This is a genomic window from Comamonas sediminis (assembly GCF_041107495.1).
GTDB classification, from domain to species: Bacteria; Pseudomonadota; Gammaproteobacteria; order Burkholderiales; family Burkholderiaceae_C; genus Comamonas; species Comamonas sediminis.
In genome coordinates this window covers 223934-281069 of record NZ_JBGBDC010000002.1, presented here as the reverse complement: position 1 = coordinate 281069, position 57136 = coordinate 223934, and the positions used below count along the sequence as shown (strand labels likewise).

General features: G+C 64.0%; 49 protein-coding genes and 1 tRNA gene (2 of these 50 cut by a window edge). 25 read left to right on the top strand and 25 right to left on the bottom strand.

Annotation, left to right across the window (positions count from 1 at the left end):
* The 4 genes from AB7A72_RS05515 to AB7A72_RS05500 form a co-directional block, all read left to right on the top strand.
* Positions 1-1505, top strand: the final stretch of a protein-coding gene (locus tag AB7A72_RS05515) for an efflux RND transporter permease subunit (RefSeq protein WP_369459263.1). It extends 1741 nt beyond the left edge of the window; the window shows 1505 of its 3246 coding nt (coding positions 1742-3246); its start codon lies beyond the left edge, outside the window; its stop codon occupies positions 1503-1505.
* 21 nt (positions 1506-1526) lie between these two features.
* Positions 1527-3041 (top strand): efflux transporter outer membrane subunit, encoded by a 1515-nt coding sequence (locus tag AB7A72_RS05510; protein WP_407064953.1) that lies wholly within the window; start codon positions 1527-1529, stop codon positions 3039-3041.
* Between the two features lie 160 nt (positions 3042-3201).
* Positions 3202-3278: transfer RNA gene (locus AB7A72_RS05505), tRNA-Pro, on the top strand.
* A 149-nt stretch (positions 3279-3427) separates the two neighbouring features.
* On the top strand, positions 3428-4249 hold the full coding sequence (locus AB7A72_RS05500) for a heparan-alpha-glucosaminide N-acetyltransferase (protein ID WP_369459262.1): 822 nt from the start codon (positions 3428-3430) through the stop codon (positions 4247-4249).
* Between the two features lie 25 nt (positions 4250-4274).
* Here the strand turns inward: AB7A72_RS05500 and AB7A72_RS05495 are convergent, their stop codons facing one another.
* Positions 4275-5396 carry a site-specific integrase gene (locus AB7A72_RS05495; protein WP_369459261.1) on the bottom strand — a complete coding sequence of 374 codons (1122 nt, stop codon included), beginning with the start codon at positions 5394-5396 and terminating at the stop codon, positions 4275-4277.
* 103 nt (positions 5397-5499) lie between these two features.
* Here AB7A72_RS05495 and AB7A72_RS05490 point away from each other — a divergent pair, with 103 nt between their 5' ends.
* Complete coding sequence (locus AB7A72_RS05490) at positions 5500-6588, top strand: DNA-binding protein (protein ID WP_369459260.1); 1089 nt, start codon at positions 5500-5502, stop codon at positions 6586-6588.
* A gap of 34 nt (positions 6589-6622) precedes the next feature.
* Here AB7A72_RS05490 and AB7A72_RS05485 read toward each other — a convergent pair whose 3' ends face one another.
* Positions 6623-7069, bottom strand: a complete 447-nt coding sequence (locus AB7A72_RS05485) for a ribonuclease HI family protein (protein ID WP_369459259.1) — start codon at positions 7067-7069, stop codon at positions 6623-6625.
* A 249-nt stretch (positions 7070-7318) separates the two neighbouring features.
* Here AB7A72_RS05485 and AB7A72_RS05480 point away from each other — a divergent pair, with 249 nt between their 5' ends.
* From AB7A72_RS05480 to phnX, 5 genes are all read left to right on the top strand, one after another.
* Positions 7319-8353 (top strand): putative 2-aminoethylphosphonate ABC transporter substrate-binding protein, encoded by a 1035-nt coding sequence (locus AB7A72_RS05480; RefSeq protein WP_239812006.1) that lies wholly within the window; start codon positions 7319-7321, stop codon positions 8351-8353.
* A 101-nt stretch (positions 8354-8454) separates the two neighbouring features.
* Complete coding sequence (locus tag AB7A72_RS05475) at positions 8455-9585, top strand: putative 2-aminoethylphosphonate ABC transporter ATP-binding protein (protein WP_369459520.1); 1131 nt, start codon at positions 8455-8457, stop codon at positions 9583-9585.
* Positions 9586-9673: 88 nt separating this feature from the next.
* Positions 9674-11395 (top strand): putative 2-aminoethylphosphonate ABC transporter permease subunit, encoded by a 1722-nt coding sequence (locus AB7A72_RS05470; protein WP_369459258.1) that lies wholly within the window; start codon positions 9674-9676, stop codon positions 11393-11395.
* A 44-nt stretch (positions 11396-11439) separates the two neighbouring features.
* Entirely contained in the window at positions 11440-12573 is a 1134-nt protein-coding gene (locus tag AB7A72_RS05465) for a TIGR03364 family FAD-dependent oxidoreductase (RefSeq protein ID WP_369459257.1), read from the top strand.
* Between the two features lie 90 nt (positions 12574-12663).
* Entirely contained in the window at positions 12664-13500 is an 837-nt protein-coding gene (phnX, locus tag AB7A72_RS05460) for a phosphonoacetaldehyde hydrolase (RefSeq protein WP_369459256.1), read from the top strand.
* Between the two features lie 97 nt (positions 13501-13597).
* On the opposite strand, the gene ggt is transcribed toward phnX, so the two are convergent.
* The 5 genes from ggt to AB7A72_RS05435 all read right to left on the bottom strand — a co-directional run bounded on the left by ggt (position 13598) and on the right by AB7A72_RS05435 (position 19738).
* A complete protein-coding gene (ggt, locus tag AB7A72_RS05455) occupies positions 13598-15598 on the bottom strand; it encodes a gamma-glutamyltransferase (protein WP_369459255.1) in 2001 nt (666 codons plus the stop codon).
* A gap of 277 nt (positions 15599-15875) precedes the next feature.
* Positions 15876-16265 carry a hypothetical protein gene (locus AB7A72_RS05450; RefSeq protein WP_369459254.1) on the bottom strand — a complete coding sequence of 130 codons (390 nt, stop codon included), beginning with the start codon at positions 16263-16265 and terminating at the stop codon, positions 15876-15878.
* 113 nt (positions 16266-16378) lie between these two features.
* Positions 16379-17236: a S66 peptidase family protein gene (locus AB7A72_RS05445; protein WP_369459253.1), complete on the bottom strand. Its 858-nt coding sequence runs from the start codon at positions 17234-17236 to the stop codon at positions 16379-16381.
* Between the two features lie 233 nt (positions 17237-17469).
* A complete protein-coding gene (dkgB, locus tag AB7A72_RS05440) occupies positions 17470-18273 on the bottom strand; it encodes a 2,5-didehydrogluconate reductase DkgB (RefSeq protein WP_313332021.1) in 804 nt (267 codons plus the stop codon).
* Between the two features lie 283 nt (positions 18274-18556).
* Entirely contained in the window at positions 18557-19738 is a 1182-nt protein-coding gene (locus AB7A72_RS05435; RefSeq protein ID WP_239812038.1) for an MFS transporter, read from the bottom strand.
* A gap of 75 nt (positions 19739-19813) precedes the next feature.
* On the opposite strand from AB7A72_RS05435, the gene AB7A72_RS05430 reads away from it, so the two are divergent.
* Positions 19814-20713 (top strand): LysR substrate-binding domain-containing protein, encoded by a 900-nt coding sequence (locus AB7A72_RS05430; RefSeq protein ID WP_369459252.1) that lies wholly within the window; start codon positions 19814-19816, stop codon positions 20711-20713.
* Positions 20714-20791: 78 nt separating this feature from the next.
* Here the strand turns inward: AB7A72_RS05430 and AB7A72_RS05425 are convergent, their stop codons facing one another.
* A complete protein-coding gene (locus AB7A72_RS05425; RefSeq protein WP_369459251.1) occupies positions 20792-22756 on the bottom strand; it encodes an AI-2E family transporter in 1965 nt (654 codons plus the stop codon).
* Between the two features lie 171 nt (positions 22757-22927).
* Positions 22928-25321 (bottom strand): Tex family protein, encoded by a 2394-nt coding sequence (locus AB7A72_RS05420; RefSeq protein WP_312806975.1) that lies wholly within the window; start codon positions 25319-25321, stop codon positions 22928-22930.
* A gap of 216 nt (positions 25322-25537) precedes the next feature.
* Between AB7A72_RS05420 and AB7A72_RS05415 the strand changes: the two genes are divergently transcribed.
* Both AB7A72_RS05415 and AB7A72_RS05410 read left to right on the top strand, forming a co-directional pair.
* Positions 25538-26692, top strand: a complete 1155-nt coding sequence (locus tag AB7A72_RS05415; protein WP_369459250.1) for a DUF72 domain-containing protein — start codon at positions 25538-25540, stop codon at positions 26690-26692.
* Positions 26693-26850: 158 nt separating this feature from the next.
* The gene (locus tag AB7A72_RS05410; RefSeq protein WP_239812043.1) at positions 26851-27333 is read left to right on the top strand and encodes a hypothetical protein; all 483 of its coding nucleotides are present in this window, start codon (positions 26851-26853) and stop codon (positions 27331-27333) included.
* A gap of 51 nt (positions 27334-27384) precedes the next feature.
* Here the strand turns inward: AB7A72_RS05410 and AB7A72_RS05405 are convergent, their stop codons facing one another.
* Positions 27385-28392: a bile acid:sodium symporter family protein gene (locus AB7A72_RS05405; RefSeq protein WP_312463486.1), complete on the bottom strand. Its 1008-nt coding sequence runs from the start codon at positions 28390-28392 to the stop codon at positions 27385-27387.
* Between the two features lie 86 nt (positions 28393-28478).
* Between AB7A72_RS05405 and AB7A72_RS05400 the strand changes: the two genes are divergently transcribed.
* From AB7A72_RS05400 to AB7A72_RS05385, 4 genes are all read left to right on the top strand, one after another.
* On the top strand, positions 28479-29408 hold the full coding sequence (locus tag AB7A72_RS05400; RefSeq protein ID WP_312531426.1) for a LysR family transcriptional regulator: 930 nt from the start codon (positions 28479-28481) through the stop codon (positions 29406-29408).
* Positions 29409-29515: 107 nt separating this feature from the next.
* Entirely contained in the window at positions 29516-30052 is a 537-nt protein-coding gene (locus AB7A72_RS05395) for a superoxide dismutase family protein (protein ID WP_239812046.1), read from the top strand.
* 87 nt (positions 30053-30139) lie between these two features.
* Entirely contained in the window at positions 30140-30811 is a 672-nt protein-coding gene (pdxH, locus tag AB7A72_RS05390) for a pyridoxamine 5'-phosphate oxidase (RefSeq protein WP_239812047.1), read from the top strand.
* 5 nt (positions 30812-30816) lie between these two features.
* On the top strand, positions 30817-31356 hold the full coding sequence (locus AB7A72_RS05385; protein WP_369459249.1) for a GNAT family N-acetyltransferase: 540 nt from the start codon (positions 30817-30819) through the stop codon (positions 31354-31356).
* A gap of 34 nt (positions 31357-31390) precedes the next feature.
* Here AB7A72_RS05385 and AB7A72_RS05380 read toward each other — a convergent pair whose 3' ends face one another.
* From AB7A72_RS05380 to AB7A72_RS05365, 4 genes are read right to left on the bottom strand one after another with little or no spacing between them, the layout of a single operon-like run.
* Positions 31391-32527, bottom strand: coding sequence for an NAD(P)/FAD-dependent oxidoreductase (locus tag AB7A72_RS05380; RefSeq protein ID WP_369459248.1), 1137 nt, complete (start codon positions 32525-32527; stop codon positions 31391-31393).
* Between the two features lie 54 nt (positions 32528-32581).
* On the bottom strand, positions 32582-34102 hold the full coding sequence (locus AB7A72_RS05375) for an efflux transporter outer membrane subunit (RefSeq protein WP_312463490.1): 1521 nt from the start codon (positions 34100-34102) through the stop codon (positions 32582-32584).
* 20 nt (positions 34103-34122) lie between these two features.
* Positions 34123-37293: an efflux RND transporter permease subunit gene (locus AB7A72_RS05370; protein WP_239812048.1), complete on the bottom strand. Its 3171-nt coding sequence runs from the start codon at positions 37291-37293 to the stop codon at positions 34123-34125.
* Positions 37294-37318: 25 nt separating this feature from the next.
* Positions 37319-38560, bottom strand: coding sequence for an efflux RND transporter periplasmic adaptor subunit (locus AB7A72_RS05365; protein ID WP_407064952.1), 1242 nt, complete (start codon positions 38558-38560; stop codon positions 37319-37321).
* Between the two features lie 290 nt (positions 38561-38850).
* Between AB7A72_RS05365 and AB7A72_RS05360 the strand changes: the two genes are divergently transcribed.
* From AB7A72_RS05360 to AB7A72_RS05350, 3 genes are all read left to right on the top strand, one after another.
* Positions 38851-39246, top strand: coding sequence for a sirohydrochlorin chelatase (locus AB7A72_RS05360; protein WP_369459247.1), 396 nt, complete (start codon positions 38851-38853; stop codon positions 39244-39246).
* A gap of 165 nt (positions 39247-39411) precedes the next feature.
* Positions 39412-40353, top strand: coding sequence for a CysB family HTH-type transcriptional regulator (locus tag AB7A72_RS05355; protein ID WP_239812050.1), 942 nt, complete (start codon positions 39412-39414; stop codon positions 40351-40353).
* Between the two features lie 90 nt (positions 40354-40443).
* Positions 40444-41607: a pyridoxal phosphate-dependent aminotransferase gene (locus AB7A72_RS05350; protein WP_313331600.1), complete on the top strand. Its 1164-nt coding sequence runs from the start codon at positions 40444-40446 to the stop codon at positions 41605-41607.
* A gap of 91 nt (positions 41608-41698) precedes the next feature.
* On the opposite strand, the gene rng is transcribed toward AB7A72_RS05350, so the two are convergent.
* The 7 genes from rng to AB7A72_RS05315 form a co-directional block, all read right to left on the bottom strand.
* Positions 41699-43186: a ribonuclease G gene (rng, locus tag AB7A72_RS05345; protein WP_312409155.1), complete on the bottom strand. Its 1488-nt coding sequence runs from the start codon at positions 43184-43186 to the stop codon at positions 41699-41701.
* 11 nt (positions 43187-43197) lie between these two features.
* On the bottom strand, positions 43198-43812 hold the full coding sequence (locus tag AB7A72_RS05340; RefSeq protein ID WP_312462816.1) for a Maf family protein: 615 nt from the start codon (positions 43810-43812) through the stop codon (positions 43198-43200).
* Positions 43813-43967: 155 nt separating this feature from the next.
* Positions 43968-44435: a 23S rRNA (pseudouridine(1915)-N(3))-methyltransferase RlmH gene (gene rlmH / locus AB7A72_RS05335; protein WP_116925617.1), complete on the bottom strand. Its 468-nt coding sequence runs from the start codon at positions 44433-44435 to the stop codon at positions 43968-43970.
* Positions 44436-44507: 72 nt separating this feature from the next.
* Positions 44508-45224 carry a ribosome silencing factor gene (gene rsfS / locus AB7A72_RS05330; RefSeq protein WP_312409157.1) on the bottom strand — a complete coding sequence of 239 codons (717 nt, stop codon included), beginning with the start codon at positions 45222-45224 and terminating at the stop codon, positions 44508-44510.
* Positions 45225-45493: 269 nt separating this feature from the next.
* Positions 45494-46453 carry an oxygen-dependent coproporphyrinogen oxidase gene (hemF, locus tag AB7A72_RS05325; protein ID WP_239812056.1) on the bottom strand — a complete coding sequence of 320 codons (960 nt, stop codon included), beginning with the start codon at positions 46451-46453 and terminating at the stop codon, positions 45494-45496.
* A 30-nt stretch (positions 46454-46483) separates the two neighbouring features.
* Positions 46484-47761: a phosphoribosylamine--glycine ligase gene (gene purD / locus AB7A72_RS05320; protein WP_313331595.1), complete on the bottom strand. Its 1278-nt coding sequence runs from the start codon at positions 47759-47761 to the stop codon at positions 46484-46486.
* Positions 47758-48477 (bottom strand): YebC/PmpR family DNA-binding transcriptional regulator, encoded by a 720-nt coding sequence (locus AB7A72_RS05315; RefSeq protein ID WP_133858840.1) that lies wholly within the window; start codon positions 48475-48477, stop codon positions 47758-47760. Before AB7A72_RS05315 ends, purD begins: the two co-directional genes overlap by 4 nt.
* Before the next feature lie 78 nt (positions 48478-48555).
* Between AB7A72_RS05315 and AB7A72_RS05310 the strand changes: the two genes are divergently transcribed.
* Positions 48556-50064: a helicase HerA-like C-terminal domain-containing protein gene (locus AB7A72_RS05310; RefSeq protein ID WP_312462829.1), complete on the top strand. Its 1509-nt coding sequence runs from the start codon at positions 48556-48558 to the stop codon at positions 50062-50064.
* Positions 50065-50126: 62 nt separating this feature from the next.
* Here AB7A72_RS05310 and AB7A72_RS05305 read toward each other — a convergent pair whose 3' ends face one another.
* Both AB7A72_RS05305 and AB7A72_RS05300 read right to left on the bottom strand, forming a co-directional pair.
* Positions 50127-50903, bottom strand: a complete 777-nt coding sequence (locus AB7A72_RS05305; RefSeq protein ID WP_312462833.1) for an amino acid ABC transporter permease — start codon at positions 50901-50903, stop codon at positions 50127-50129.
* 65 nt (positions 50904-50968) lie between these two features.
* A complete protein-coding gene (locus AB7A72_RS05300) occupies positions 50969-51733 on the bottom strand; it encodes a basic amino acid ABC transporter substrate-binding protein (protein ID WP_239812059.1) in 765 nt (254 codons plus the stop codon).
* Between the two features lie 247 nt (positions 51734-51980).
* On the opposite strand from AB7A72_RS05300, the gene AB7A72_RS05295 reads away from it, so the two are divergent.
* From AB7A72_RS05295 to AB7A72_RS05285, 3 genes are all read left to right on the top strand, one after another.
* Positions 51981-52964 carry a threo-3-hydroxy-L-aspartate ammonia-lyase gene (locus AB7A72_RS05295; protein WP_369459246.1) on the top strand — a complete coding sequence of 328 codons (984 nt, stop codon included), beginning with the start codon at positions 51981-51983 and terminating at the stop codon, positions 52962-52964.
* A gap of 113 nt (positions 52965-53077) precedes the next feature.
* Positions 53078-53710, top strand: a complete 633-nt coding sequence (gene upp, locus AB7A72_RS05290) for a uracil phosphoribosyltransferase (protein ID WP_021028434.1) — start codon at positions 53078-53080, stop codon at positions 53708-53710.
* A gap of 151 nt (positions 53711-53861) precedes the next feature.
* Positions 53862-54293: a hypothetical protein gene (locus AB7A72_RS05285; protein WP_312462842.1), complete on the top strand. Its 432-nt coding sequence runs from the start codon at positions 53862-53864 to the stop codon at positions 54291-54293.
* Positions 54294-54306: 13 nt separating this feature from the next.
* Here AB7A72_RS05285 and AB7A72_RS05280 read toward each other — a convergent pair whose 3' ends face one another.
* Positions 54307-54924 (bottom strand): retropepsin-like aspartic protease family protein, encoded by a 618-nt coding sequence (locus AB7A72_RS05280; RefSeq protein WP_312836361.1) that lies wholly within the window; start codon positions 54922-54924, stop codon positions 54307-54309.
* A 219-nt stretch (positions 54925-55143) separates the two neighbouring features.
* On the opposite strand from AB7A72_RS05280, the gene AB7A72_RS05275 reads away from it, so the two are divergent.
* Positions 55144-56136, top strand: a complete 993-nt coding sequence (locus AB7A72_RS05275; protein ID WP_239812063.1) for a Bug family tripartite tricarboxylate transporter substrate binding protein — start codon at positions 55144-55146, stop codon at positions 56134-56136.
* 61 nt (positions 56137-56197) lie between these two features.
* On the opposite strand, the gene AB7A72_RS05270 is transcribed toward AB7A72_RS05275, so the two are convergent.
* Positions 56198-57136, bottom strand: partial view of a D-2-hydroxyacid dehydrogenase family protein gene (locus AB7A72_RS05270; RefSeq protein WP_239812064.1) — the 3' portion only. It continues 69 nt past the right edge of the window; only the last 939 of its 1008 coding nucleotides appear in the window; the start codon falls outside the window, past its right edge; it ends in the stop codon at positions 56198-56200.

Sequence of the window (57136 nt, the reverse complement as noted above, 5' to 3'; positions counted from 1 at the left end):
TGGGCTTTGCCCAGCTGCCCGATGGCGCGACCCTGGACCGCACCGAGGACGTGATCAAGCGCATGGGCGATATCGTCAAGAAGAACCCCAATGTGCAGGATGCCATCGCCTTCCCCGGCCTGTCGATCAATGGCTTCACCAACAGCTCGAACTCCGGCATCGTGTTCGTCTCGCTCAAGCCCTTTGCCGAGCGCACCCGCGCCGACCAGAGCGGTGGCGCTGTGGCGGGCCAACTGAACCAGGCCTTTGGCCAGATCGAGGACGCCTTTATCGCCATGTTCCCGCCACCACCGGTGTCGGGCCTGGGCACCACGGGCGGCTTCAAGCTGCAGATCGAAGACCGGGGCTCGCTCGGCTACGAAGCGATGGATGGCGCGGTCAAGGCCTTCATGGCCAAGGCTTACCAGACGCCGGAGCTGGCTGGCATCTTCTCGAGCTGGCAGGTCAATGTGCCGCAGCTCTACGCCGATATCGACCGCACCAAGGCGCGCCAGCTGGGTGTGCCGGTGACCGATATTTTCGAGACCCTGCAGATCTACCTGGGCAGCCTGTATGCCAATGACTTCAACAAGTTTGGCCGCACCTACAGCGTGCGGGTGCAAGCGGATGCGGGCTTCCGCGCCCGCGCCGAAGATGTGGGCGCCTTGAAGGTGCGATCGACCACCGGCGAGATGGTGCCACTGTCCGCGCTGATGAAGCTCGAACCCAGCTTTGGCCCAGAGCGTGCGATGCGCTACAACGGCTTCCTGTCGGCCGATGTCAATGGCGGCCCAGCCCCTGGTTTCTCGTCGGGCCAGGCGCGCGAAGCGGTGGAGCGCATTGCCCGCGAGACCTTGCCCCAGGGCATTGGCTTTGAATGGACGGAACTGACCTACCAGGAAATCCTGGCGGGCAACTCGGCGGCGCTGGTCTTCCCGCTGGCGATTTTGCTGGTGTTCCTGGTGCTGGCTGCGCAGTATGAAAGCCTGACCCTGCCGTTGGCCATTGTGCTGATTGTGCCGATGGGCCTGCTGGCTGCGATGACCGGGGTCTGGCTCTCGCATGGCGACAACAATGTCTTCACCCAGATCGGCTTGGTGGTGCTGGTGGGGCTATCGGCGAAGAACGCCATCTTGATTGTGGAGTTTGCCCGTGAGCTGGAATTTGCCGGACGCACGCCGATCCAGGCCGCGATCGAAGCCAGCCGCCTGCGTCTGCGCCCGATCCTGATGACCTCGATGGCCTTCATCATGGGTGTGCTGCCGCTGGTGCTGTCCAAGGGTGCCGGTGCCGAAATGCGCAGCGCCATGGGGATCGCCGTGTTCGCCGGGATGATTGGTGTTACCGCATTCGGTCTGTTCCTGACTCCCGTGTTCTATGTGCTGCTGCGCAAGCTGGCAGGCAACCGCCCGCTCAAGCAGCACGGTGCCCATGTGGCCCCGATCACGGCCCCGGTGCCCGCACCTGTGCATGGCGCAGGCTCTGCCCAACCCCTCCTGGCCGCAGCACGCGGGCATGACGAATAAGAGAAGAACAACATGCAAGAAATGACGATGTCTTTCAACGCCCAACCCGGCCAGGCGCCCCTGGGCCGGGGCCTGCGCCGATCGCTGGCACCGCTGCGCTTGACACTGCTCACGCCGCTGGCTGCGGCCCTGCTGCTGGCCGGTTGCGCCACCGCGCTGCCGCCCGCCGTGCAAAACGCTGGCGTGCCGGTGCCCGCCGCCTTCAGCACGCCGCAGGACCAAGCCTCCTGGACCACGGCTGCCCCGGCCGAGGCCCAGCCCCGTGGTGCTTGGTGGCTCGCTTTTGGCGATGCCGAGCTGACCCGCCTGGTTGAGCGCGCGGCCGATGCCAATACCGATGTGCAGACGGCGGCGGCCCGCCTGGCAGAGGCACGGGCGCTGCTGCGCTCGGCCGATGCCCAGCGCATGCCGCAAGTAGGCGTAGGCGGCGGCGTGACGCGCCAAGCCGGTGCCAACACCAGCAACGGCCTGCAGCCTGCTACCCTGGTGACCGCCGGGCTCAACCTGTCCTACGAGGTCGATCTGTTTGGCCGCCTGTCGCAGGCCAGCCAGGCCGCGCAACTGGATGCCGAGGCGCGTGCCGCCTTGCTGCAAAGCACGCGTCTGATGGTGCAGTCCGATGTGGCGCAGACCTATCTGCAACTGCGCGCGCTGCAAACCGAGCAGCAGCTGGTGCAGCAAAGCCTGTCCGCCTACCGCGACACCTTGCGCCTGATCCAGCGGCGCTTTGACGCTGGCGATGCCGCCGAGCTGGAAGTGGTGCGCATGCAAAGCGAGGTCTCCGCGACCGAATCCGAGGCCCTGGCCTTGGAACGCCAGCAAGCCACACTGAGCAATGCGCTGGCGGTGCTGGTGGGTGAGGTGGCCACCGGCTTTAAGCTGCCCGCTGCGCAGGGTGAGGTGCTCCTGCCGGTGATCCCGGCCGGCGTTCCCGGCACCGTGCTGGCCCGCCGGCCCGATGTGTCTGCCGCGCAAGCCAGTGTGCTGGCCGCCCAGGCCCGCGTGGGCGTCGCGCAGGCGGCCTGGTTCCCGGCCATTACCTTGACCGGCAATGGCGGCTTTGCCTCGCCAGACCTGGGCGACCTGTTCAAGTGGTCGGCCCGCTCCTGGGGCCTGGGCGCGCTGCTGTCGCTGCCACTGTTTGACGGCGGCCAGCGCGAAGCGCAGGAAGAGGGCGCCAAGGCCCGGCTGGAAGCGGCAGTGGCCGCCCAGCGCGGCCAGGTGCTGGGCGCCTTCCGCGAAGTGGAAGACCAGCTGAGCAGCCTGCGCCTGCTGCAAGGCCAGGCCACCGTGCTGGGCCAGGCCGTACAGTCGGCCGAGCGGGCCACCCACCTCTCCGATGTGCGCTACCGCAACGGCCTGGTCAGCCAGCTGGAGCTGCTGGACGCCCGCCGCAACGAACTGCGCAACCGCCGCCAGGCGCTGCAGGTGCGCACCGCCCAGTACACCGCCACCATTGCGCTGATCCGCGCACTGGGCGGCAGTTGGGAGAGTGCGCCGGTGGCGGCCCATGCAGAGGTCAAAGCAGCAGGTTAAGTGAAGGCACCGCAGGCTCAATCAGGCGCGGTTGACAGCCGCGCCTGAACCCTGTGGTGCAAATCGCACGACTCGGATCCTGATATGTGCTGCGGAATCAATGGACCTGTTCCGATTTTTCCAAACGCAGTCCAAAACCGGGTTACAATAGCTGCTTAGTCGGAGCGTAGCGCAGCCTGGTAGCGCATCTGCTTTGGGAGCAGAGGGTCGTGAGTTCGAATCCCACCGCTCCGACCATTATTTAAAAGCCTGTCGCATGTGAGTGCGACAGGCTTTTTCATATCCGGCGCCGTGAAGACAGGCCCCAGGATTGCTGCTTGGCAACAACGCCGGGCAGCGGCCACGGTACAGATGTGGCACGATAGCGCAGCCTCCGTGTCTGATCTATGCCCACCCAGTTTCACCCTGTCACCTACACCCATTCAGAGCCCCGCGCGCCGCGCGATCGCTGGGACCGCCTGGATGCATTGCGGGGGCTGGCGATGGTCTGGATGACGGCCTTCCACTTCTGCTTTGATCTGAGCTACCTGCAGCTGTGGCGCCAGGATTTCTACCGCAACCCTGTCTGGACCTGGCAGCGCACCGCCATCGTCAGCCTGTTCCTGTTGTGCGCTGGTTTGGCGCAAGCGGCTGCCCACAGCAAGCAAACCAGTGCTGCGCGGTTCTGCCGGCGCTGGCTGCAGGTTGCAGGATGCGCGCTGCTGGTCAGCGCGGGCTCCTACCTGGTGTTTCCCAACAGTTACATCTACTTTGGCGTGCTGCATGGAATGGCGGTGATGCTGCTGCTGTTGCGGCTGATGCAGGGCTGGAGTAACCGCCTGCTGTTTTCCCTAGCGGTGCTTTGCCTGCTCGCGCCAGGCCTCTACCAATATGTTGCGAGCGGCTTGCCCGCGTCGTTGGTAGAACTCCTCAACGCCAAGGCCTTCAGCCCCTTGGGTCTGGTAACGCGCAAGCCTGCCACGGAGGATTTTGTGCCGCTCCTGCCTTGGTTGGGCATCATGCTGCTGGGCTTTCAGATCGGCCGCCACCAAATCGCCAAGTCAGGCGCCTGGCTGCCTGGGTATTTGGCCCGGCCTGCGCAAAACGCGCTGTGTCGCAGCCTCGCCTGGCTGGGCCGCCACAGCCTGTCTTACTACATGCTGCACCAGCTGGTACTGATGGGTGGGCTGATGCTGCTGGTATTGCTGCTGCCTACGGCGCTGGACTGATCTGGGTCAGCACCCGGCAGTTGACTCAGTCGCTTTGCGGTTCGTCCAGCAGGCGCGCAGCCTTGTTCGCCAGCGGTGCCTCGGCGCGGAAATAACCCAGCACCGTCGCCGCACTCTGGTGGCCGGTCATCGCCATCGTGTCGGCCAAGGCCATGTTCTGCCGGCCGGCCTCGGTCACGAAGCCAGAGCGCAGCGAGTGCGCAGAAAAATCCCCCTCCATCCCCGCCAACGCACAGCGCTCCTTGACGATGTTGTTGACCGACAGCGCGCTCAAAGCGGCATCGCCCACCTGGCCATTCTTGAACACACGCCGAAATATCGCACCCTCGCGGATGCCCGAGACCTCCAGCCACTGGGACAGTGCCGCACCGGCCACACCCACCACGGGCTTGAAGTTCTCTGGCCGCGCTGAGCCGCTCTGGTTGGTTTTGGACAGGCGCAGGTCGTAAAGGTACTGGCCCGGGCCCATGGTTTGCAGCCATTCCATGCGCGCATCTGCCACCTCGGATCTCCGGCGCCCACCGCTCGCCCAGGCAAAGAGCAGCAAGGCGCGGTCGCGCCGGCCTTTCAAGCTGTCATCGCACGTGGCCAGCAGCTGCTCCAGCAAAGGGCGGGTGAGGGCGGCCTTTTTTTGCTCCAGCATGCCCCGGCGCGCATAGGCCTTGCGCAGGTGCGACAGCGCCTCGCGCACCTCTGTGCTGTGGCAGGGGTTGGGCAGCGCTTGGTGGCTGTGCGCCTTGGAGAGCACGGCAATCCGGTGCACCAGGGTCGAATGCGCCAATGAACCCAGCCTCCCCTTGAAGCCTTGCTGCACCAGCTGCGTATCCAGCGCGGGCGGCAGGCCGGACTGCGCGCCTTGCGCGGTCAGGTGCTCGCCATGGTCAGCCACAAATTGCAGCACCACATTGGCCGGCAAGGGCAGGGCGATGGCCTGGCCATAGCGCAACCAGTACCAGGCGGCCCAGTAGCGCAGCGCGCTTTGGTAACTGCTGGTGGTGTTTTCAGACGCGGCCTCGAGCCGCAGTGCACGCAGCGCATCCTCGGCCGACGCCGACAACAGCTCCGGTTGCAACGGGGCGGTGCCGGGAGACGCGGCAGGCAGCAAATCCGGATCCAGAGGGGCCGAAAGTGGAATGTAAGACTTCATATTGATTAAATATTACATGCTATGTATGATATATTACATGCAACAAGCAGATTACTTGCGATAACAATCTCTTATCGATAGTAATCGGAAAAAGGGTTTAAAAATGGAAATTTCGCGTGCCACGCGCAGCGTGCAAAAAGAAGATGTCTGGCAGGCGGCCGATGCGCTGCTGCTGGAGGGCAAAAGGCCCACGATTGAGCGGGTGCGCCAAAAGATTGGCCGAGGCTCGCCCAATACCGTGAGCCCCATGCTGGAAGCCTGGTTTGCCACCCTGGGCCCGCGGCTGGGCGCTGGAGGCGGGGGCAACGCTCTGGCCGGCAACCCAGATGGCGCCACTGCCAACGGCTTGCCGCCCGCACTGGTGCAGGCGCTGCAGCAAGTGTGGGAGCAGGTGCAAGCGCAAGCGACCCAAGCGGCCGATGCACTGCTGGAGCCCGTGCGCGAGGATCTGCAGGGGCAGCAACAAGCCTTGGAAGACGCCCAGCAAGCGCTGGAGCAAGAGCGCAGCCTGATGGCCCAGCAGCGTGCCACCACCGAGCAGGCGCTGGCGGTGGCCCATGCGCAGATCAAGATGCAAAGCGGGCGCCTGGCCGACCTGGAGCAGGCCGGCCGGCAAAAAGACCAGTTTGCCGCCACCCAGCAGCAGCGCCTGCAGGCGCTGGAGCAGGAGCTGTTTGCCAACCGCAAGGCCCGTGATGAGGCGGACATGGCCCATGCCGAGCAGTTGCGCGAGCTGCAGCACAGCGCCCAGCTGCAGCAGCACCGGGCGCTGCAGGACCTGGACCGTGCACGCCAGGACACCAAGCAGGCCATGGCCGCCCAACGCGCCGAGCAGGAAAAGCTGGCCAAGATGGAAGCGCAGTGGCAGCAGGACAAGCAAGCGCTGCAGCAACAACGCGAGCAGCAAGCCGTACAGCTGCAGCAGGCACAAACCGAGGCGCAGCAATGGCAGCACCGCCTGCAGACCGCAGAAGCGGCGCATGCGCAGGCACTGGCGCTACAGGCCCAGCGGCATGAGAGCGAATTGGCCCAGTTCAAGCTGGAATTGGCGCACAGGGCGGGCAGGGGAGGGGAGCTTGTCGCCGCTGCCGAGCTTGCGGCAGGCGGCAGCCGCCGCCCAATGCGCAGCGCGCAACCTGCGGCGCGGCCTTTGCGCAAGCTGCCCGGTTCGCGCCTGCGGGGCAAGAACTAGCGGGTCAGCGCTGCGCGGGCAGCCGCAGGCTTGATCAAGCCGTGCTGGCTAGCGGCGATGCGTCCACCGCCTCTGCGCCCGGCACTGCATCACCCCGCGCCAGGGCATCGGCAATGGTATTTTTGTGGCGCGGCACCCAGCGCACTTCCAGTTGCGTAAAGCTGGCACGCAGCGCGCGGGCCTGTTCATACAGTGCCGCCAGGCGGGCAATCGGTTTGGCGGCGGGTTCTGCCATTTGCGCGGCCAGAATGCTGCTGTCGGTATGCAGCAATACTTCGCGTGCGCCCATGCCTTGCAGCCAGGTGAGGGCGTGGATTGCCGCTACGGCCTCGGCCTCGTTGTTGCAGCCGCTGTGGCCCAGCGCCTGGCTAAAGGAATGATTGGTCCCATCCGGCGCATAGGCAATGCCGCCGATGCGCATGCGCCCGGGGTTGGGCAGGGCGCTGCCGTCGATATAGGCGATCCAGGTGGGTGATGACATGCCGACAGCATAAGGGCGCGGTCAATCCTGCTTCAGTGAACCGGGCATCGAGACTGCGGTGCCGCAGCGCCAAGTGATGAAGGTCTGCCGTTGCACGAAACCCGTTCGCTGTAGCGCCTGCGATACAGCCGGAATCGGTGACCCAGAGAGGCTGGCATGTGTCATCCAAGCTTCGCCTGACTGCCATGCCGTTGTCATAAAGGGTTCAGATACTCTCCCGATCCCATTAACCCGGCGAGAGAGTAAGCAATGACGCATTGGAAGAAGCTGGTGGCTGCGGCCGCCGCCATGGTGGCCGCAGGCCTGGTGCATGCCCAGAAAACGGAACTGACGGTCTACACGGCGCTAGAGATGGACCAGCTCAAGGCCTACGAGACGGCCTTCAATAAGAACCACCCCGATATCGCGCTGAAATGGGTGCGTGATTCCACCGGCGTCATCACCGCCAAGCTGCTGGCAGAAAAAGCCAACCCCAAGGCTGACGTGATCATGGGCGTAGCCGCATCGAGCCTGGCCATCTTCGACAAGAACGACATGCTCCAGGCCTACGCGCCCAAGGGCCTGGAGGCGATCACCGCCAAGTACCGCGACAGCAAGAACCCACCCCACTGGGTCGGTATGGATGTGTTCGGCGCCACCATCTGCTTCAACACGGTGGAAGCGAAGAAGCGCAACATCCCCATGCCCACCAGCTGGCAAGACCTGACCAAGCCCGAGTTCAAGGGCCAGGTGGTGATGCCCAACCCTGCATCCAGCGGTACCGGCTACTTTGACGTAGCCGCCTGGCTGCAGCTGTTTGGCGATGACAACGGCAACGGCGGCGGCTGGAAGTACATGGATGCGCTGCACGAGAACATTGCGCAATACACCCACTCGGGCTCCAAGCCCTGCAACATGGCTGCCCAAGGCGAGTATGTTGCCGGCATCTCGTTCGAGTACCGCGCGCACGCCAACAAGGCCAAGGGCGCACCGATCGAGCTGGTGTTCCCCAAGGAAGGCCTGGGCTGGGACCTGGAAGGCATCAGCATCTACAAGGGCACCAAGCACGCCGACGCCGCACAGAAGCTGGTGGACTGGGCCGTGAGCAAGGAAGCCATGGAGCTGTACGGCAAGAACTTCGCCGTCACCGCCATGCCCGGTGTGGCCCCCAAGCTGGCCAATATCCCTGCCGACTACGAGTCGCGCCTGATTCCCCTGGACTTCTCCAAGATGGCCGACAGCCGCGAGCGCGTGTTGGCCGAGTGGACCAAGCGTTACGACGCCAAAAGCGAGGCCAAGAAGTGAGTGACAGGGAGACAGCGCGTTTGCCAGCAGCGCAGGGCCAGGCGGCGCAGCCCGTAGCCGTGCGCGATACCTCGTATGCATTCGAGTCCGCCGAGCCGGGCTTGCGCAAGGGCGACGAAGAGGGCGGCGCGCCCTTTTTGGAGATCCGCCATCTGCACAAGTCCTACGGCAGCTTTACCGCGTTGCGGTCGATCCACCTGCAGATTCGCCGTGGCGAGCTGGTGTGTTTTCTGGGGCCCTCGGGCTGCGGCAAGACCACCTTGCTGCGCGCGATAGCCGGGCTGGAGGCCCAGACCAGCGGTGAGATCTGGCAGGACGGCAAAAACATCTCGGCCTTGCCCGCTTCGCAGCGGGACTATGGGATCGTCTTTCAGTCGTATGCGCTGTTTCCCAATCTGACGGTGGCCGACAACGTCGCCTATGGCCTGGTCAGCCAGCGCCAACCCAAGGCCCTGGTGGCCCAGAAGGTGCAAAGCCTGCTGGATACCGTGGGCCTGTCGGTCAGTGGCGGCAAGTACCCGGCCCAGTTGTCGGGTGGCCAACAGCAGCGCGTGGCTCTGGCTCGTGCGCTGGCCATGTCGCCCGGGCTGCTGCTGCTCGATGAGCCGCTGTCGGCCCTGGATGCGACCGTGCGCGTGCACCTGCGCAGCGAGATCCGTGCGCTGCAGCAGCGCCTGTATGTCACCACCATCATGGTCACGCACGACCAGGAAGAGGCGATGGCCATGGCCGACCGCGTGGTGGTGATGAACCATGGTGTGGTCGAGCAGGTGGGCACGCCCCGCGATATCTACCAGCGCCCCGCCACCCCGTTTGTGGCGGAATTCATCGGCAAGGCCAACAAGCTGCAGGCGCTGGCCGCCGGCAATGGCGGCATCACGCTGGCGGGCCACAAGCTGTACTGCCCGCAGGCGCCGCGCCTGGCCCCGGGCCAAAGCCTGCATGTCTATCTGCGGCCCGAAGACTGCAGCGTGCATGACTGTACCGCCATGCCTCCTGTTGCCAGCGCGCCCGCGCCCAATGGCTCGCCGGTGCTGACGGGCGTGGTGGAGCAGCTGGAGTTTCTCGGTGCGGTCTGCATTGCCCACGTGGATGTGCAGCGCCTGCCCGAGCGCCATGTGCAGCTGCAGCTGAGCCCTGCGCAATGCCTGCAGCTCGATATCCAGCCGGGCCGCTGGTTGCAGTTCTCCATCCATGCGCAGCAGTTGAAGATTTTTGCCCAGGCCGCCTGAGCGCTCCCCCGGCCCCGGCAAGCGCCGGGGCCGGGGCCGCTTGCAGCCATGCCCCAGGCCCCAGGCCCTGGGGACTTACGACACCACTATGACCTCATACGTTTCAGCGCCCGCAGCGCTTTCTCGCCACACCGGCCTGCGCGCAGCGCCCACTGACCGTATCGCGCAACTGGCGCTGGTTGCCATCACGGCGCTGCTGTTGATGGGGCTGCTGGCACCACTGGCTGCCTTGCTGGGCCAGGCCTTTGCGCCCACCTCGGGCGAAGAGGGCTCGGCCTTCATGCGCTTTGTCCGCTATTTCCAGTCGCCCGCGCTGCTGGGCAGTCTCTGGAACAGCCTCTGGGTTTCGCTGGTGGTCACTGCCGTGGTCATCCCGCTGGCCTTTGGCTTTGCCTATGCCATCACCCGCTCGGGCATCCGCGCCAAGGGCTTGCTGCGCAGCATCAGCCTGCTGCCATTGCTGGCACCCTCGCTGCTGTCCGCCATCTCGCTGATCTACTGGTTTGGCAACCAGGGCGTGCTCAAGTCCGTCCTCAATAGCCTGGGTTTTGACACCATCTACGGCGCGCCCGGCATTGTGCTGGCCCAGTGCTTTGCGACCTTTCCGCATGCGCTGATGATTCTGATCACCGCACTTGCGCTGGGTGACCAGCGCCTGTATGAGGCCGCCACTGCGCTCGGGGCCAGCCGCACGCGCCAGTTCCTGACCGTCACCTTGCCGGCAGCGCGCTATGGCGTGGTCTCGGCGGCATTGGTGGTGTTTACCTTGGTGATCACCGATTTCGGCATCCCGAAGGTGATCGGCGGCAACTTCAACATGCTGGCCACCGATGTGTTCAAGCTGGTGATCGGCCAGCAGGACTTCCAGCGTGGCGCCGTCGTGGCCTTGCTGCTGTTGCTGCCTGCCGTCATCACCTATGCGATTGACCGCCAGGTGCAGAAAAAGCAGACCGCTGTGTTGACCGCGCGCGCCGTAGTGCTGCAGCCGAGCCGCCATGCCGCGACCGACCGCTTTTGCAGCCTGCTGTGCTGGGCGCTGGCTGCATTGATGCTGGCCATGTTTGGCATGGCCATCTTTGCCTCGCTGGTCCAATTCTGGCCCTACCAGTTGGGCCTGACCTTGAGCCACTACACCAGCGGCCTGGTCGATGCCGGTGTGGACACCGCCGTGTTCAACAGCCTGACCATGGCCGCCAGCGCTGCCGTGGCGGGACCCATCGTGGTCTTCATGGGCGCCTACCTGCTGGAAAAAACCAAGGGCATGCCCGCGCTGCGCCCCGTGCTGCGCATGCTGGCCATGCTGCCGATGGCCGTGCCCGGCCTGGTGCTGGGCCTGGGCTACATCTTCTTTTTCAACGCCCCGGGCAACCCGCTGAACTTTCTGTACCAGACCATGCCGCTGATGGTGCTGTGCACGGTGATGCACTACTACACCACCGGCCATATGACCCTGGTGACGGCGCTCAAGTCCATTGACGGCGAGTTTGAATCGGTCAGCGCATCGCTCAAGGTGCCTTTCTACCGCACCCTGTGGAAGGTGACCCTGCCGATGTGCCTGCCGGCCCTGCTGGAGGTGTCGCGCTACTTCTTCGTGGCCGCGATGACCACGATCTCGGCCGTCGTCTTCCTCTACTCGCCGGAGACGCGCCTGGGCGCCGTTGCCATACTGAACCTGGATGAAGCCGGCGACATGGCCGCCGCCGCTGCGATGGCCGTGATGATCGCCGCCATCAGCTGCGGGGTTACCGTGCTTTACCAGGCGCTGGGCTGGTGGTTGAACAAGCGCACGCAGGCATGGCGGCAGCGTTGATCGCGTTGATGGACAAAATGATTTGAGAACCAGGAAAGACAGGAATGACGGTAGGAAGCACAAGTTTTGATGTGATCGTGGTGGGCGCTGGCATTGTCGGCCTGGCCCATGCCTATGAAGCGGCGCGCCGGGGCCTCAAGGTCTGCGTGGTGGACCGGGATGCCGCCTGCGTGAGCGCCTCGATCCGCAATTTCGGCTTTGTGACGGTGACCGGCCAGGGGGCAGGGGACACCTGGCGACGCGCCCGCCATGCGCGTGACGTCTGGGCCGAGCTTGCGCCGAAGGCCGGAATTACAGTGCAGCACCAGGGCCTGAACCTGGTGGCCACGCGCGACAAGGCACTGGATGTGCTGCAGGCCTTTATGCAGACCGAGATGGCCCAGAGCGTGAACTGCGCGCTGTGGACAGCCGAAGAGGCCGCCCGCCATGCGCCCGAGCTGCGGCTGGAGCAGGCCAAGGCCGTGTTGCACAGCCCCATTGACCTGCGGGTGGAATCACGCGACGCGATTGCCCAGCTGACCCAATGGCTGGCCGAGCAGATGCAGGTGACTTTCCGGTTTGGCGAGGCAGTGTTGGAAGTCGCCACGCCCAAGGTGGTCACGGCCAAGGGGCAGCTGCATGCCGAGCGTGTGGTGGTCTGCACCAATGCGGATATCCATGGCCTTTACAGCGCGCTGTTTGCCAAGCACCAGGTGCAGCTGTGCCAGCTGCAGATGCTGCGCGTACAGCCAGCTGCCAATTTGCGCCTGAACGCATCGGTGATGGGGGACCTGAGCCTGGTGCGCTACCACGGCTACAGCAAATTGCCCGAGGCGCGCGCGTTGCTGGAGCAACTGCAGCAGGAAGAGGGCAAGAGCCTTGCCCAGGGCATCCACCTGATCGTCGTGCAGAGCGCAGACGGCAGCCTGGTGGTGGGCGATTCGCACCACTATGGCGCCTCCGTCAAGCCCTTTGCCCAGGACGATGTCGATGCGCTGATGCTGCGCCACATGCGCGAGGCCTTGAACATCGGCGATTACCGCGTGACCGAGCGCTGGGTCGGCATCTACCCATCGGCCCCGCAGACGGACTGCTTTATCGAGGCGCCGGACGCCGCCACCCGCGTGGCGATCGTCACCAGCGGCACGGGGGCCAGCACCGGTTTTGGCGTAGCCCATGACACCTTTGCCCATTGGTAAAGGCAGGCACGCATTCCTGAACGATCCATCTTCTATATAGACATACGCCCATGCGCCTGACCAACGGCCGCCATGGGAGCGGAGGACACCATGACGAACTTTCACAACCCCCAACGCGTACAAGCCGTTGTTTTTGACTGGGCCGGCACGATTGTCGACTTTGGCTCACGCGGCCCGATGGGCGCCTTTGTGCAGCTGTTCAAGGATTTCGGGATCGAGATCAGCATTGCCCAGGCCCGGGGCCCGATGGGGTCGGCCAAATGGGACCATATTGCAGCGCTCTGCCAACTGCCCGAGGTGGCAGCGCAGTGGGAAAAACGCCATGGCAAGCCGGTCGCCAACAGTGATATCGACCATCTCTACGAGGTGTTCACGCCGATGAACGCCCGCGTAGTGGGTGACTTTGCCGGCTTCATCCCCGGTGCGCTGGAAGTGGTCAACCGGCTGCGGCTCGATGGCATCAAGATTGGCAGCACCACGGGCTACAACCGTCCGATCATGGATGTGCTCGAACCCATCGCCGCCCGCGCCGGCTATGCGCCGGACAACATCGTCTGCGCCGGCGACCTGGCCGCTGGCCGCCCCAGCCCCTTGATGATGTACCGCTGCTTTGCCGACCTGGGCATCTGGCCAGCCTCGACCGTGGTCAAGGTGGACGACACCGGCGTCGGCATTGCCGAAGGCCTGAACGCCGGTTGCTGGACGGTCGGTGTGGCAGTCAGCGGCAACGCCAATGGCCTGTCCTTGCCCGAATGGCAGGCGCTGAGCGCGGACGAGCAAGCAGAGATACGCAGCACCGCCAGCGAACAGCTGCGCAGCGCCGGCGCCCATTATGTGATCGACAGCGTGGCCGACCTGCTGCCGGTGATCGGGCAGATCAACCAGCACCTGCAGCGCCAGGAACTGCCTGTCCAGGCAGCTGCTTGATGCTGTAGCGCAATAGAACGAGCAGGGGGCTGAACACTAAAAAGCCGCTGCAAGCATCGACCCGCAGCGGCTTTTTGACGGTTGTGAGAGCCGAGGTTTACTTGGCCTTGTAGGTATCGCCCAGCACCACCCCTTCACGGCGTGGATCGGCGCCACCGCTCAGGCGTGCTTCGCCAGCCGCATTGGCAGTACGGATAACGGTGCCCACACCGCTGGATTGCGCATTGACCGACACAGTGTGGCCCATGGCGCGCAGTGCCAGCACCAGCGGATCGTTGTCACCGCTGTTGGTGGCATTGATATTGGGGTGCTCACCACCGAGGTTGGTGGTGCGGCTGTTGGAGGCGCCAAAGTTCACCAGATTGGTGGCTTGCTGCGCATCCAGGCCCCAGTCCAGCGCGCCGACCAGGGTTTTGGTCACGAACTGGATGATCGTGGCACCGCCGGGCGAGCCCGTGGCCATCTTGAACGCGCCGGGTTGGCCGTCAGCCGTGGCGTCAAACACCAGCGTAGGCGCCATCGAGCTGCGAGGGCGCTTGCCCGCTTCCACCTTGTTGGCGATCGGCAGACCATCGGCCGACACCGGAGCCGCGGAGAAATCGGTCAGCTGGTTGTTCAGGATAAAGCCCTGGGTCATGTGGTAGGAGCCCATGCCTGCTTCCACCGTCGTGGTCATGCTCACCACATTGCCCTTGCCATCGACGATGGTCATGTGCGTGGTGCCGGCTTCGGTCACCTTGCCCACGCCCAGACGGGTGTTGCCAAACTGGCCGGCGCTGGCAGTGCCCATGCTCTGCGTGGGCGAGATCAGCGCGGCGCGCGACTTCAGGTAGCTCTTGTCCAGCAAGGTGCTGTACAGCGGGCCGGGCAGGGGGGTGAAGTCGGTGTCGGCCACATACATGTCGCGGTCGGCATAGGCCATGCGCTCGGCTTCGCTCACCAGGTGCACGCCCATGGCAGTCGGCTTGCCGCCTTCCAGATCCAGCGCGGTGGGCTTGTGGGGGGCGAGGTCAAAGTTCTCCAGCACGCCCATGGCCTGCGCCACGGCAATACCACCGGACGAGGGCGGTGGCATACCGCAGATCACGTACTTGGCGCGGTAGGTGGTGCAGACTGCATCACGCTTTTTGGCCTGGTAACCCGCCAGGTCGGCCATCGTGGTCACGCCGGGGGTGATGGGTGCGCCAGTCGTCACGTTTTGGGTCACGGCGATCTTGTCGACAATGCCTTGCGCCACCGATCCGGTGTAGAAAGCATCGGCACCGCCAGTCGCCATCTTCGTCAACGTTGCGGCATAGGCAGGGTTCTTGAAGGTTTCACCCAGGCCCTTGGTCGAGCCGTCGGCGTTGAAATAAATGGCCAGCGCATCGGCATCCGCCTGCAGCGCGGTCTTGGCGCCGGCCAGCGCATCGGACATGCGGCCGCTGATCTTGAAGCCATTGGTGGCCAGGTCGATACCGGGCTGGATCAGGTCCTTCCAGGGCTTGGCACCATGGTCCTTGTGGGCCAGGTCGAGCATGCGCACAGCGCCGGGCGTGCCGATGGAGCGGCCGCTGGCACGGGCGCTGGGCAGCGGCGTGGTCTGGGTGCCACTGTCGATATAGCGCAAGTAATCTGGCGTCGCGGCCGCAGGTGCGGTTTCGCGGCCGTCATAAGCCGTCACCTTTTTGGTGGCTGCATCGTAGTACAGCATGAAGGCGCCACCGCCAATACCGCTGGACTGGGGCTCCACCAGACCCAGCACCATCTGCACGGCCACCGCAGCATCCACCGCAGAGCCGCCAGACTTCAGCACTTCACAACCGGCCTTGGATGCCAGAGGGTTGGCCGTCACCACCATGTACTTGTGGCCTTCGACCACTTTCTTGCCGGTACGGTAGCCCGAAGCCAGTTCGGGGAACGAAGGATCGCCAGGCAGACCGGAGCCCACGACCACCGAACCATCCGATGTGCCAGCCTCGCAGGCCGTGCTCACCAGATCGTCCTGGTCGTTATGGCTGGAGCCACCGCAAGCGGTCATCGTCAGCGCGACGATGGCGGCCAGCGCGGCCATGCTGTAGCGCGCCGGCACGGCACCCAGCAATTTTTCGTTTTTCATATAACTATTCCTTGGATCGAATGACAGGAAATTGTCTTAGTAAAACGAATCATCGAGAGGCTGGATAAGCCGTGGTTAACCCTCGATTTGGCAACAAAGTGACTGCCTTGCCAAGTGGCAGGGCAGGTTTGAGGTTCTCTGCTCGGCGAGAGGTACAAGCTAGGTAGAAATGTGACTTAACATAATATACATCGTATTAATTAGCTAAGTACTGGTGAGGAGCCATCTGGCTACAACCCGTGCCTCATTGCTTGGACACGAGCAACCTCTCTCTCTCTCAGCGCTCCGGCCGCATGTCAGCGCCCGGCTTGTCATCCTTGACCAGCACCCAGCGGTAACCTGCCGGCGCCACCGGTGGCTGCGCCGCTTGCATCGACCTGCGGCGGTCGCCCAGGTTTGAGGCATTGATGCCGTTCTTGATCGCTGCCTTCAACAGCTCATACCCAACCCACAACGAGATAACCGTGGCGATCAGCGACCAGAAAAGCATCCAGGCGAGCTGTCGGTCTATCTCCATCTGCAATCTTGCCCAATCCATCGCCATTCCTCCTGCCGCGCAGTGTAGCTGCGCGCTGGTCTGCAACCCGCCAACGCATGCAAGCGCTGTAACAGGAACCTCAGCATCCGGCCCGGAATTGCTCGTCTCGCGCGCGTTGCCGTTCTTCACGGATCCATTCCATCTTGCGTGCGGTCCCGCACGGCAGCCATATCCATATATGCTTAGCGACTTTCCTTTAAGAACATCCTTATTCCGTTAAACCAGCTTATTTTGATCGCATCTCAGTCATGCCAGGCCAGGCTTGAGTCTGTGATCGTTGCGATACGGCCCAGCTGCCAGGGGCGGTTTATCTGTCCATGGCCGAATGGCGCGCCACAGTAAATGGGAATGTTTAGTAGATTCAAGTGTTCGGCGAATATTTCCTCGAGAGTGTGGAGCACTCCTCGCGCGGGACAATTCGTGAAATCGCCGAGCACAACGGCCAGAGCGCCATCCAGCGCACCACATAATCGGAGTTGTGCCAGAGATCTCTCAATGCGGTAAAAAGGCTCGCCTACATCCTCAAGCAGAACAATGCCTCCCGCCATTGACGGTAGCCAGGGCGTACCCGCGAGAGAACTCAAGGTTGCCAGATTCCCGCCAAGGGCCGGCCCCGTCACGTTGACGCGTTCCAAGTTCCCGCCAGGTGTGAGCCCCGAGAAATGAAGCGCTGCGCTGCCTTTGCTCAGTAATGTAAGTACATCTTCAGCATGCTGGCTTATCGCATCGCCAACTACTATTTCTTCGAACACCGGTCCATGGATGGCACAACCGCCCAGCTTCCACGCCTGCAGTAAAAGTGAGCAATTATCGGAGTACCCAATAATAGGTTTGTGCGCAAGCCAGTCCGCCACATGGGGTAGCAGGTGCATGCATCCGGTACCTCCTCGCGCAAACCAAACTGCGTCCACCGTTTTATCGGTCATAGCACTTCTCAGGTCTTCGAGACGAAGTTCATCGCGTCCGGCCAAATAACGGTGCCTTTGAAAGGTATGGGCTCCAAAAGTGATTACATGGCCGGAAGCCTCAAGTACTTCCGCTGCAGCAGTAATTTCTTCTTCTTTGACCGCCGCTCCTGGCGCTACAACCCGAATTCGCATGAAAGCCCGCTCCTTCCAAGCTGTAAATAGCTGCCACCAGCTTACGTGGACCAGAGGTTTCTAATACGTAAAAATTGTCGAATGAAATGTGGAGAGCCAACCTGCGTAACGTCAGCAAATGCATATCGAAGACTTGAGGTGTCTTATGCTTGCATGCCATGGCTCACCCTGCTCCTTGGCATGAAAAAGGCCTGCACAACGGCAGGCCTTCGCTCACTAACGCTGTCAGGCGCTCAATCCCAGATAGGCGCCAGTCCCTCGGGATTCACCTCACGGCCGTTGCGCTCCAGCTGGGCAATGCGGGCCATGTCATCGGCATCCAGCACCAGTTGCTGGGCCAGCAGGTTGCTGGCCAGGTTCTCGCGCTTGGTGGAAGACGGGATGACGGCGTAACCTAATTGCAGCGCCCATGCCAGGGCGACCTGGGCGACGGTGGCCTGGTGCTTGCTGGCGATCTCTGCCAACACCGGGTCCTTCAGCACCTTGCCGTAGGCCAGGGTCATGTACGAGGTCACGGCAATGCCCTGCTCCTGGAGAAAGGCCGTCAGCTTGGGGCTTTGCAGGTAGGGGCTGAGTTCGATCTGGTTGGTGGCGATCTCCCCTGCTCCAACGGCTGCGATGGCCTGGCGGGTCAGATCAATGTTGAAGTTGGAAATACCGATCTGGCGCGTGAGGCCCTGGGCCTTGGCGTCCGCCAGCGCGGTCATGAACTCTTGCAGTTCGACGCCATTGCCGGGTGCGGGCCAGTGGATCAGGGTCAGGTCCACATAGTCGCTGCGCAGCTTTTTGAGGCTGTCCTTGAGGCTGGGAACCAGCTTGGCTTGGCTGTAGTTGTCGGTCCAGATCTTGGTGGTGACAAACAGCGCTTCGCGCTCCACGCCGCTCTCGGCGATGGCCTGGCCCACCTCGGCTTCATTGCCATAGATTTGCGCGGTGTCGACCGCCCGGTAGCCTAGCTCCAGTGCATTGCGCACCGAGTCGACCACGACCTGCCCTTGCAGACGGAAAGTACCAACACCAAAGCGAGGAATAGACATGAAAAACTCCTTGAGAAAAATACGGACAGAAATGTGCGGCGGCCCTGCAGTGGTTGGCAGCCCAACCAGGTCCTCATCGCATTGGTGGACAGTTTGCGCTTTTCATCCTTGCAGATAAAGCCCTGTATCAACAATATTCTTTTGATGAAATATCAACTATACCCACCGCCCTGCTCTTGCGTTTCTTGGGCAGTGCCGGGCCAGGCAGAACCCACTTTAAAAAAGCAAAAGCTCCCCGTGCAGCTTGTGGTCTGCACGGGGAGCCTGGGGCCAGCGCCGGGGATTAGAGGTTACCCGCTGCTGCTGCGTGGCCAGCCTGCCCACGGCGCATGCGGCCCTGGATCAGCACCAGACCGAGCCCGCCGGCAGCCAGCGCCGCGCCTGCCCAAGCCACTGCGCCATAGCCCAGCCCCTGGCTGATGACGGCGCCCCCTAAGGCGGCGCCTACGGCATTGCCCAGATTGAAAGCGCCCACATTGACGGACGAGGCCAGGCCGGGCGCCTCTGCGGCGGCCTGCATCACCCGCATCTGCACCGGGGGCACCATGCCAAAGGCGGCAGCACCCCACACGACCAGACCCATGCCGGCGCCCAGATGCGTACCAAGCGCCCAAGGCAGCACCACCATGATGAGGGCCAGGGCCAGCAGGATGATGCGTGTAGCGCCATCGAGCGACCAATCGGCCAGGCGGCCACCGAGGCTGTTGCCGATGGTGAAGCCCACGCCGATCAGCACCAGCGCAAAGGCGATGAAGCCGGGGCTGGCATGGGTGATCTCGGTCAGTACCGGCGCCACATAGGTGTAGAGCGTGAACATGGAGCCGGCACCGAGCACCGTCGTACCCATGGCCAGCAGCACCTCGGGGCGGGTCAGCACCTTGAGTTCACGGCGCACGTCCGGGCGTGTGCCGGCCTCGCCCTTGGGCAGTACCATCCACAGCGCAGCAATGGTGATCAGGCCCAGCGCGGCCGTGCCGGCAAAGGCCAGCCGCCAGCCGACTTGCTGGCCAATCCAGGTGGCAGCGGGCACGCCGCCGATATTGGCCACCGTCAGCCCCATGAACATCGCAGCAATGGCACTGGCCTGCTTGTCCTTGGGGACCACACTGGCCGCGACGACGGCGCCAATGCCAAAGAAGGCCCCATGGTTGAGGCTGGTCACCAACCGCGACAGCAGCAAGGTCGTGTAGCCAGGGGCCAATGCAGAAAGCAGATTGCCGGCGGTGAAAATCAGCATCAAGGTGACCAGCGCTGCACGCCGCCCAAAGCGGCTGAACAGCAAGGTCATCACAGGTGCCCCCAGCATTACACCGACGGCATAGGCCGATACCAGCATGCCGGCGGTGGGAATGCTGACGTCGACGCCCTGGGCGATCACAGGCAACAGCCCCATCGGGGCAAACTCGGTGGTGCCAATGGCGAAAGCGCCAATGGCCAATGCGAACAATACAGCGGAAGACTTCATAGCTGCTAGTGTGCCCTGCTAATATTTGCAGATTAAGTACCATCGCCACCAAAATCTTTTGACGCCAGGGCAACAATGAAGACCACGCTCGACGAATTGCAGGCCTTTGTGGCCGTGGTCGATACCGGCTCGATCACCGCCGCCTCCGAGCTGCTGGACCAGACCGTCTCCGCCACCAGCCGCACCCTTGGCCGGCTGGAGGAAAAGCTGCAAACCACGCTGCTGCGCCGCACCACCCGCCGGCTGGAGTTGACCGAGGAAGGCAGCGCCTTCTTGCAGCGGGCACGCGCGATCCTGGTGTCGGTGGACGAGGCCGAAGAGCTGATGGCTGCACGGCGCGTGCGGCCTGCCGGGCGCCTGCGGGTGGATGCCGCCACACCCTTCATGCTGCACGTGCTAGTGCCGCTGGTGGACAGCTTTCGCGCCCGCTACCCCGAGGTGGAGCTGGAGCTGCACTCGCACGAAGGCATTGTGGACCTGATCGAAAAGCGCAGCGATGTTGCCTTTCGCATTGGCGCGCTCAAGGATTCAAGCATGCATGCGCGTCCTGTGGGGATCAGCCGCATCCGGGTATTGGCCAGCCCCGCCTACCTTGCACGCCACGGCACCCCGACCGATATCCAGCAGTTGGCGCAGCATGTGTTGCTGGGATTCTCCCAGCCCGATTCGCTCAATGAATGGCCACTGCGTGACACCGGCGGCGAACTACTGCGCATACAGCCGGCGGTTGCCTCTTCGAGCGGCGAAACGCTGCGCCATATGGCCTTGGCCGGTCTGGGCATGGTCTGCCTGTCGGATTTCATGACGCGGGCGGACCGCGACAGCGGTCAGCTGGTGCCCTTGTTCGAAGACCAACTGCTTGATGTACGCCAGTCCATCCATGCGGTCTACTACCGCAATACGGCGCTGGCCTCGCGTATCACCTGCTTTGTCGACCACGTGGTCACCACATTGGGCGCCAAGCCCTTTGACTGAACAGGCCCAAGCACCCACCGGCCACCGGTGCCACCCGGAGCGTTCGCTGCCCAGCCAGAGGCGTCTGCAGATCTTCCGTCAGGTGGCATCCAACCTGGAGGCGCCTTCGCCCAACACCAGGCGCGTCAGGTCGCTGATCTGCTGGACCGCATCGTGCGCGCGCATGCTGTTCAAGGTGTCGCTGCGCACGCCCCCCCTGCCCTGCGCACCCAGCAGCATCACGGTGATCTGCATTTGCGGGCAGCGTTGGCGCAGGCTCTCGCACATCTGGGCCAGCCTGCCCAGTGGGTTCGGATGGAAGCTGCAGATGCAGAGGTGGCGCACACCGTCATACAGCGACAGATCACCCTGACGGAGCACGGTGTCGATGGACACCGCGCGGGTGCTGCTGTCTACCCCGTGCAGCCGCAGCGCATGGGCTGCCATCGTGGCGGCATGCCGGTCAATGTCCCATTGCATTCCGACACAGACAACCGAGGCCGGGGGCGGTTGAACCTCGACCGCCTCGGGCAATGCGTCAGGCGGGTAATGGCGCTGCAGGCCACTGAGCAGCATGGCCACCGCCTCCGACAGGCGCTGGCGTTGCGGTGGGCTGGCAGCGCTGCGGTACTGCTGGGCCGCAATCTGGAGGGCCGGCACCGCCACCTCGTCATAGAAATGGGTGACGGCCAATGCCTGGTCCTGCTGGCTGGGCTTGGGTGGAAGCGCTTCGTCGATGTTTTCGGATGCGACGTCAATGGCCTGGTCGACATCGCCGCGCCACAGACGCTGCAGCAATTTTTCCGGAGGATCAAACACCGCCTGGCTGCCCAGCAAGATCTCGAGAAACCCCATCCCCGGGATGTAGCGGCCCAGCACCAGCAGACACACCGTCAACGGGGTCGACAGGATCAGCCCCACCGGCCCCCAAAGCGCCGTCCAGAAGGTCGCCGCCAGAATGATGGACAAGGTCGACAAACCGGTGCTTGCGCCATAGAGCCAGGGCTCGATCACGTTGTTGCTGATCAACTCCAGAACCAGAATCAGGGCCAGGGTCCACAGCAGCAGGCTCCAGCCGGGGTCCACTGCAAAAGCCAGCGTGAGCGGAAAAACGGCCGATGCCATCGGCCCGATATAGGGCACGAAGCGCAGCACCGCCGCCAGGATGCCCCAGAGAATGGCGCCGGGCACCCCAATCCACCACAGCCCCAGCGCCATCGGAACCCCGTAGCTGAGGTTGACGAACAGCTGCATGCGCAGGTACTGGCCGATGCGCGTCGCAGCGTCATCGAGCGCGTCGGAGGCCATATGCGTGTTCGGCCCCATTAGCCGCAGCAGCCGGTCCTGCAGGCCACTGCGGTCCAGCAGTATCAGCACGACAAACAGGAACACAATGCCGGTGGTGGCCAGCGGCTCAGCCACCTTGCTCAGCAGCTCCAGCGCCTTTTGGATGGGCTTGACCTCCGGCTCCTGCACCTCCACTTTCTGCACGCGGCGGCGGGCATCGCCCTGCCCTATCTCGGTTTCCACCGTATTGAGCACCTTGACCGCGCCGTCCCAGACCCCCGGGCCATTGAAATACGGTTTGACGTGGCGCAGCTTCTGGCGAATGGTGTTCTGGTAGGTCGGCAGCTCGGCGCTGAGGCTGGTCACCTGGTTGCCCACATAGAGCGCGCCTGCACCCAAAGCGCCCAGAGCCAGCACCATCACCAGCGCCACCGACACCACCCTGGGCAGGCCCCAGCGCTTGAGCCGGCTGACCGCAGGATCGAGCAAAAAGCCCAGCAAGGCGGCCAAGGCCACCGGCAGCAGCACATCCCGGCCTACATACAGGCCCAGAATCACCACCGCCGCAATGACCATGCCCACCATCAACCGCAGGCCCGGCACGATCGCCAACAGCGGGGCCAGGGTCTCTTGTGTGGATGCGCCCTTGCGCCGGCGCCCTGCGCCACGCCTGCCACCTTGCCCCGTATCGGCCAGCGCACGACGCGAGGGCCGCTGAGGTCCGGGAACGGGCTGGGCTACAGGCTCATCGTCGGGCGCGGCGTGGTCGGGGGGCATAGCGTGGGGTGAAGACTAAGAAAGGGTGGGAAGCGCAAGCAGCTATTACATCCAATTTCCACGGTGGCAGGTGTCATCTTTGACCGATTTTTGAAGGGCCGAAGCTGCGCAACAAAAAACCGCAAGGCCGGATGGCACTTGCGGTCTGCGCAACCGATCAGGCGGGCAGCGCTATTTCTTCAGGCCCTGGAGCTTGGCAAAGGCCGACGCCATCGCGTTTTGCTGGGCAGGCTGGTTGGTGCGGGCGGGCTGCGTGTAGCCCCCCCGGCCGCCAGCGCCCTGGTGGCCTCGGCCCGCCGATTCAAAGCGGTTGTCGCGCGGGCCATCGCGGCGCGCAGGCGCGGCGTCCAGCTTCATCGTCAGGCTGATGCGCTTGCGCTCCACATCCACTTCCAGCACCTTGACCTTGACGATCTGACCGGTCTTGACGGCTTCGCGGGCATCTTCGATGAACTTGTAGCTCATCTGGCTGACGTGGACCAGGCCGTCCTGGTGTACACCCAGGTCCACAAAGGCGCCAAACTGGGCGACGTTGCTGACGGTGCCTTCCAGAGTCATGCCCTCGCGCAGGTCCTTGATGTCTTCCACGCCTTCGTTGAAGCGGGCCACGACAAAGTCGGGGCGCGGATCGCGGCCGGGCTTTTCCAGCTCACCCAGAATGTCCGAGATGGTCAGGGCGCCAAACTTCTCGCTGACAAAGCGCTCGGCTTTGAGGCCCTTGAGCACATCGCCACGGCCCATCAGCTGGTCCACCGGCTTGCCGGTGGTAGCAATGATCTGCTCGACGACCGGGTAGGTCTCCGGGTGCACGCCGGTCATGTCCAGCGGGTTGTCGCCACCACGGATGCGCAAGAAACCGGCGGCCTGCTCAAAGGTCTTGGCACCCAGGCCGGCCACATCCATCAGCTGTTTGCGGTTCTTGAACGAGCCATTGGCATCCCGCCAGCGCACGACCGACTTGGCCACCGTGCCCGAGAGGCCGGAGACGCGGCTGAGCAGCGGCGCCGAGGCCGTGTTGAGGTCCACACCCACCGAGTTCACGCAGTCTTCGACCACCGCGTCGAGCTGGCGGGCCAGCTCACTCTGGTTCACATCGTGCTGGTACTGGCCCACGCCAATGCTCTTGGGGTCGATCTTGACCAGCTCGGCGAGCGGGTCTTGCAGGCGGCGGGCAATCGACGCTGCGCCACGCAGGCTGACATCGACATCGGGCATCTCGAGCGCCGCGAATTCGCTGGCGGAATAGACCGAGGCGCCCGCTTCGCTCACCACCACCTTGTCGATCTTCTTGCCCGCCTTCTCAGCAATGCGGATCAGGTCGGCGGCCAGCTTGTCGGTCTCACGGCTGGCGGTGCCGTTGCCGATCGCAATCAGATTGATCTGGTGCTTTTCCACCAGGCGGGCGAGCACGGCCAGTGAGCCATCCCAGTCGCGGCGCGGCTCATGCGGGTAGACCGTGGTGGTATCCACCAGCTTGCCGGTGTGGTCCACCACGGCGACCTTGACGCCGGTACGAATGCCCGGGTCCAGACCCAGCACGGCACGCTGACCGGCAGGCGCAGCCAGCAACAGGTCGCGCAGATTGTCGCCAAACACCTTGATCGCCACCTTTTCGGCATCTTCGCGCAGGCGCGAGAACAGGTCGCGCTCGGTCGACAGGCTCAGCTTGACCCGCCAGGTCCAGGCCACGCATTTGCGGATCAGGTCATCGCTGGCCCGCTTGGCATGGCTCCAGCCCAGGTGCAGCGCAATCTTGCCCTCGGCCAAGCTGGGCTGGCCCGGCTCAGGCGCCACGCCGGGCTGCAGCTCGGGCTGCACCAGCTTGGCTTCCAGCACTTCCAGGGCCCGGCCCCGGAACACCGCCAGCGCGCGGTGCGAGGGCACGCGGCCAATCGGCTCGTCATAGTCAAAGTAATCGCGGAACTTGGCGACCTCGGGGTCGTTCTCGTTCTTGGACTCCACTTTCTTGGAGCGCAGCAGGCCTTCGGCCCAGAGCCACTCGCGCAGTTTTTGCACCAGCACCGGGTCTTCGGCCCAGCGCTCGGACAGGATGTCGCGCACACCATCGAGCACCGCCATCGGGGTCGAGAAATCCGGACCGGGTTTGCCATCGTCAAGCACCGTGGCCGGCTTGCAAAAGGCCTGGGCCTCCTGCAGCGGGTCCAGGCTCGGGTCCGCAAACAGCTTGTCGGCCAGCGGCTCAATGCCAAACTCCTTGGCGATCTGGCCCTTGGTGCGGCGCTTTTGCTTGAAAGGCAGGTAAATGTCTTCCAGTTCCTGCTTGGTGGGCGCGCGGGCAATGGCCAGGCGCAGCGCATCGGTCAGCTTGCCCTGCTCGTCGATGGCCTTGAGCACCGTGTCGCGGCGCTCCTGCAGCTCCCGCAGATAGGTCAGGCGCTCGGCCAAATCCCGCAGCTGGGTGTCATCGAGACCACCGGTGGCTTCCTTGCGGTAGCGGGCAATGAAAGGCACCGTCGCCCCGCTGTCCAGCAGTTCCACCGCCGACGTAACCTGCGACTCGGCCACCTTCAGCTCAGCCGCAATCTGCGCAATGATCTTTTGCATGCTCTACGCTCGCTCCAATGCTTCTCTGGCAAAACAGCGAGTGTGCCATAGCTGCCGGCGGCCACTGGGGATTTGAACAGGTGCCGGATTTGAAAAATGTAATTTTTATAGCAGTCCGGAACACGCCTGCTACGTGGCAGGTGAGCTCGGGTCCTACTTGGTCAATCGTCAAACAATGCGAATCGGGCGGCGCAGTCGATGGCATACTGGGCCGCGATGTCCCCAGAGCCCGATTCGAATTTGGATTTGTTTGGCGCCGAGCCCGCGCCGGCGGCCGCTGCGCCCGCCCCCGCTGCGCCGCCTGCCGGCGCGCAAGACACCGAAGCGTCCCCTCCCCCAGCCGCTCCTGCCGCCAAAGCGCGCAGCCGTGCGCAGGCGGTAGGCGCCGCGTACCCCTTGCTGGGGGAGGACCTGGCCCCCGCCATGCCGGCGCTGCTGCGCATGGGCGGCTCATCCTGGTCCTACCCCGGTTGGCAGGGCCTGGTCTGGGACAAGGCCTACAGCGAGCGCATTCTTGCGCAACGCGGCCTGAACGCTTATGCCGAGCACCCGCTGCTGCGTACCGTCAGCATTGACCGCAGCTTTTACCGGCCGCTGGCAGCATCCGAATACGCCGTCTACGCCGCCCAGGTGCCGGCGGATTTCCGTTTTATCGTCAAGGGGCCGGCGCTGGTCTGCGATGCGCAGGTGCGCGGTGAAGAAGGCCGCGGCAAAGAGCCCAACCCCGCGTTCTTGAATGTGGAACTGGCGCTCAGCAGCTATGTGCGCCCGGCCTGTGAAGGCCTGCTGGACAAGCTCGGCGTGCTGCTGTTCCAGCTCAGCCCGCTGCCGCTGGGCCGGTTGCTGAACCTGCAGCGCACCCTGGCGGAACTTGAGCAACTGGCGCTGGCCGTGCAGGCCGAGCTGGCGGGCCTGCCCGCAGAGCGCCGGCCCATTGTGGCCTTTGAGGTGCGTGATGCCGATTGGCTGCGCCCCGAGATCGCCCCGCAGCTGGCCCAGATTCTGCGCCAGGCCGGTGCCACCTACTGCCTGGGCCTGCATGCCAAGATGCCACGCATGCCCGATCAACTGCCGCTGCTGCGCGCGCTGTGGCCCGGCCCGCTGGTCTGCCGCTGGAATGTGAACCCTGTCTTTGGCCCTTATGGCTACGCCGATGCTGAAAAGCAATTGGCCCCGTTTGACCGCATCCAGCAGCCCGACCCCGCCACGTTGGCGCTGCTGGCCAGCACCTTGGCCGGCGTCTGCAGCAAGGGGCAGCCCGCCTATGTCACCGTCAGCAACGAGGCCGAGGGCTGCGGCCCACTCAGCATTGTGCGACTGGCCGAGGCGATTGCCGCACTGAAAAAATCTGACAACCCAAGCCCGGTCTGACTGCAATCGCTTGCGATGTTTTGCGCAAATTTGCCGCTGTGGCCCAGACATCTGCCCAGCAGTGCATGGGCGCAGGCCTATGATGTTTGGCCTGGGCGCGCAGCGCGGCGCCATTCGGGCCCGCCGCCGCACCCACTACCCTTTGAGCGATTGAATCCATGCGATACCGCACTTTGTGCCAATTTGCCTGCCTGGCGGCCTTGAGCGCCGGCCTGGCCTCTTCCTTCAGCGCCCAGGCGGCGGAGACCCGTGCCAACCGCTTCACCGTGAGCGACAGCATCACCAGCGTGCAGCTGTGCGGCAATCGCAACCAGGGCAGCAACAAGGCCGTACAGCCCTACCGCGTGGTACAGGGCGAGCAAAACGGCCAAAGCTATCTGTTCGTGCAGTGGATGAACCAACCCGAAGACACGCCCCACTGGCGCGGAGTGGCTGCCCATACCCAGGGATTTGCCGAGATCAACGACGACAACGCAGACCTGGGCTTGCAAGACCTGCGCTGCCGCGCCCATGGCAAAGGCATTGTGATTACGGCGCAGGTGACCGGTGGCAAACCTGCGGTCAAGCGCCGTACGATGCAGCTGGAGGTCGGACCCGCGCTGGAGAAATACAGCATCAGCTTCAGCCCGGCGCTGAAGTAACGCGGGCCGGGGCTGGATGCCGCCGGCCCGGTGTTGACGACACGCTGAGGCTTACTTGCCCGCAGCCGCAGCGCCCAGGGCCTGGTCGCCTTCGAGTTCTGCCCGCCTGGCGTACTTGGCGGCCAGCACGCCGCAGACCATCAGCTGCATCTGGTGGAACAGCATCAGCGGCAGCACCATCATGCCCACCGTGCTGCTGGCAAACAGCACCTTGGCCATGGGCACGCCACTGACCAGGCTCTTCTTGCTGCCGCAGAACACGGCGGTGATCTCATCTTCCTTGCTGAAGCCCAGGCGGCGCGAGAGGAAGGTGGTCAGGAACAGTGCCAAGGCCAGGATGATGGCGCTGATCACCAGCAGGCCGACCAAGGTGGTCAGCGACACCTGGCGCCAGATGCCCTGCACCACGGCGGCACTGAACGCCGTGTACACCACCAGCAGGATGGAGCCCTGGTCCACCACCTTGGTGAGCTTGCCGTGCTTCTTGATGAACGGGCCCACCCAGCGCTGCAGCAAATGGCCCAGCGCGAAGGGCAGCATCAGTTGCAGCAAGATCTTGACCACCGCATCGACGAAAGAACCGCTCGTGCCATGGGCGGTCACGAACACACTGACCAGCAGCGGGGTGATAAAGACGCCCAGCAGCGTCGATGCCGATGCACTGCATATGGCAGCCGGGATATTGCCACGCGCCATCGACACGAACGCGATCGACGACTGCACCGTGGACGGCAACACGCACAGGAACATCACCCCCACATACAGCTCGGGCGAGACCAGGGGCGTGAGCAACGGTTTGAGCGCCCAGCCCAGAAACGGAAACACGACAAAGGTGCTGCCGACAATGAACAGGTGCAGCCGCCAGTGCATGATGCCCGCCAGAATCGCCTGGCGTGAAAGCTTGGCGCCGTGTAGAAAGAACAGCAGCGCCACGGCCGCTGTCGTCAAGGTCTCAAAGCTGCTCGCCACCTGGCCGGTCGCGGGCAAAAAACTGGCCAGCAGCACCGTGGCCACCAGCATCAGCGTGAAGTTGTCGGGACGGAATTTCATGTGCGCCATTGGACGCCGTTTGCAGGCAAAAGTAAAATTAATTTATAAGATTGATTGATGATTTAAAGTCATATATCTCCGTTTCGTTTCCCACCATGCACGTCAGCCTCCGCCAGCTCCAGGTATTCCTCTGCGTCGCCCAGTGCCGCAGCTTCAGCCAGACCGGCCAGACGCTGGGCCTGACCCAATCGGCCGTCAGCCGCGCGATGGTGGAGCTCGAAGGCCAGCTCCATGTGCGGCTGCTGGACCGCACCACGCGCGAGGTGCTGCTGACCGATGCCGGCCAGCTGCTGGCCCAGAAGGCCGCGCCCCTGCTGCAGGAGCTGGCCGATACCCTGGCCGAGGTCGCCGATGTGGGCCATGCCGCACGTGGCCAGGTGCGCATTGCCAGCAGCCCCACGCTGTCTGCGGCGCTGATGCCCGCCTGCATCGCCGCCTGCAACCGCGAGCTGCCGCAGATCCAGCTGCAGCTGGTGGACCGCCTGCAGCAAGAGGTGCTGGCCCAGGTGCGCAGCGGCGATGTGCATTTTGGGGTGGTGGTGGAGCCGCCGGAGCTGGGCGATCTCGACTGCATCAGCCTGCAGCTGGACCCCTTTGTTGCCGTGTTGCCGCCCGCGCACCCGCTGATGCCGAAGGCGCAGAAGGCGCATAAGGCCACCAGCCTGCGCTGGGACCAGCTGCGCGGCGAGCCCTTGGTGCTGCTCGACCATGCATCGGGCAGCCGCCGGCTGATGGACGCTGCCTTGCTGGCCAGCGGTTGCGGGCCTGAGCATTGCCCTGTCGTGCAGGAGGTAGGCCATGTCACCACTGCCTTCCGCATGGTCGAGGCCGGCATTGGCATCAGCATCATGCCGGGCCTGGCGATCCCGGCCCATGGGTTGAGCAGCCTCCAGGTGTGCGATCTGCTGCCCCAGGTGCAACGCGCAATCATGCTGGTGCGGCGCCGCCAGCGCAGCCTGCCCGCTGCGGCGCAAGCGGTCTGGGATCTGGTGGCCCGGCGCCTCACAACAGCCCCCACACCGTAAACACGCCGCCGCGATTGCTGGCAATCAGACTACAAGAGAAGCGCTGCGTGCGTGCTAAAAACGGTGGCTGTGACCAACCCTTAATCCAAGGCACCAGGAGAGTTCCCATGATCCAACGCATTCCATCCATCGCCAAGTTCGCTGCTGCGGCCACCGTGGCCGCGCTGCTGAGCGCCTGCGCCCACACCGACCGCGCCACACCGATTGCCGAAGCGACCATCAACCCGACCGAAGGCAACAACATCAGCGGCTATTTCCGCGTCTACGAAGTCAACCGCGACACGGTGCGCGTGATGGCGCAGGTCAAGGGTCTGCAGCCCGGCAGCGAACACGGCTTCCATGTGCATGAGAACGGCAACTGCTCGTCGCCAGATGCGATGAGCGCCGGCGGCCACTACAACCCGAACGGCCACCAGCATGGCAAGGCCGGCCCCGAATCCCATGTCGGTGATCTGCCCAGCCTGATGGCCGATGCCGCAGGCACCGCGTTCCTGGTCTGGGAAACCAAGGACCTGTCGATCGGCACCGGCAAGCCCAGCGACATCAAGGGCCGCGCTGTGGTGGTCCACAAGGACAAGGACGACTACACCACCCAGCCCACCGGCAATTCCGGTGCCCGTCTGGGCTGCGGTGTGATCCAGTAAGCCGTCCTGCTCCAAGCGCCTGTTCAAACCCAGCCTGTGGCGCCCGGTGGCCCACAGGCTTTTTTGTCACTGCACTGCGCCAAAGCGATGCACAATCGGGCCATGAGCGAACTCTCCCACTCCATTGCCGATTTGCGCAAAAGCTATGAACGCGCCGAGCTGAACGAATCGGCGTCCTGCGCTGCGCCGATTGACCAGTTCGACCGCTGGATGAACGAAGCCGTTGCGTCGCAGCTGCCAGAACCCAATGCGATGACGGTCGCTACCGTCGGCCCCGATGCCCGGCCCAGCACCCGCATCGTGCTGATCAAGGGCTACGACGCACGCGGCATCGTCTGGTACACCAATTACGACAGCCGCAAGGGCCGTGAGATTGCAGGCAATCCCTTTGCCGCGCTGATGTTCCACTGGGTGGAGCTGGAGCGTGTGGTGCGCATCGAGGGCCGTGTGGAAAAAGTCTCGGACGAGGAAAGCGACGCCTACTTCAACAGCCGCCCGCTCGACTCGCGCATTGGCGCCTGGGCCAGTCCGCAAAGCCAGGTCATCGACAGCCGCGCCGTGCTGGTGACCAATGCCGCCAAATATGGCGCGCAGTTCCTGCTCAAGCCGCCGCGCCCACCGCACTGGGGTGGCTTTCGCCTGGTGCCCGATACCTGGGAGTTCTGGCAAGGCCGCAAGAGCCGGCTGCATGACCGCCTGCGCTACCGCCAAACGGGGCCAGACGGCACCGGCTGGATCCGCGAACGCCTCGCGCCTTGAACCCGATGGGCGCCGCTGCGTGGGAGATCCGTTGGCTGACACCGGCCGATGCCGCCGCTTTCCAGCGCCTGCGCCTGGCCGGCCTGCGCGCATCGCCGAGCGCCTTTGGCTCCAGCTACGAAGAAGAAAAAGACCGCTCTTTGGCGGTGATCGAGGCGCGCCTGGCGCCCAGCGCTGACCAGGGTGTGCTTGGCGCCTTTGCCCGCAGCCAGCTGGTGGGCATGCTGGGCATTCGCCGCCAGGATGGCCTCAAGACCCGCCACCGTATGGCCTTGTGGGGCGTGTATGTGGAGCCAGCCTTTCGCGGCCAGGGCATCGCGCAGGCCCTGTTGGCACAGGCTGTTGCCTTTGCCCGCCAAGTTCCCGGGGCGGTGCAGATCCACCTGAGCGTCAACGCCGCCAATGCCAGCGCGATACGCCTGTACGAGCAAGCCGGCTTCCGGGCCTATGGCACCGAGCCGGCGGCTCTGCTGGTCGACGGCGAGCTGCACGATGAGCTGCTGATGCAGCACCGGCTTCAGCCCCCATCTCCGCCAGCAGCCTAAGCCCGCTTCAGCAACTGCGCGAAGCCTAGCAAGATCAGTCCGGGTGCGAGACGCCCAGGCGCGCATGCAGGCGCTTGCTGGTGGTCGTGTATTCCAGCAGCAGCTTCTCGCCGCGCAGGTATTCAACGGCCGCCATGGCTGCCATCGTCGCTTCGTAGAAACCCGTCAGTATCAGCTTGCGCTTGCCCGGGTAGCTGACGATATCGCCTGCGGCATAGATACCCACGGCACTGGTCTGAAAACTGTCGGTCGCCACCTGCAACTGTTTTTTCTCCAGCGCCAGACTCCAGTCCAGCAAGGGCCCGAGCTTGGGCGACAGGCCCTGGAACACCCACAGCTGGTCGCAGGCCAGGCGCTGGTCAGCACCGTCGGCATCAACGTAGCCAATGGCCTGCAGACGCTCGGTGGCCTCGATGGCCTGCGGCATGCCAATGACCACCTCGACCCTGCCGCTGGCGCGCAGCCGTGCCAGGCGCTGCAGCATGGCATCCGGGGCACTGAACTGGTCGCGCCGGTGCATCAGCACCAGTTGCGCCGATTGCAGTTGCGCATGGTCTGCCGCGGCCAGCACTGCCTCCACCGCCGCCTCATCGCCGCCGCTGATCACAATGCGTGGCGCAGCATGGCCGGCCAATATCGGCTCCAGCCAGGCATCGTCCAACGTGGGGTGGTAGAACACCTGGCTGCCCAGCCAAGTCTCCAGCCCAGGCAAGCGCAGCTGTTTGGGCACAAAGGCGCCCACGCCGGCGGTCACGACCACGGTGCGGGCCAGCAACCAGCGGGTCTGGGGCCCATCGATAGCCTGCAGTTGCACGCGCCAACGGCCATCGCCATGGCGCAGCAGTTGCGCGACCTGCGTGTGGCCGTGAAAGACGGGCTCGAAGGGCTGGATCTGGCGCTGCAGCTGCGCAGCCAGCTCGCGGCCGGTGCACAGCGGAATGCCGGGGATATCGTAGATGGGCTTGTCGGCATAGAGCGCAATGCACTGCCCGCCCATCTGCGGCAGGCTATCGCACAACTGGGCTTGCACGCCCTGCAAACCCAGCTGGAATGCGGCAAACATGCCGACCGGGCCGGCACCCACAATGAGCGCATCGACCGCCTGCGCCTGGGATTCATCAAACTCGGGTGAGGCCTTGCGGTCAGAAGGCGTGGGCAAGGTATCAGTCATGGCGCCATCGTAGTGCAGCGCGCATTGCCCTCGCAGCATTGCGCTTATGCGCCATCACTGCGCGCTGTCGATGCCTCCGCCCAGCGCCTTGTACAGGCTGATGCGGTTGACCTGCTCGGCCTGCATCAACGTGATCTGGGTTTGCTGGGCCGCGTACAGGCTGCGCTGCGCATCGAGCACGGTCAGAAAATCGTCGGCGCCGGCCTTGAAACGTGCCTGCGACAGCTGCAGCACGCGGCTGGCCGCCTGCACCAGGGCTGCCTGCGCGTTCAGCCGCCGCTGCATCGTGGCGCGGTCGGCCAGCGCATCGCTCACCTCGCGGAAAGCCACTTGAATGGCCTTGTCGTACTGGGCCAGTGCCGCGTCGCGGTTGGCTTGCGCGATATCGAGGTTGGCCTGGTTGCGGCCGCCGTCAAAAATCGGCAAACGGATCTGTGGCACAAAGCTCCAGGCGCGGTTGCCACCATCGAACAGGCCCGACAGCGCATCGCTGGCGGTGCCGGCATTGGCCGTCAGGCTGATCGTGGGGAAGAAGGCCGCGCGCGCTGCACCAATGCTGGCGTACTGCGCCTGCAGGCTGTGCTCGGCTGCCGCCACATCGGGCCGGGCCAGCAGCACCTGCGACGACAGGCCGGTCGGCACCACGGTCATGGCAGTGGCCACGCCTGGCGTTTTGACCTGGGGCGTTGCACCATCGAGCAACTGGCCCGAGCCAGCGCTCTTGATCTCATTCGTGCTGAGCGACGCGGTGGGCGCGGGCGGCAGCATATCGCCCGCCAAAGGGCCACCGACCAGCAACTGCAGTGCATTGCGATCACGGGCCACTTGCGACTCGTAGGCCGCCACATCGTTGCGGGCGGTCTCCACCGCCGTCTGGTTCTGGGCCAGCACCAAACCATTGGTGGCGCCCAGCTGGTGCATGCGCTGCACCAGGCCGTAGCCCTGCTCGCGTGTGGCCAACGTGTCGCGCGCCAGTTGCAGGCGCTGCTGGTCGCTGGCCAGGGCCACCCAGGCATTGGCGATATCGGTGATCAGGCCCAGCTGCACGCTGCGGCGGTTTTCTTCCACCAGCAGGTACTGCTGCAATGCCGCCTCGCTGAGGTTGCGCACCCGGCCCCAGAAATCGAGCTCATAGCTGGCCAGGCCCAGCTGCACGCTGACCTGGTTGGTCACCGACGAGGCCGCGCTGGCCGAGCGCAGATCGTCTGCGGTGCGGGTGCGGTTTGCCTGGGCGTTGGCATTCAGGCTGGGCAGTTGGTCGGCACGCTGCACGCCGTACTGCGCCCGCGCCTTCTCGATATTGGCGATGGCCACGCGCAGGTCGCGGTTGTTCTGCAAGGCCAGCTCGATGAGCTGACGCAGCCCTGCGCTCTCCACCCACTGCTGCCACGGCAGCAACTGCAAGGTATCGGCTGCAGCCGGCTCCACAACAAAATCGGCAGGCAAGGTCTGGGCCACGCCATCGAGCGTGGCGGGTACCGCAGGCTCTGGACGCTGGTACTGCGGCGCCAGGTTGCAAGCGGACAGCAGGCCCGCTGCCAACAGGGACAGCGGCAAACGGTAGGCACGGGTCATGGAAAAAGTATCAAAACGGCTCATGGCGCGGTCTCCGGCGCGGCGCTGGCTTGCGCAGGCGCCTCGTCGTGGCGGCTGCGCGAGCGGAACCAACTGCGGATCAGCAGGAAGAAGACCGGCACCATGAAAATACCGAGCACGGTCGAGGCCACCATACCGCCCAGCACGGCCGTGCCGATGGCGTTACGCCCGCCGGCACCGGCGCCGGTGCCAATGGCCAGCGGAATCACGCCAAAGCCAAAGGCCAGCGAGGTCATCAGGATCGGGCGCAAGCGCAGGCGCACCGCCTCCACCGTGGCATCAAACAGGCGCTTGCCCTGCTCTTGCAGCTGCACCGCAAATTCGACAATCAAGATGGCATTCTTGGCCGCCAAACCCACGGTGGTGAGCAAGCCCACCTGGAAGTACACGTCATTGGTCAGGCCCCGGGTATAGGTGGCGGCCAGCGCGCCAATCACCCCCAGCGGCACGGCCAGCATCACCGACAGCGGAACGGTCCAGCTCTCGTACAGCGCGGCCAGGCACAGGAACACGAACAGGATCGAGATCGCATACAGCATGGGCGCCTGGGCGCCGGACTGGCGCTCTTGCAGCGACGCGCCGGTCCATTCATAGCCAAGGCCGGCTGGCAGCTTGGCCAGGATGGCTTCGACCTCCTGCATTGCTGCGCCGGAGCTGATGCCGGGTGCTGCGCGGCCTTCGAACTCGTAGGCCGGGCTGCCGTTGTAGCGCAGCAGCTGGGGCGAGCCGTAGGCCCAGTGCGTGTCGGAGAACGCACCAAAGGGCACCATTTCGCCGTTCTTGTTGCGCACCGTCCATTTGGCGATGTCCTGCGGCAGCATGCGGTGCGGCGCATCGCCCATGATGTAGACGCGCTTAACGCGGCCATTGTTCAGGAAGTCATTAACATAGGTGCCGCCCATCGCGCTGGACAGCACGCTGTTGATGTCGGCATACGACAAACCCAGCGCTGCGGCCTTGCGGTCGTCCACATCCACACGCAATTCGGCCGCATCGTCCAGATTGGTCGTGCGTACTGCCGTCAGGTTCGGGTTGGCGCGCATGGCCGCCAGTACCTGGTTGCTGGCTGCCAACAGCCCGTCGTGGCCGATGCTGTTCATGTCCTTGACCATGAAGTTGAAGCCCGAGCTGGCACCCAGACCGCGCACGGCTGGCGGCAGGATCACCAGCACCCGCGCATCGCGGATGCGCGACAGGTCTCTCGTCGCCTTGTTGGCAATGGCCGCGGAAGACTGCGACGCGAGCTGGCGTTCATCCCAGGGCTTGAGGCGGATGAAGCCGCGCGCCGAACTTTGGTCACCGTTGAGGCCCGAGACCTGGTTGAAGCTGATGATGTCGGGCTGCTTGAGCAGGTATTCGCGCACCTCGTCGAGCACGTCCTGCAGGCGCGCATCGGCTGCGCCGGACGGCAGGTTGACGTTCACATACAGAAAGCCCTGGTCTTCATCGGGCAGGAACGAGGTCGGCAGCTTGTGCATCAGCAGCCACACGCCCAGCAGCACGGCGATGAAGATCAGCATCATGCGCTTGGCGCGGCGCAGGCTGCGGGCGACGATGCCCTGGTAGCGGGTGGCGGTGCGGTCGAAATTGCGGTTGAACCAGCGGAAGAACCGGTCGCTGATGCCAAACAGGCCCTTGCGGATGGCGCGCTCATGGCCGCCGGCATGCTCGGGCGCCTTCAGCAGGGTGGCACACAGCGCCGGGGTCAACGTCAATGCGACAAACACCGACAGCGCCATCGCCGCCACAATGGTGATCGAGAACTGACGGTAGATCACCCCGGTGGATCCGCCAAAGAAGGCCATTGGCACAAACACCGCCGACAAGGTCACGCCGATACCGACCAGCGCTGGTGTGATCTCCCGCATCGAGACCTTGGTTGCCTCCTTGGCGGACATGCCCGTCTCGTGCATCACCCGCTCGACGTTCTCCACCACGACGATCGCATCGTCCACCAGCAGGCCGATCGCCAGCACCATTGCGAACATCGTCAAGGTATTGATGGAGTACCCGGCGATCGACAACACGCCAAAGGTACCCAGCAGCACCACCGGCACGGCAATGGCCGGGATCAACGTGGCGCGCAGGTTCTGCAAAAACACGAACATGACGATCACCACCAGCACCATGGCCTCGCCCAGCGCAGCGACCACCTCGTGGATGGAGGCGCGCACAAAGGGCGTGGAGTCCGAGCTGACGAAGTAATCGATCTGGTTGGGGAAGTACGGCTTCATCTCGGCCAGCTTGGCCGCAACGGCATCGGACACGGCCATCGCATTGGCGCCATCGGCCAGGATGATGCCCATGCCGGCGCCGCGCATGCCGTTGAGCTTGGCCTGCACGTTCAGGTTTTCGGCGCCCAGCTCCACGCGGGCGACATCCTTCATGGTGACCACCGAGCCATCGGTGGCGGCCTTGAGCACGATGTCCTCGAACTGGTCCACCGTCTTGAGCTTGGTGCGCGCCGTGATCGTCGCATTGAGCTGCTGGTTGTTCACCGCTGGCAGCGCGCCCAGCTGGCCGGCCGAGACCTGGGCGTTTTGCGCATTGAGCGCATTGGCCAAGTCCGACGGCATCAGTCCGAATTTCTCCATCTTGGCCGGGTCCATCCAGATGCGCATCGCATACGAGGTGCCAAAGACGTTGATGTCGCCCACGCCTTCGAGGCGCCCGATCACATCGACCAGACTGGCATTGATGTAGTCACCAATGTCGACCTCGGTCATCGTGGGGTCTTGGGAGTAGAAGCTGTAGGTGACCAGAAAATCCTGGCCGCCCTTGTTGATGAACACGCCCCGGCTCTTGACCGATTCGGGCAGGCGGTTGAGCGCGCCCTGGATCTTGTTTTGCACCTGCACCTGGGCGACATCGACATTGGTGCCGGGCGCAAAGGTCAAGGTGATGCGGGCCTGGCCAGAGGCATTGCTGGTCGCGCTCATGTAGAGCATGTTGTCGATGCCCTTGAGCTGCTGCTCGATGATCTGCGTGACGGAGTTCTCCACCGTCTCGGCCGACGCACCGGTGTACTGGGTACCGATGGTGACGCGCGGCGGCGCAATCTCGGGGTACTGCTCCAGCGGCAGCTTGGAGATGGACAGTGCCCCGCCCAGCATGATGATGATGGCGATCACCCACGCAAAAATGGGGCGCTGAATAAAAAACTGAGCCATGGATGCAGCCTCGGGTTCTGGGGGGTTACTGGGCTGCTGCCGGCGCTGCGGCCTGGCCGGGCACGCGCCCAGGGCTGCGGACGCGCTCGGCCTGCGCCTTCAGATCCACCTCGGTGACGCGCACCTTGTCACCCTCCTTGACACGCTGGAAGCCATCGACCACCACGCGCTCCCCCGACTTGAGGCCACTGCCCACCAGCCACTGGCTGCCCACGGCACGGTCGAGCTGCAGCGCGCGCTTTTGCACCTTGTCGTCGGCAGTGACCACCAGCACGGTCGGCTTGCCGGTGAGGTCGCGCACCACCGACTGCTGGGGCACCAGCAGTGCATCTGGAGCCACTGCGGTAGGCAACAGCGCCTGCACATACATATTGGGCATCAATACGCCATCGGGGTTGGGGACCTGGGCACGCAAGGTGACGGTGCCTGTCGTGGGGCTGACGATCACCCCGGAGAACTTGAGCTTGGCCTCGTGGCTGTACTCGGTGCCGTCATCGAGCCGGATGCGCACCGGAATCTGGTCGCCTTCGAGGCGCTGAAAGCGGCCCGCCTTCAGGTCGCGCTGCAGCTGCAGCATCTCGGTGCTCGATTGGGTGAAGTCCACATACATGGGATCGAGTTGCACCACGGTGGTGAGCGCCGTCGCCTGGTTGGCGGTGACCAGCGCACCGGGCGTGACCGCCGAGGTGCTGACCCTGCCGCTGATCGGCGAACTGATACGGGTGTACTGCAGATTGATCCGGGCATTGTCCAGCGCTGCCTGGGCGACGGCCACGTCGGAAGCGGTCTGCGCCACCAGCGCCTGGCTGTCATCGAAGACCTGGCGGCTGATGGCATCGATCTTGACCAGCTCGCTGTTGCGCGCTGCATTGCTGCGCGCCGTCTGCGCGGTGGCCTTGGCCTTGGCCAGCGCCGCCTCGGCACTGTTGACGGAGGCCCGCGCGGGCCGGTCATCGAGCTGGTACAGCGCCTGACCGGCCTTGACGGCGGCGCCTTCGGTGAACAGGCGCTTTTCCACAATGCCGTTGGCCTGGGGGCGAATCTCGGCAATCATGAAGGCACTGGTGCGCCCGGGCAGCTCCGCCGTCAGCTGCTGCGATGCTGCCTGGACCGTGATGATGCCGACCTCCGGTGCCTGCGGCGCGGCGGCTGCGGGTGCGGGCTTGTCCGAACACGCAGCCAGCAGACCGATGGCGCCGACCACAGCACCTGTGCGGACCAGACGACCCAACGCGCGGGGGGAGGAGTGCTTTCCGACGGTTGCCAAGGATTGAAACGTTGCCAGGGACTGGCGCGAAAAATTGGAAACATCCGGCATCATCGGTTTTGGCTTCAAGGTAGAGCAAACTACTATTTTTACAGCTAAATATGTAGGCAGTGTAAAGCGCCGCGCGGGATTGCCAGGTTTCAGACCCTGGCTGCGCAAGCCGTACATTTTGCTACATTCGTATCCATTTCGGTGGCCCTTCGGGCCCGGGTATGGGAAAGCGATAATGCGCAAAGGTTCCTAGCTTTACCCACGGCGGCTTATGTTTCAGCCGCTAACGTCCTACGCACATGTCTTCCACCCCCTCTTCCATCGGATTGATTCTGTTGTCCCACGGCTCCAAGGACCCGGTCTGGCGCCGCAATGCGGAACACCTGCTCGCCCAGGTGCAGCAAGCGCAACCCGCCGCTGCCGTGGCTTGCGCCTATCTTGACTGGTGCGACCCACCGCTCGGACCGGCCGTTGCCCAGCTGCTGCAGTCGCATCCCCAATTGACGCAAATCACCATCTGGCCCCTGCTGTTTGGCGTCGGCAAACATGCGAGCGAAGACATTCCCGCGCTGGTCGAGGAACTCGCCCCGCTCCATCCCCAGGTGCAGCTGCGCATTGCCCCGGCGATGGGCGAGGATGCGCGCGTCATCAGCCTGCTGGCGGCCATGGCGGGCGGCTACCTGGAAGGCGCGTAGCCGCGCTAAATCTCCGGCGGCCCCTATGCCGCCGGTACCCGGTTGCGGCAGGCTCCAGCGGGTGCATGCCTGAAAATCCGCCCCAGAGGCTGGATTTCTGCAGAGAGGCTGATTTTTATATTCCAATCAAGCATAATGATGCAAATTCATATTCCGCATCATTGTATGAACCTGCATCAGTTCCGCTTTGTGCAAGAGGCCGCACGCCGCAACCTCAATCTGACCGAGGCGGCGAAGGCACTGCACACCTCGCAACCCGGCGTCTCCAAGGCCATCATCGAGCTGGAGGAGGAGCTGGGCATCGACATCTTCGCGCGCCATGGCAAGCGGCTCAAGCGCATCACCGAGCCTGGGCAGCAGGTGCTGCGCAGCATCGAGATCATCATGCGCGAGGTCGGCAACCTCAAACGCATTGGCGACCAGTACAGCGCGCAGGACAGCGGCACCCTCTCCATCGCCACCACCCACACCCAGGCGCGTTATGTGCTGCCCACGCCGGTGGCACGGCTGCGCGAGCACTATCCCAAGGTGACAGTCAGCCTGCACCAGGCCACACCGGCCGAAGTGGCACGCATGGTGATCGACGAGCAGGCCGATCTGGGCATGGCCACCGAGTCGCTGGCCGACTACCCCGAACTGGTGACCCTGCCCTGCTATGAATGGCAGCACGTGCTGGTCATGCCGCACCAACACCCTCTGGCCCAGAAGGAGCGCATCAATCTGGAGGACATTGCCGCCGAGCCGTTGATCACCTACCACCCATCGTTTACCGGCCGGGGCAAGATCGACGCGGCGATGGCTGCCCGCCAGCTCACCCCCAAGATTGTCCTGGAAGCGATTGACTCGGACGTGATCAAGACCTATGTGCGGCTGGGCCTGGGCATCGGCATCGTGGCCGAGATGGCCATGCGCGATGATCCGCTCAAGGACCTGGCCGTGCGGCCCGTCGGCCATCTGTTTGGCGAAAGCGTGGCGCGCGTGGCCTTCAAGCGTGGCGCATACATGCGTAATTTTGTCTACAAATTTGCCGAGCTGCTCAGCGACCGGCTCAGCCGTGATCTGATCGCCCGTGCCATGGTCGGCCATGTGGCTGACTATGAGCTCTGACCCGCACCCGTCTCCCAACCCAAACCGCTTACTGATCGATAGATCGCAGTCCGGCTCGCCGGCTGCGGTTGTTTTCCAGCCCTGATCACCATGTCCGCCTCCGCCCACACCCCGTCGTTCCCCAGCCGTCTGCCCCATGTGGGCACCACCATCTTCACCGTCATGTCGGCGCTCGCTGCCGAGCACAAGGCCGTCAACCTGGGCCAGGGCTTTCCGGACTTTGGCTGCGACCCGGCCTTGATCGACAGCGTCAGCCGCGCCATGCAGGCCGGCCACAACCAGTACCCGCCGATGACCGGTGTACCGGCCTTGCGCGAGGTGGTGGCCCAGAAGATCGAAGCGCTCTACGGCAAGCGCTACGACGCCAACAGCGAGATCACCGTCACCGCCGGTGCCACGCAGGCCATCCTCACCGTCATCCTCAGCTGCGTGAGCCCCGGCGATGAAGTCATCGTGCTGGACCCCTGCTACGACAGCTATGTGCCCAATATCGAGCTGGCCGGCGGCGTGCCGGTGCGCGTACCGCTGACGCCCAAGACCTTCCGCCCAGACTTTGGCAAGATCGCCGCAGCGATCACCTCCAAGACGCGGCTGCTGCTGATCAACACGCCCCACAACCCCAGCGGCACCACCTGGACCGCGCAGGAGATGCAGCAGCTGCAGGACCTGCTGGCGCCGACCAACATCCTGCTGCTGGCCGATGAGGTCTATGAGCACATGGTGTTCGACGGCGAACGCCATGAGAGCGCATCGCGCTACCCCGGCCTGGCCGCGCGCGCCTATGTGGTGAGCAGCTTTGGCAAGACCTTCCATGTCACCGGATGGAAGGTCGCCACCGTTGCTGCACCGGCGCCGCTGACGGCGGAATTCCGCAAGGTGCACCAGTTCAACGTCTTCACCGTCAACACACCGATGCAGGTCGGCCTGGCCGAGTACCTGAAGGACCCGGCGCCCTACCTGAACCTGCCCGCTTTCTACCAGAAGAAGCGCGATCTGTTCCGCGCCGGCCTCGAAGGCTCGCGCCTGAAGCTGCTGCCCAGCTCCGGCACCTATTTCCAGTGCGTGGACATCTCCGCCGTGACCGATGCCAGCGAAGCAGAGTTCTGCCAGCAGCTGGTCAAGGACCTGGGCGTAGCAGCCATTCCGCTGTCTGCGTTTTATGGCAACGGCTTTGACCAGCAGGTGGTGCGCTTTTGCTATGCCAAAAAGGACGAGACCTTGCTCGCGGCGCTGGAACGTCTGCGCAAGCTGTAAAGCGCCCTCTTCCCTGGCAAAAAGCCCGGCGGGAACCCATCTCGCCGGGCTTTTTGTTGGCTGCCTGCTGTCAGCCGTCAGTGGCCCAGTGCTACAGCAGCACGATATCGTACTGGTCCGAGCCGTCCCGCCCCTCCGCCTGCAGCGAGATCGGCTTGCCAATGAAATCGGACAGCCCGGCCAAATGCTGGCTTTCCTCGTCCAGCAGCATCTCGATCACCGGCGGGGCGGCAAGCACGCGGAACTCCTTGGGGTTGAACTGGCGCGCCTCGCGCAGAATCTCGCGCAGGATGTCGTAGCAGACCGTCCGCACGGTCTTGACCTCGCCCACCCCATGGCACACCGGACAGGAGGTGCAGAGCATATGGGCCAGGGATTCACGCGTGCGCTTGCGTGTCATCTCCACCAGGCCCAGCTGGGAGAACTCGCCGCACATGGTCTTGACGCGGTCGCGCTGGAGTTGCTTGCGCAGCTCATGCAGCACCTGCGCCTGGTGGTCCTCATGCACCATGTCGATAAAGTCCACGATGATGATGCCGCCCAGGTTGCGCAGCCGCAGCTGGCGGGCAATCGCATGGGCCGCTTCCAGGTTGGTCTTGAAGATGGTGTCGTCAAAATTGCGCGCACCGACATAGCCGCCGGTGTTCACATCGACGGTGGTCAAGGCCTCGGTCTGGTCGACGATCAGGTAGCCGCCCGACTTGAGATCGACACGCCGGCCCAGCGCACGCGCTATTTCCTCATCGACCGAGTACAGATCGAAAATCGGGCGCTCGCCCTTGTACAGCTGCAGCTTGGGCAGCGCGGCGGGCATGAACTCCTGGCCAAACTGCTGCAGCAGCACGAACTGCTCGCGCGAATCGATGCGGATCGACTGGGTGTTCTCCGTCACCATATCGCGCAGCACGCGCTGCATCAGGCTCAGGTCCTGGTGCAGCAAGGTTTTGGCGGCCTGCTTGGCGGCGCTTTCCTTGATGCGCTTCCAGACCTTGCGCAGGTAGCTGATGTCCTCGGCCAGCTCGTCGTCGCTGGAGTCCTCGCCATTGGTGCGCAGGATAAAGCCACCGCCGCCACCCGTTTGCGCGGTGCCCACCAGTGCCTGCAGGCGTGCGCGCAAGGCATCGCGCTCGTTCTGGGGAATCTTTTGCGAAACGCCGATATGGTCGTCCTGCGGCAGGTACACCAGCAGGCGCCCGGCAATGCTGATCTGCGTGGACAGCCGCGCGCCCTTGGTGCCGATGGGGTCCTTGATGACCTGCACCATGATCGACTGGCCCTCGAAAATCTGCTTTTCAATCGGCACCTGGGGTTCGCCCTTGCGCGCGAACATCGGCGCCAGGCCGCCTTCTTGGCGCTGCCAGACATCGGCCACATGCAGGAACGCGGCGCGTTCAAGGCCAATGTCGATGAACGCAGACTGCATACCGGGCAGCACACGCGATATCTTGCCGAGGTAGACATTGCCGACCAGGCCGCGCTCCAGAGTGCGCTCATGGTGCAGCTCCTGCACGGCGCCGCCCTCGATGACCGCCACCCGCGTCTCCTGCGGGGCCCAGTTGATCAAAATATCATTTTGCATAGAAGTCATTCTCAGATGGCAAACCCTGCAGCCCGCAGCACATTGGCCGTCTCGAACACCGGCAGCCCCATGATGCCTGAATAGCTGCCGCTGATCCTGGCAATATACGCTGCCGCCCGCCCCTGCACCCCATAGGCGCCTGCCTTGCCCATGGGCTCGCCACTGGCGACATAGGCATCGATCTGCGCGCTGTCCATCACCGCAAACTCCACGCTGGAGACCGACAGGCTGGTCAGGCGCTTGCGCCCGCTTTGCAGCGCCACCGCCGTCAAGACGCGGTGCGTCTTGCCGCTGAGCGCCTGCAGCATCTCGCGGGCCTGTTCTTGCGACTCGGGCTTGCCCAGAATATGCCGGCCCAGCGACACCGTAGTGTCAGAGCAGAGAATCGGCGCCTGCTCCAGCCCGCGCCGCTGCAGGCGGGCGATGGCAGCATCGAGCTTCAGGCCGGTCACGCGCTGAACATAGTCGGTGGCCGATTCGCGCGGCAGCACCTGCTCCAGCGCCTCGGGGTCCTGGGGTTCGGGGTCGTGGTCCTGCGCCACCAGCAGGCGGTGGGCGATACCGATCTGTTCGAGCAGTTGACTGCGGCGGGGTGACTGCGAGGCCAGGTAGACAAAGGAATGCATGGGAGGGGAGCGAGGCCTTGGTTTGAAAAAAGCGCCTGCGCCCATCAATTCAGCGCAAGCAGCTATTATTTTTGCAGCATAACGCATCCAGCAGCCCACTGGCAAGCGGGGATATTGCGCTGCCCTCACCCCGCCTTGCGGCTGGTGCCACCGGCTTACTCGCGGTGGTAGGGGTGGCCTGCGTTGACCGACCAGGCACGGTAGAGCTGCTCGATCAGCAGCACCCGCACCATCGCATGGGGCAAGGTCATGTCCGAGAGGCGAATGCGCTCATGCGCCGCGGCCTTGAACTCGGGGTCCAGACCATCGGGGCCACCAATGATCAGCGCGACATCGTCGCCTTCGAGCTGCCAGCCCTTGACCCGCTGGGCCAGCGCCTTCGTGGTCAGGTTCGTGCCGCGCTCATCGAGCACCACGATGCGCGTGCCACGTGGGATGGCCGCCTCAATGCGCTTGCGCTCGGCGGCATACAGGGTCTCGACAGTCTTGGAGCCACGCGGCTCCGTCTTGACGGCCTTGAGCTCCACCTTCAGCTCGGGTGGGAAACGCTTGGCATAGTCGTCATAGGCGGTCTGCGCCCAATCGGGTACATGCTGGCCCACCGCAACGATGAAAATCTTCATGCGAACTCTCCAATGAAAAAGAGCTGTCCTGCGGGGCAGTACAGCTCTTTGCAACCCGCAGGTTGAGGGGGTTTACTTGGCCTTGCTGGTTGCGCGCTTGGCTGCGGGCTTCTTGGCTGCAGGCTTGGCGGCGGCCGACTTGGCTGCGGGCTTGCTGGCCTTGGGCTTGTTGACCACGACGGTCTTGACGGTAGCAGCAGCACTGGTCTTCTTGGCTGCAGGCTTTTTGGCCACGGTGCCAGAGATCTTCTTGACCGCGGGCTTCTTCGCGGCAACCTTCTTTACCGGTGCAGCGGCCGCGCTGTCAGCGGAGGCAGTCTTGCGTGCAGCGGGCTTTTTCTTGCTGGCTTCGGTGTCCGCAGCAGCTTCGGCCTGGGCCTTGGCAGGCTTGGCGGCCTTGGGCTTGGCAGCGCCCAGCTTCACGCGCACCGGCGTATCGCCCCACATCTCTTCGAGGCGGTAGTACTGGCGAATCATCGGCTGCATGATGTGGGCGACGACAGGGCCGCAGTCCACAATGATCCACTCGCCGTTGTCTTCGCCTTCGGTGCGTGGCTTGGGAAAGCCCGCTTCCTTGACGGCGTCCTTGACGCTGGCCGCCAAGGCCTTGGTCTGGCGGTTCGAGGTACCTGCGGCCACGATCACGCGCTCGAACAGCGGCGACAGGTGCTCGGTATTGAAAACCTGGATATCTTGTGCTTTCACATCTTCCAGCCCATCAACGATGGCACGCTGCAGCAATTGCACAGATTTCTTGGCAGTGGATTCGGATTTTTTGGCGGTGGTCATCAGTAGGTGATGGATGAAAGTGTTTCTACTATAGCGCGTGTTGCAGTTATTGTTGATCGCGTCAACACGCAGTGACAAAAGGGCAAAGCCTTCAAGAGAAGCTGCCGCGCAGCCTGCAATGGGGCATGCGCATGGTCAGCGGAAAGCGAATTATACGCAAGCTGCGCCAAATGGCGCTCTGGTATGGCCTTGCGGCATGGGCGCCGGGCGAGCAAAAGGCGTTCGGGCCTACCCCTGCCGCACGGAGCCGGCAGCCCTGGCGCGCAGGTTCACAGCCAGTCACGCGGCTGCAAAAACTCCGCCAGCAAACGCGCTTCGGGCGAGCCCTCAGGGTCCTGGCGCTGGTAGCTCCAGCTGGCCATGGGCGGCATCGACAGCAAGATCGATTCGGTGCGCCCGCCCGACTGCAGGCCAAAGTGGGTACCCCGGTCCCAGACCAGGTTGAACTCCACATAGCGACCGCGCCGGTAGAGCTGAAAGTCCCGCTCGCGCTCGCCATGGGCCTGGTCCTTGCGGCGTTGCACGATCGGCAGATAGGCCTTCAAAAAGGCATCGCCCACCGACTGCAGCATCGCAAAGCCGCCTTCAAAGCCCAGCTCGGAGAAGTCATCAAAAAAGATGCCGCCGATGCCACGCGCTTCGTTGCGGTGCTTGAGGAAGAAATAGCGGTCACACCACTGCTTGAAGCGCGGGTACAGATCGTCACCGAAAGGCGCCACCGCATCGTGGCAGACCTGGTGAAAATGCTGCGCGTCTTCGGCAAAGGGGTAGAACGGCGTCAGGTCCATGCCGCCACCAAACCAGCAGGTGGCGGGCTGGCCGGGGTGGCCTGCGGCAATCATGCGCACGTTCATGTGCACGGTTGGCACATAGGGGTTGCGTGGATGGAAGACCAGCGACACGCCCATGGCCGTGAAAGGCGCACCCGTCAGCTCAGGACGGTGCTGGGTGGCCGAGGGCGGCAGCTGCGGGCCCCGCACCTGCGAAAAGCCCACGCCTGCACGCTCGAACACCGTACCGCCTTCCAGGATCTTGGTCAGTCCCTGGCCTTGCAGCTTCTCACCGGGCGCCTTTTGCCAGGCATCGGCCAGAAAACGGACATTGCTGCCTGCCTCCTGCTCCAGCGCTTCAACTGCATCGGTGATGGAGGCCTGCAGCGACTGCAGATAGGCGGCCACCGCCAGGGCCTGGGCCCCGGCGTTCAGTTGGTCAACGGAAGAAGACAGCATGTGCCTGGCTCCCTGTGGGCTTGGAGGCCGTCACTTGACCGCGCGGTAGCCGATGTCGTGGCGGTATTGCGCGCCATCGAAATGCACCTGGGCGGCAGCGGCATACACGCGCTGCTGCGCCTGCTTGACGTTGTCGGCCAAGGCGGTCACACACAATACGCGGCCACCGCTGGTGACGGGCTTGCCATCCTGCACCGTGGTGCCAGCGTGGAAAACCATCACTTCTTCTTCGTCCTCGGGCAGGCCGGTGATTGCATCGCCCTTGCGCGGTGCATCCGGGTAGCCATGGGCAGCCATCACCACGCCCAGCGCGGTGCGGCGGTCCCACTGCAGCTCGATCTGGTCGAGCTTGCCGTCGGTGGCAGCCTGCATCACATCGACCAGATCGCTCTTGAGGCGCATCATGATCGGCTGGGTTTCCGGGTCACCCATGCGGCAGTTGAACTCCAGGGTCTTGGGGTGACCGGCCTTGTCGATCATCAGACCTGCGTACAAAAAGCCGGTGTAGGGAATGCCGTCCTTTTCCATGCCACGGATGGTGGGCAGGATGATTTCGCGCATCGCGCGGGCATGCACATCGGCCGTCACCACCGGGGCGGGCGAGTAGGCACCCATGCCGCCGGTGTTGGGGCCCTGGTCGCCGTCCTTGAGGCGCTTGTGGTCCTGGCTGGTCGCCATCGCCGCCACGCTCTTGCCGTCGCACAGCACGATGAAGCTGGCCTCCTCGCCGTCGAGGAACTCCTCGATCACCACGCGGGCGCCGCCGTCGTTATGGGCGACGCCGTACTTGTTGTCCACCAGCATGAAGTCGACGGCATCGTGCGCTTCCTGGGCGGTGGTGGCCACCACCACACCCTTGCCGGCAGCCAGGCCGTCGGCCTTGACGACGATGGGCGCACCCAGCTTGTCGATATAGGCATGGGCTGCCACCGGATCGCTGAAGGTCTCGTACTGCGCCGTCGGAATGCCATGGCGTGCCATGAAATCCTTCGAGAAAGCCTTGGAGCTCTCCAGCTGCGCTGCGGCCTTGGTCGGGCCGAAGATCTTCATGCCGTGCGCGCGGAACTCGTCCACCACGCCGGCGGCCAAAGGCGCCTCGGGGCCGACGACGGACAGCTGCACACCGTTGTCCTGTGCCCATTCACGCAGCTGGACCACATCGGTGATCGGCAGGTTTTCCAGACGCTTGTCGCGTGCGGTGCCTGCGTTGCCCGGGGCTACATAGACCTTGGAGACCTTGGGCGATTGCGCCAACTTCCAGGCCATTGCGTGTTCACGGCCGCCGCCACCAATCACAAGTACCTTCATAGCGCCGCGTTATGGTAAACATCTTGAACATCATCCAGATCTTCCAGCGCGTCCAGCAACTTTTGCATCTTGGCCGCACCTTCCTCATCCAGATCTACGGTATTTTCGGGGCGCATCGTCACCTCGGCCACCTCGGGCTTGAAGCCCGCTGCCTCCAGCGCATTGCGCACTGCCTCAAATTCTGACGGGGGCGTCAGCACTTCGACGGCGCCCTCCTCGTCGGTGATCACATCGTCGGCGCCGGCTTCCAGCGCCACTTCCATGATCTTTTCCTCATCGGCACCCGGTGCAAACACGAGCTGCCCCAGGTTGCGGAACTGGAAGGACACCGAGCCTTCGGTGCCCATGTTGCCGCCATGCTTGCTGAAAGCATGGCGCACATCGGCTACCGTGCGCACGCGGTTGTCCGTCATCGTGTCGACAATGATGGCCGCACCACCGATGCCATAGCCTTCATAGCGGATTTCCTCGTAAGTCACGCCTTCGAGGTTGCCGGTGGCCTTGTCGATGTTGCGCTTGATGTTGTCGGCCGGCATGTTGGCGGCCTTGGCCTTGTCGATGGCCAGGCGCAAACGCGGGTTGGCGCTCAAATCTGCGCCGCCTTGCCGCGCAGCGACCATAATTTCACGAATGATACGGGTCCAAACCTTGCCGCGTTTTTCGTCCTGACGACCCTTGCGGTGTTGAATATTGGCCCATTTGCTGTGTCCTGCCACAGAATTTCCTTTGCTATTGTTTTATCTAGCTAGACTGCGATTTTACTTTTGACTTTGATGCTGGAGAGGAAACCTACGATGGCTGAACCCCTACTGGTTGCCAAAAATGGCACAACGGAGTGTTTTTTGCTTCCTGGCCTGGCCAATCGACACGGGCTGATCACCGGCGCGACCGGCACCGGCAAGACTGTAACCCTTCAGACATTGGCCGAGGGATTCTCGGGCATTGGCGTGCCGGTGTTCATGGCCGATATCAAGGGTGACTTGACCGGCATCAGCCAGGCGGGCCAGATTGGCGGCAAGCTGGCCGCCACCTTGCAAGACCGTGGTATTGGCCTGCCCACGCCCAAGGCCTGCCCCACCACGTTATGGGATGTGTTTGGCGAGCAAGGCCACCCGGTGCGCGCCACCATATCGGACATGGGCCCGCTGCTGCTGGGCCGCATGCTGGACCTCAATGACACGCAGATGGGCGTGCTCAACCTGGTGTTCAAGATCGCCGATGACAACGGCATGCTGCTGCTCGACCTCAAGGACCTGCGCGCGATGCTGTCTTACGTGGGTGAGAACGCCAAGCAGTTCACCACCGACTACGGCAACATCAGCTCGGCCAGCGTGGGCGCCATCCAGCGCGGCCTGCTGCAGATCGAGCAGCAAGGCGGCAACAGCTTCTTTGGCGAGCCGATGCTCAACATCGACGACATGATGCAGACCGTGGGCACGCAGGGGGTGGTCAACATTCTGGCGGCCGACAAGCTGATGAATTCGCCGCGCCTGTACTCCACCTTCCTGCTGTGGATGCTGTCCGATCTGTACGAGAAGCTCCCGGAAATTGGCGACCCCGACAAGCCCAAGCTGGTGTTCTTCTTTGACGAGGCCCACCTGCTGTTCAATGACGCGCCCAAGGTGCTGCAAGAGCGCATCGAGCTGGTCGTGCGCCTGGTGCGCTCCAAGGGCGTGGGCGTGTACTTCGTCACGCAAAACCCGCTGGACATTCCCGACAGCGTGCTCGCCCAGCTCGGCAACCGCGTGCAGCATGCGCTGCGTGCCTTCACGCCGCGCGACCAGAAGGCCGTCAAGGCCACGGCGACCACGATGCGCGCCAACCCGGGCCTGAACATCGAGACCGCGATCACCGAGCTGGCCGTCGGTGAGGCGCTCGTGAGCTTTCTCGACGAAAAAGGCCGCCCCAGCGTGACCGAGCGCGTCTATGTACTGCCGCCGGGCAGCCAGATTGGCCCCATCAGCACCGAGCAGCGCCAGGCCTTGCTGAAGAATTCGCTGGTCGCGGGCGTCTATGACACGCCGGTGGACCGCGAGTCGGCCTACGAGATCCTGAAGGCTCGCGCTGGCCAGGCGACCGCAGCAGCAGGCGGCAAGGCGGGTGCAGGCAGTGCCGCTGGCGAGGATGGCGGCCTGATGGGCAGCATCAACGACATCCTGTTTGGCACCACCGGCCCGCGCGGCGGCAAGAAGGATGGCATTGTGCAGTCGATGGCCAAGTCCACCGCCCGCTCTTTTGGCACCAAGCTGGGCAACCAGATTCTGCGCGGCGTGCTGGGCAGCATCATGGGCGGCAAAAAGTAGCCTGAGGCGCACCGCAAAGAAAAAGCCGGCAATGCCGGCTTTTTTGCGTGTGCGCTGCGCTATCAACTGCGGTCGGTGCGCGCCATATGGTTCTCCAGCGCCCGCAGGCCCAGGGTCAGCATGAAGGTCATCAGCCAGTAAGCCAGCGCAACGGCCAGGTAAGGCTCCCAGTAGCGGCCATAGGCACCGGCCACGGTGCGCGCGGCATAGGCCATCTCGGCCAGGCCAATGGCGGAGACCAGCGAGGTGTCCTTGAGCAGCGAGATCATGTTGTTGCCCAGCGGAGGCAGCATGCGGCGGAAAGCCTGCGGAATCACCACATAGCGCATCATCTGGCCATGCGTCATGCCCAGCGACATGCCCGCCTGCTTCTGGCCAATTGCGATCGACTGGATACCGGCGCGGAACACCTCGGAGATGTAGGCCGCCGAGTTGAGCGTCAACGCCACGACACCGGACATCAGCGCGCCATGGTCCTGCTTGAGCGTGCGTGCCAGGTCACCGCTGATGATCAGCCCGTTGACCGGGTGCACAAACAACGGCATCACCGCAAAATGCATCAGCAGGATCTGCACGAACAGCGGCGTGCCCCGGAAGAAGCTGACATAGGCCGTCGAGGGCCAGCGCAGCAGGTATTTGCACACCCCCTTCCAGGGCTGATGGCGGGTGTCGGCCAGGCGTGCGAGCGCGAGCATCAGGCCCAGCGCGCAACCCATGATCACACAGGCCACCGTCATGCCGACGGTGACCATCGCGCCCTGCCAAAACATCTGCTTGTATTCCACCAGGATGTCGGGGCGGAACCAGCCGAACCACTCTACGGGGGTGTTGTTGTCCATCAATCAATTCTTTCAAACAAAATGACGGCCAACGGGCCGTCATTGCAGCGGATGTCGCGGCGGCCTTACTGAGGCTTGTAGTCCTGGTTGAACCACTTCTTGTAGATCACGTTGTAGCTGCCATCGGCGCGGATGGCGGCCAGGCCGGCGTTGATCTTCTCCTGCAAGGCCTTGTCGCCCTTGCGCACGACGATGCCGAAATGCTCCTTGGGGAAGCTGGCATCATCCACGGTCTTCAGTGCGGGATACTGGGAGACGCGGTAGGCGATGACGCCGTTGTCGCCAATGGCGGCATCGACGCCGCCGGCCGCCAGCTCGGAGATGATCAGCGGCGTGCTCTCGAAGCGGCGGATATTGGGGCTGGTCTTGCCAACTTCACGGCTCAATACATCGTCCCCAGTCGAGCCGCTGACCACCGAGACCTTCTTGTCCTTGAGGTCCTTGAGCGAAGCCACCGCGCTGTCCTTGGGCACCGCGATCAGCTGGCGGGCGTCAAAGTACGGCTGCGAGAAGTCAAAACTCTGCTTGCGCTTGTCGTTGATGGTCACGCCGGAGATGACAAAGTCCACATCGCCATTGTTGAGCGATGCGAAGATGCTGCTGAAAGGCGTGTTGACGATGCGCAGCTTCATGCCTTGCTGCTTGGCAATGGCGTTGACGATGTCGATGTCAAAACCGACGATCTGCTTGTCCTTGTTCTCGAATGCAAAGGGTGCGTAGGTGGCGCTGGAGGCCACCACCAGATCACGGCCCTGCGCTTGCGCGGCACCGCCGGCCAACACCGAGACCGCTGCAGCGCCCACGGCCAGCGCAAATTTTTTGTTCCACATACCCCAACCTTTAGCAACATAAGCTCATACAAGCGGCCGATTATACGTAAACGCTTGCAGACAGCGGCGGCGAACGCACGGTGGCCAGCGCGGCTCTGCCGTTGCGCACAAGCGGGGCCGCCCGCATGCCAAGGGGATTGCGCAAGCCGATGCGCTGCGCTGCCCCAGAACGGACCGCCAGAGCGACACGGAATCGCCAAAAAGCCACTACCATGAATCCCTTCGACGCCTCTGCCACCTGACGACCATGAACGCCTCTGTCCACGCCACCCCCCTCCCCACGTTTGACGATGTGCAAGCGGCTGCCCAGCGCCTGCAAGGCGTGGCCCACCGCACGCCGGTGATGCGCTCATCCACCCTCGACAAATTGACGGGCGCAGAGTTCTTCTTCAAATGCGAGAACTACCAGCGCATGGGTGCCTTCAAGTTCCGGGGCGGCTACAACGCGCTGGCCCGCTTCTCGCCCGAGCAGGCGCAGCGCGGCGCGCTGGCTTTCTCCTCGGGCAACCATGCGCAGGCCATCGCCCTGTCTGCCCGCATTCTGGGCATGCCCGCAGCCATCGTGATGCCCGAAGACGCCCCGGCCGCCAAACTGGATGCGACCCGCGGCTACGGTGCCGAGGTCATCACCTATGACCGCTTTACCGAGGACCGTGAAGCGATCAGCCAGCGCATTGCCCAGGAGCGCGGCATGACGCTGGTGCCCCCCTACAACCATGCCGATGTGCTCGCCGGCCAAGGCACCAGCGCGATGGAGCTGTTCCAGGACGTGCCCCAGCTCGACTACCTGTTTGTCTGCCTGGGGGGTGGCGGCCTGCTGTCGGGCTGCCTGCTGTCGGCCAAGGCCATGGCGCCCCAGTGCAAGGTCTACGGCGTGGAGCCAGAGGCCGGCAACGATGCCCAGCAATCGCTGCGCAAGGGCGAGATCGTCAAGATCGCCACACCCCGCACCATTGCCGATGGCGCACAGACCCAGGCACTGGGCGATCTGACCTATGCCATCATCCGCCGCGATGTGACCGACATCGTCACCGCCAGCGACCCGCAGCTGGTGGACAGCATGCGTTTTTATGCCGAGCGCATGAAGATGGTGGTCGAGCCCACCGGCGCGCTGAGCCTGGCAGGCGCACGCTTTGGCGGTGTCGATCTGCAGGGCGCCCGCGTGGGCGTGCTGATCAGCGGCGGCAATGTGGACCTGGGCCGCTACGCGCAATTGCTGGGGGCTGCATGAGGGGCCATGCACCACGCAAAAGCCTCACCATTCGGTAAATATATTCGCAGGCCGCGCACGCCTTCGGGCCTGCGCTGCTACCATTGCGGCCAAAAATGACATTGGCAACTACCATGAGCACCGTTCACCTCATCGACCACCCGCTGGTCCAGCACAAACTCACGCTGATGCGCCGCAAGGAAGCATCCACCAACAGCTTCCGCCGCATGCTCGGCGAGCTGTCCACCCTGATGGCCTACGAGATCACGCGCGACTTCCCGCTGCAGGACCTCGAGATCGAAACCCCGATGGAAAAGATGGTCGGCAAGGTCATCGACGGCAAGAAACTGGCGCTGGTCTCCATCCTGCGCGCCGGCAATGGCTTTCTCGACGGCATGCTCAACGTGGTGCCCGGCGCCCGCATTGGCCACATCGGCCTGTACCGTGACCCTGAAACCCTGCAGCCGGTCGAGTACTACTTCAAGATGCCCGACAACATGGGCGAGCGCGATGTGATCGTCGTGGACCCAATGCTCGCCACCGGCAACTCGGCCGCCGCCGCCGTGCAGCAACTCAAGGACAAGTGCCAGCCCAAGTCGATCAAGTTCATGTGCCTGCTGGCCGCGCCTGAAGGCATCAAGACCATGCAGGCCGCCCACCCCGATGTGGACATCTACACGGCTGCCGTGGACCGCCAGCTCAACGACCACGGCTACATCCTGCCGGGCCTGGGCGACGCGGGCGACCGCATTTTCGGCACCAAGTAAGCCCAGCCCCACGGCATGCCCACCACGCGCTGGGCATGCCAGACGCCGCAGCCTGCCCGCCAGTGTCTGCGCGTAAGACAAAATCTCACATACAGCGCACGGCGACTTTGGTTAAATGGCGTCCAGAGCATCTCCGTCTGGAGGCCCCACCATGAGCTACCACTTGCTGGTTTTTGCGCCCGCCGCTGCACCCAGGGAACCCGCGGCCTTTGGGCTCTGGTTCCAGGCGCAGACCGAATGGCCAGAGCACCATGACTACGAGGACCCAGCGGTTGCCACGTTGTCGCTCAAGGCCTGGTGCCTGGACATGATGCAGCGCTTTCCGCCGCGCAGTGGCCCCTACCGCGAAGAACTCCCCCCCGACGACAAGAGTCTGCTGGCCGACTACAGCATTGGCCGCAATATTGTTTTTGTCGCGGTGCAGCCAGCGCAGGCCGGTGCCGCGCTGGAGGCGGCCCGGGAGTTGGCCGCTCGGCACTGCGTCGGCTTGTACGAGGCCAGTGCATCACCGGCGGCTGTGCGCCTGCCCGACGGCAACAATGGCCTGCAGGCGGCGTTTGACTCCAGGCCGGTGATGGGCTGAGCCACCGCTGGCCTCACTCGCCGTCGCGGGCCTTGAGCACCATGCTGTTGCCCGAGATGCTGACATCAAAATAGCGCAGAAAATTCTGGCCCAGCAGCGCATCGCGTGCGCTCTCTCCGGTGTAGCCCGTGCCCACCCGCAAGCCGTTGACGGCCAGCGGCCCCACCTCAATCCGTTCTGCCCGGCTCATCATGCCCTGGCGCACACCATTGGCCGTCTGAAAGCTGATGGGCACGCCCTCGCCCAGATTGGCACGCTCGGCCACCGCATCGGTGATGCTGATCAGGCTGGCGCCCGTATCCACCATGAACTGCACCGGCACCCCGTTGACCGAGCCCGCCACACGGAAATGGCCATCGCGGTCGCGGGGAATCTCCAGCACGCCATGGGCCATGACCTTGCCCTCGCTGGGCTTGCGATAGACCTCGGTGACGAGGTAGATGGCGAACATCACCCCGATCCAGATGGCCAGCAGCATCCAGGTGGTGCGGCGGTTGGCTTCAGGCGGGGTGCGCTGCGGCCCCGGGGACCCTGTGGGCCCGGGTGCACCGGTCCAGGATGGTGGCAGAGCGGCGCCTGCGGACTGTGCAGCGGCAGAAGAATCGGGGCGTCGGGTGCGTAATCGGCTCATGGATCAGGGTTTTTCGCCTACGCAAGCAAACTGTGCGGCGGCCGGAGACAAAGCATAAATCATACTGGCATGGGCCAGGCCACGCTGCTGCACTGTGTGCTGGCGCTTGCAGCGCTTTATTCGTCGCAGGCCACTGCCGCCAGGCGGACAGGCCCAGCGCCTCGGGCGGGTGCCGTCTGGGTTAGGATGGCCGCCAGTTACCACCTTGCCCAGTTTTTCATGACCATCGACCGCCGCCACCTGCTGCACTCCCTCGCGGGCTTTGCCGCAGCCACCGTCCTGCCTGCGGGCTGGACCAGCGCCCATGCTGCCCCGACCCATTGGCCTAGCAAGCCCCTGCGTTTTATCGTTGGCTACCCGGCCGGCTCCTCGCCCGACATGCAGGCGCGCATGATCGCGCAGCCGCTGGCACAGATCCTGGGCCAGCCGGTGGTGGTCGACAACCGGCCCGGTGCCAGCGGCAATATCGGTGCGGACCAGGTGGCCCGCGCGACCGACGACCACAGCTTTGGCATTGTCGGCAACGGCCCGCTGACCTCGTCGCAGGCGCTGTATGCCAAGCTGCCCTACGACCCGGTGAAGGATTTTGCGCCGCTGGCCCTGGTGGGTGTCTCGCCCCTGGCCTGGGTGGTGCCCGCCAGCGCCGGCGCACAAACCGACAAGGCGCTCGCAAGCCTGCGCCAAAAGGGCAATGCGGCCAGCTACGGCTCCACGGGCCTGGGATCCGGCGGCCACCTGGGCATGGAGCTGCTGAAGGACGCGCTGCACTTCGATGCCGTGCATATCCCGTTTACCGGCGCTCCCGGTGTCGTCTCCGCACTGATGGGTGGCCAGCTCGATTGCGCGCTGCTGCCCATCTCGTCGGTGCTGCCGCTGGTGCAAAGCGGCAAACTGGCGGCGCTGGCCGTCACCTCGGCCCAGCGCACGCAACTGATGCCGCAGACGCCCTCGATGCGCGAGATCGGTGCCCAGGATGTGAATATCGAAGTCTGGAACGCGCTGATGGCCCCGGCCAGCATGCCTGCCGCCATCCGCACCCCGTTGAGCGACGCGCTGCTGAAGGTGCTCAACACCGCCGATATCCGCGATCAACTGCTGCGCCAGGCCTGGACCCTGGACGATGCATCGCCGACCGCACTGCAAACCCGCATCAGCAGTGACCGCAAGATGTACAACGCCCTGATCGCGAAAAAGAAGCTGCAGCTGGAGTGATTTCCGCGCTGCGCCAACAACCAGGGCCCTCGCAGGGCCCTTTTCTGTGCATCCAACGGCTTTAGCGGCGAACCTGCAAGGCACCCGGATTGACGATGTTCGACGGCCGGCCCTTGATGAAGTTGACCACGTTGTCAAAGGCCACGCCGAAGTACTGCTCGTAGCTGTCCTGCTCGACATAGCCGATATGGGGGGTGCAAATGCAGTTCTCCAGCCGCAGCAACGCATGGCCCTGCAGGATTGGCTCGCTCTCGAACACGTCCACCGCTGCAATACCGGGGCGTCCCCGGTTGAGCGCCGCAATCAGCGCATCGGGCTGCACAAGCTCGGCCCGAGAGGTGTTGACGAAAGTGGCCGACGGCTTCATCTGTGCCAAATCCTCAAAACTGATGCAGCCCTTGGTCTGCTCGCTCAGGCGCAAGTGCACGGTCAGCATATCGCTGTTGGCAAAGAAGAACTGCTTGCTCGACGCCACCTTGTGGCCGTCCGACAGCGCCTTGGCACGCGAGGCATCGCTGCCCCAGACCAGCACATCCATGCCAAAGGCCTTGCCAAAACCGGCAACCAGCTGGCCAATGCGGCCGTAACCCCAAATGCCCAAGGTGCGGCCACGCAAAACCGTACCCAGGCCAAAATTGGGCGGCATATTGGCAGCCTTGAAACCCGACTGCTGCCAGGCGCCATGCTTGAGGTTGGAGATGTACTGCGGCAGCCGGCGCGCAGCGGCCATGATCAACGCCCAGGTCAGCTCGGCAGGCGCGACCGGCGACCCCACACCCTCGGCCACGGCCACGCCGCGCTCGGTGCAGGCTGTCAGATCCACATGGGAGCCGATGCGCCCCGTCTGGGCAATCAGCTTGAGCCGGGGGAGCTTGTCGAGCAGCAGGCGGTTGATATGTGTGCGCTCGCGGATCAGCACGATGATGTCCGCATCCTTGAGGCGCACCGACAACTGGCCCAAGCCCTTGACGGTGTTGGTATAGACCTTGGCCGAATAGGC

Bases quoted from the DNA above. Each gene is read 5' to 3' on its own strand.
- AB7A72_RS05405 (WP_312463486.1), bottom strand. From the start codon at position 28,392: ATGGCGCACATGAAATTCCGTCCCGACAACTTCACGCTGATGCTGGTG.
- AB7A72_RS05395 (WP_239812046.1), top strand. From the start codon at position 29,516: ATGATCCAACGCATTCCATCCATCGCCAAGTTCGCTGCTGCGGCCACC.
- AB7A72_RS05415 (WP_369459250.1), top strand. From the start codon at position 25,538: ATGTCCCCAGAGCCCGATTCGAATTTGGATTTGTTTGGCGCCGAGCCC.
- AB7A72_RS05375 (WP_312463490.1), bottom strand. From the start codon at position 34,102: ATGACCCGTGCCTACCGTTTGCCGCTGTCCCTGTTGGCAGCGGGCCTG.
- AB7A72_RS05285 (WP_312462842.1), top strand. From the start codon at position 53,862: ATGAGCTACCACTTGCTGGTTTTTGCGCCCGCCGCTGCACCCAGGGAA.
- rng (WP_312409155.1), bottom strand. From the start codon at position 43,186: ATGCAAAATGATATTTTGATCAACTGGGCCCCGCAGGAGACGCGGGTG.
- AB7A72_RS05465 (WP_369459257.1), top strand. From the start codon at position 11,440: ATGACGGTAGGAAGCACAAGTTTTGATGTGATCGTGGTGGGCGCTGGC.
- rlmH (WP_116925617.1), bottom strand. From the start codon at position 44,435: ATGAAGATTTTCATCGTTGCGGTGGGCCAGCATGTACCCGATTGGGCG.
- AB7A72_RS05500 (WP_369459262.1), top strand. From the start codon at position 3,428: ATGCCCACCCAGTTTCACCCTGTCACCTACACCCATTCAGAGCCCCGC.
- AB7A72_RS05385 (WP_369459249.1), top strand. From the start codon at position 30,817: ATGGGCGCCGCTGCGTGGGAGATCCGTTGGCTGACACCGGCCGATGCC.
- AB7A72_RS05490 (WP_369459260.1), top strand. From the start codon at position 5,500: ATGGAAATTTCGCGTGCCACGCGCAGCGTGCAAAAAGAAGATGTCTGG.
- pdxH (WP_239812047.1), top strand. From the start codon at position 30,140: ATGCACAATCGGGCCATGAGCGAACTCTCCCACTCCATTGCCGATTTG.
- upp (WP_021028434.1), top strand. From the start codon at position 53,078: ATGAGCACCGTTCACCTCATCGACCACCCGCTGGTCCAGCACAAACTC.
- AB7A72_RS05510 (WP_407064953.1), top strand. From the start codon at position 1,527: ATGACGATGTCTTTCAACGCCCAACCCGGCCAGGCGCCCCTGGGCCGG.
- AB7A72_RS05420 (WP_312806975.1), bottom strand. From the start codon at position 25,321: ATGCAAAAGATCATTGCGCAGATTGCGGCTGAGCTGAAGGTGGCCGAG.
- AB7A72_RS05340 (WP_312462816.1), bottom strand. From the start codon at position 43,812: ATGCATTCCTTTGTCTACCTGGCCTCGCAGTCACCCCGCCGCAGTCAA.
- AB7A72_RS05370 (WP_239812048.1), bottom strand. From the start codon at position 37,293: ATGGCTCAGTTTTTTATTCAGCGCCCCATTTTTGCGTGGGTGATCGCC.
- AB7A72_RS05445 (WP_369459253.1), bottom strand. From the start codon at position 17,236: ATGCGAATTCGGGTTGTAGCGCCAGGAGCGGCGGTCAAAGAAGAAGAA.
- AB7A72_RS05280 (WP_312836361.1), bottom strand. From the start codon at position 54,924: ATGAGCCGATTACGCACCCGACGCCCCGATTCTTCTGCCGCTGCACAG.
- AB7A72_RS05400 (WP_312531426.1), top strand. From the start codon at position 28,479: ATGCACGTCAGCCTCCGCCAGCTCCAGGTATTCCTCTGCGTCGCCCAG.
- purD (WP_313331595.1), bottom strand. From the start codon at position 47,761: ATGAAGGTACTTGTGATTGGTGGCGGCGGCCGTGAACACGCAATGGCC.
- AB7A72_RS05485 (WP_369459259.1), bottom strand. From the start codon at position 7,069: ATGTCATCACCCACCTGGATCGCCTATATCGACGGCAGCGCCCTGCCC.
- AB7A72_RS05470 (WP_369459258.1), top strand. From the start codon at position 9,674: ATGACCTCATACGTTTCAGCGCCCGCAGCGCTTTCTCGCCACACCGGC.
- AB7A72_RS05275 (WP_239812063.1), top strand. From the start codon at position 55,144: ATGACCATCGACCGCCGCCACCTGCTGCACTCCCTCGCGGGCTTTGCC.
- dkgB (WP_313332021.1), bottom strand. From the start codon at position 18,273: ATGTCTATTCCTCGCTTTGGTGTTGGTACTTTCCGTCTGCAAGGGCAG.
- phnX (WP_369459256.1), top strand. From the start codon at position 12,664: ATGACGAACTTTCACAACCCCCAACGCGTACAAGCCGTTGTTTTTGAC.
- AB7A72_RS05480 (WP_239812006.1), top strand. From the start codon at position 7,319: ATGACGCATTGGAAGAAGCTGGTGGCTGCGGCCGCCGCCATGGTGGCC.
- AB7A72_RS05495 (WP_369459261.1), bottom strand. From the start codon at position 5,396: ATGAAGTCTTACATTCCACTTTCGGCCCCTCTGGATCCGGATTTGCTG.
- AB7A72_RS05380 (WP_369459248.1), bottom strand. From the start codon at position 32,527: ATGACTGATACCTTGCCCACGCCTTCTGACCGCAAGGCCTCACCCGAG.
- AB7A72_RS05300 (WP_239812059.1), bottom strand. From the start codon at position 51,733: ATGTGGAACAAAAAATTTGCGCTGGCCGTGGGCGCTGCAGCGGTCTCG.
- AB7A72_RS05310 (WP_312462829.1), top strand. From the start codon at position 48,556: ATGGCTGAACCCCTACTGGTTGCCAAAAATGGCACAACGGAGTGTTTT.
- AB7A72_RS05435 (WP_239812038.1), bottom strand. From the start codon at position 19,738: ATGAAGTCTTCCGCTGTATTGTTCGCATTGGCCATTGGCGCTTTCGCC.
- AB7A72_RS05430 (WP_369459252.1), top strand. From the start codon at position 19,814: ATGAAGACCACGCTCGACGAATTGCAGGCCTTTGTGGCCGTGGTCGAT.
- AB7A72_RS05305 (WP_312462833.1), bottom strand. From the start codon at position 50,903: ATGGACAACAACACCCCCGTAGAGTGGTTCGGCTGGTTCCGCCCCGAC.
- hemF (WP_239812056.1), bottom strand. From the start codon at position 46,453: ATGCTGTCTTCTTCCGTTGACCAACTGAACGCCGGGGCCCAGGCCCTG.
- AB7A72_RS05350 (WP_313331600.1), top strand. From the start codon at position 40,444: ATGTCCGCCTCCGCCCACACCCCGTCGTTCCCCAGCCGTCTGCCCCAT.
- ggt (WP_369459255.1), bottom strand. From the start codon at position 15,598: ATGAAAAACGAAAAATTGCTGGGTGCCGTGCCGGCGCGCTACAGCATG.
- AB7A72_RS05410 (WP_239812043.1), top strand. From the start codon at position 26,851: ATGCGATACCGCACTTTGTGCCAATTTGCCTGCCTGGCGGCCTTGAGC.
- AB7A72_RS05295 (WP_369459246.1), top strand. From the start codon at position 51,981: ATGAACGCCTCTGTCCACGCCACCCCCCTCCCCACGTTTGACGATGTG.
- rsfS (WP_312409157.1), bottom strand. From the start codon at position 45,224: ATGACCACCGCCAAAAAATCCGAATCCACTGCCAAGAAATCTGTGCAA.
- AB7A72_RS05360 (WP_369459247.1), top strand. From the start codon at position 38,851: ATGTCTTCCACCCCCTCTTCCATCGGATTGATTCTGTTGTCCCACGGC.
- AB7A72_RS05425 (WP_369459251.1), bottom strand. From the start codon at position 22,756: ATGCCCCCCGACCACGCCGCGCCCGACGATGAGCCTGTAGCCCAGCCC.
- AB7A72_RS05355 (WP_239812050.1), top strand. From the start codon at position 39,412: ATGAACCTGCATCAGTTCCGCTTTGTGCAAGAGGCCGCACGCCGCAAC.